The 56,779-nt window shown below is 72.1% G+C and carries 47 protein-coding genes (1 of these 47 cut by a window edge); 24 read left to right on the top strand and 23 right to left on the bottom strand.

The genetic code is table 11. The annotated features are described in order from the left end of the window. A protein-coding gene (locus ACIGXJ_RS02540; protein WP_399640578.1) for a PhzF family phenazine biosynthesis protein crosses the window boundary here: on the top strand, positions 1-524 show its 3' portion. 121 nt of this gene lie to the left of the window's left edge; only the last 524 of its 645 coding nucleotides appear in the window; the start codon falls outside the window, past its left edge; its stop codon occupies positions 522-524. A gap of 71 nt (positions 525-595) precedes the next feature. Here ACIGXJ_RS02540 and ACIGXJ_RS02535 read toward each other — a convergent pair whose 3' ends face one another. Together ACIGXJ_RS02535 and map are read right to left on the bottom strand one after the other, a co-directional pair. Further along, on the bottom strand, positions 596-1,249 hold the full coding sequence (locus ACIGXJ_RS02535) for a heme oxygenase (biliverdin-producing) (RefSeq protein ID WP_399640576.1): 654 nt from the start codon (positions 1,247-1,249) through the stop codon (positions 596-598). 47 nt (positions 1,250-1,296) lie between these two features. Continuing rightward, entirely contained in the window at positions 1,297-2,154 is an 858-nt protein-coding gene (map, locus tag ACIGXJ_RS02530) for a type I methionyl aminopeptidase (RefSeq protein ID WP_399640574.1), read from the bottom strand. Positions 2,155-2,213: 59 nt separating this feature from the next. Here map and ACIGXJ_RS02525 point away from each other — a divergent pair, with 59 nt between their 5' ends. Further along, positions 2,214-2,447 carry a hypothetical protein gene (locus ACIGXJ_RS02525; RefSeq protein ID WP_399640571.1) on the top strand — a complete coding sequence of 78 codons (234 nt, stop codon included), beginning with the start codon at positions 2,214-2,216 and terminating at the stop codon, positions 2,445-2,447. Here ACIGXJ_RS02525 and ACIGXJ_RS02520 read toward each other — a convergent pair whose 3' ends face one another. Continuing rightward, positions 2,448-3,755, bottom strand: a complete 1,308-nt coding sequence (locus tag ACIGXJ_RS02520) for an MFS transporter (RefSeq protein ID WP_399640568.1) — start codon at positions 3,753-3,755, stop codon at positions 2,448-2,450. Between the two features lie 99 nt (positions 3,756-3,854). Beyond that, on the bottom strand, positions 3,855-4,454 hold the full coding sequence (locus ACIGXJ_RS02515) for a hypothetical protein (protein ID WP_399640565.1): 600 nt from the start codon (positions 4,452-4,454) through the stop codon (positions 3,855-3,857). Positions 4,455-4,579: 125 nt separating this feature from the next. Here ACIGXJ_RS02515 and npdG point away from each other — a divergent pair, with 125 nt between their 5' ends. Together npdG and ACIGXJ_RS02505 are read left to right on the top strand one after the other, a co-directional pair. Then, entirely contained in the window at positions 4,580-5,287 is a 708-nt protein-coding gene (gene npdG, locus ACIGXJ_RS02510) for an NADPH-dependent F420 reductase (protein WP_399640562.1), read from the top strand. Between the two features lie 64 nt (positions 5,288-5,351). Next, the gene (locus ACIGXJ_RS02505; RefSeq protein WP_399640559.1) at positions 5,352-5,531 is read left to right on the top strand and encodes a hypothetical protein; all 180 of its coding nucleotides are present in this window, start codon (positions 5,352-5,354) and stop codon (positions 5,529-5,531) included. Here the strand turns inward: ACIGXJ_RS02505 and ACIGXJ_RS02500 are convergent. Further along, positions 5,524-6,321, bottom strand: coding sequence for a site-2 protease family protein (locus tag ACIGXJ_RS02500; protein ID WP_399640556.1), 798 nt, complete (start codon positions 6,319-6,321; stop codon positions 5,524-5,526). The two genes, ACIGXJ_RS02505 and ACIGXJ_RS02500, sit on opposite strands and share 8 nt — an antisense overlap. Positions 6,322-6,915: 594 nt before the next feature. On the opposite strand from ACIGXJ_RS02500, the gene ACIGXJ_RS02495 reads away from it, so the two are divergent. Beyond that, entirely contained in the window at positions 6,916-10,191 is a 3,276-nt protein-coding gene (locus tag ACIGXJ_RS02495) for a BTAD domain-containing putative transcriptional regulator (protein WP_399640554.1), read from the top strand. Between the two features lie 11 nt (positions 10,192-10,202). On the opposite strand, the gene ACIGXJ_RS02490 is transcribed toward ACIGXJ_RS02495, so the two are convergent. The 3 genes from ACIGXJ_RS02490 to panB all read right to left on the bottom strand — a co-directional run bounded on the left by ACIGXJ_RS02490 (position 10,203) and on the right by panB (position 13,112). Continuing rightward, complete coding sequence (locus ACIGXJ_RS02490; protein ID WP_399640552.1) at positions 10,203-11,018, bottom strand: ABC transporter permease; 816 nt, start codon at positions 11,016-11,018, stop codon at positions 10,203-10,205. After that, the gene (locus ACIGXJ_RS02485; RefSeq protein ID WP_399640548.1) at positions 11,015-12,040 is read right to left on the bottom strand and encodes an ATP-binding cassette domain-containing protein; all 1,026 of its coding nucleotides are present in this window, start codon (positions 12,038-12,040) and stop codon (positions 11,015-11,017) included. Before ACIGXJ_RS02485 ends, ACIGXJ_RS02490 begins: the two co-directional genes overlap by 4 nt. Before the next feature lie 196 nt (positions 12,041-12,236). Further along, entirely contained in the window at positions 12,237-13,112 is an 876-nt protein-coding gene (gene panB, locus ACIGXJ_RS02480) for a 3-methyl-2-oxobutanoate hydroxymethyltransferase (RefSeq protein WP_399640545.1), read from the bottom strand. A 273-nt stretch (positions 13,113-13,385) separates the two neighbouring features. On the opposite strand from panB, the gene ACIGXJ_RS02475 reads away from it, so the two are divergent. Continuing rightward, the gene (locus ACIGXJ_RS02475; protein ID WP_399640543.1) at positions 13,386-14,435 is read left to right on the top strand and encodes an endonuclease/exonuclease/phosphatase family protein; all 1,050 of its coding nucleotides are present in this window, start codon (positions 13,386-13,388) and stop codon (positions 14,433-14,435) included. Between the two features lie 133 nt (positions 14,436-14,568). Then, entirely contained in the window at positions 14,569-15,792 is a 1,224-nt protein-coding gene (locus ACIGXJ_RS02470) for an MFS transporter (RefSeq protein WP_399640540.1), read from the top strand. 154 nt (positions 15,793-15,946) lie between these two features. Here the strand turns inward: ACIGXJ_RS02470 and ACIGXJ_RS02465 are convergent, their stop codons facing one another. Then, positions 15,947-18,121 carry an acyltransferase family protein gene (locus ACIGXJ_RS02465; protein ID WP_399640537.1) on the bottom strand — a complete coding sequence of 725 codons (2,175 nt, stop codon included), beginning with the start codon at positions 18,119-18,121 and terminating at the stop codon, positions 15,947-15,949. 257 nt (positions 18,122-18,378) lie between these two features. Then, the gene (locus ACIGXJ_RS02460) at positions 18,379-19,740 is read right to left on the bottom strand and encodes a glutamine synthetase family protein (RefSeq protein WP_399640534.1); all 1,362 of its coding nucleotides are present in this window, start codon (positions 19,738-19,740) and stop codon (positions 18,379-18,381) included. 327 nt (positions 19,741-20,067) lie between these two features. Here ACIGXJ_RS02460 and ACIGXJ_RS02455 point away from each other — a divergent pair, with 327 nt between their 5' ends. The 3 genes from ACIGXJ_RS02455 to ACIGXJ_RS02445 all read left to right on the top strand — a co-directional run bounded on the left by ACIGXJ_RS02455 (position 20,068) and on the right by ACIGXJ_RS02445 (position 23,305). Then, positions 20,068-20,736 carry a DUF3105 domain-containing protein gene (locus ACIGXJ_RS02455; RefSeq protein WP_399640531.1) on the top strand — a complete coding sequence of 223 codons (669 nt, stop codon included), beginning with the start codon at positions 20,068-20,070 and terminating at the stop codon, positions 20,734-20,736. Further along, on the top strand, positions 20,733-21,359 hold the full coding sequence (locus ACIGXJ_RS02450) for a DUF305 domain-containing protein (RefSeq protein ID WP_399640528.1): 627 nt from the start codon (positions 20,733-20,735) through the stop codon (positions 21,357-21,359). Before ACIGXJ_RS02455 ends, ACIGXJ_RS02450 begins: the two co-directional genes overlap by 4 nt. Before the next feature lie 191 nt (positions 21,360-21,550). Continuing rightward, positions 21,551-23,305, top strand: coding sequence for an NAD+ synthase (locus tag ACIGXJ_RS02445; RefSeq protein WP_399640526.1), 1,755 nt, complete (start codon positions 21,551-21,553; stop codon positions 23,303-23,305). A 24-nt stretch (positions 23,306-23,329) separates the two neighbouring features. On the opposite strand, the gene ACIGXJ_RS02440 is transcribed toward ACIGXJ_RS02445, so the two are convergent. The 5 genes from ACIGXJ_RS02440 to ACIGXJ_RS02420 all read right to left on the bottom strand — a co-directional run bounded on the left by ACIGXJ_RS02440 (position 23,330) and on the right by ACIGXJ_RS02420 (position 27,236). After that, on the bottom strand, positions 23,330-24,187 hold the full coding sequence (locus ACIGXJ_RS02440) for a hypothetical protein (RefSeq protein ID WP_399640524.1): 858 nt from the start codon (positions 24,185-24,187) through the stop codon (positions 23,330-23,332). 170 nt (positions 24,188-24,357) lie between these two features. After that, positions 24,358-24,765, bottom strand: a complete 408-nt coding sequence (locus ACIGXJ_RS02435) for a hypothetical protein (protein ID WP_399640522.1) — start codon at positions 24,763-24,765, stop codon at positions 24,358-24,360. An 89-nt stretch (positions 24,766-24,854) separates the two neighbouring features. After that, a complete protein-coding gene (locus ACIGXJ_RS02430; RefSeq protein WP_399640519.1) occupies positions 24,855-25,085 on the bottom strand; it encodes a response regulator transcription factor in 231 nt (76 codons plus the stop codon). A 175-nt stretch (positions 25,086-25,260) separates the two neighbouring features. Then, a complete protein-coding gene (locus tag ACIGXJ_RS02425; RefSeq protein WP_399640517.1) occupies positions 25,261-26,571 on the bottom strand; it encodes a sensor histidine kinase in 1,311 nt (436 codons plus the stop codon). Positions 26,572-26,579: 8 nt separating this feature from the next. Continuing rightward, positions 26,580-27,236, bottom strand: coding sequence for a response regulator transcription factor (locus ACIGXJ_RS02420; RefSeq protein ID WP_399640514.1), 657 nt, complete (start codon positions 27,234-27,236; stop codon positions 26,580-26,582). A 143-nt stretch (positions 27,237-27,379) separates the two neighbouring features. On the opposite strand from ACIGXJ_RS02420, the gene ACIGXJ_RS02415 reads away from it, so the two are divergent. Genes ACIGXJ_RS02415 through ACIGXJ_RS02400 form a run of 4 tightly spaced genes read left to right on the top strand, consistent with a single transcriptional unit; the run spans position 27,380 to position 31,045 of the window. Then, positions 27,380-27,931 carry a hypothetical protein gene (locus tag ACIGXJ_RS02415; protein ID WP_399640511.1) on the top strand — a complete coding sequence of 184 codons (552 nt, stop codon included), beginning with the start codon at positions 27,380-27,382 and terminating at the stop codon, positions 27,929-27,931. Beyond that, entirely contained in the window at positions 27,931-29,142 is a 1,212-nt protein-coding gene (locus tag ACIGXJ_RS02410) for a peptidoglycan-binding protein (RefSeq protein WP_399640508.1), read from the top strand. The genes ACIGXJ_RS02415 and ACIGXJ_RS02410 overlap by 1 nt, the downstream gene beginning before the upstream one ends. Next, positions 29,139-29,852 carry an ABC transporter ATP-binding protein gene (locus ACIGXJ_RS02405; protein ID WP_399640505.1) on the top strand — a complete coding sequence of 238 codons (714 nt, stop codon included), beginning with the start codon at positions 29,139-29,141 and terminating at the stop codon, positions 29,850-29,852. Before ACIGXJ_RS02410 ends, ACIGXJ_RS02405 begins: the two co-directional genes overlap by 4 nt. Continuing rightward, a complete protein-coding gene (locus ACIGXJ_RS02400; protein ID WP_399640502.1) occupies positions 29,849-31,045 on the top strand; it encodes an ABC transporter permease in 1,197 nt (398 codons plus the stop codon). Before ACIGXJ_RS02405 ends, ACIGXJ_RS02400 begins: the two co-directional genes overlap by 4 nt. 26 nt (positions 31,046-31,071) lie before the next feature. On the opposite strand, the gene ACIGXJ_RS02395 is transcribed toward ACIGXJ_RS02400, so the two are convergent. Beyond that, complete coding sequence (locus ACIGXJ_RS02395; RefSeq protein ID WP_399640499.1) at positions 31,072-31,509, bottom strand: VOC family protein; 438 nt, start codon at positions 31,507-31,509, stop codon at positions 31,072-31,074. Positions 31,510-31,772: 263 nt separating this feature from the next. On the opposite strand from ACIGXJ_RS02395, the gene ACIGXJ_RS02390 reads away from it, so the two are divergent. Beyond that, positions 31,773-34,790, top strand: a complete 3,018-nt coding sequence (locus tag ACIGXJ_RS02390; RefSeq protein WP_399640496.1) for a bifunctional [glutamine synthetase] adenylyltransferase/[glutamine synthetase]-adenylyl-L-tyrosine phosphorylase — start codon at positions 31,773-31,775, stop codon at positions 34,788-34,790. Here the strand turns inward: ACIGXJ_RS02390 and ACIGXJ_RS02385 are convergent. Together ACIGXJ_RS02385 and ACIGXJ_RS02380 are read right to left on the bottom strand one after the other, a co-directional pair. Next, positions 34,787-35,719 (bottom strand): phosphatase PAP2 family protein, encoded by a 933-nt coding sequence (locus ACIGXJ_RS02385; RefSeq protein WP_399640493.1) that lies wholly within the window; start codon positions 35,717-35,719, stop codon positions 34,787-34,789. The two genes, ACIGXJ_RS02390 and ACIGXJ_RS02385, sit on opposite strands and share 4 nt — an antisense overlap. A 68-nt stretch (positions 35,720-35,787) precedes the next feature. Then, positions 35,788-36,813 (bottom strand): LacI family DNA-binding transcriptional regulator, encoded by a 1,026-nt coding sequence (locus ACIGXJ_RS02380; RefSeq protein WP_399640490.1) that lies wholly within the window; start codon positions 36,811-36,813, stop codon positions 35,788-35,790. Positions 36,814-37,192: 379 nt separating this feature from the next. Between ACIGXJ_RS02380 and ACIGXJ_RS02375 the strand changes: the two genes are divergently transcribed. The 8 genes from ACIGXJ_RS02375 (at position 37,193) to ACIGXJ_RS02340 (ending at position 50,769) form a co-directional block, all read left to right on the top strand. Then, the gene (locus ACIGXJ_RS02375; RefSeq protein WP_399640487.1) at positions 37,193-38,461 is read left to right on the top strand and encodes an extracellular solute-binding protein; all 1,269 of its coding nucleotides are present in this window, start codon (positions 37,193-37,195) and stop codon (positions 38,459-38,461) included. Between the two features lie 106 nt (positions 38,462-38,567). Continuing rightward, positions 38,568-39,569, top strand: a complete 1,002-nt coding sequence (locus tag ACIGXJ_RS02370) for a carbohydrate ABC transporter permease (RefSeq protein WP_399640485.1) — start codon at positions 38,568-38,570, stop codon at positions 39,567-39,569. A 13-nt stretch (positions 39,570-39,582) separates the two neighbouring features. Beyond that, positions 39,583-40,497: a sugar ABC transporter permease gene (locus tag ACIGXJ_RS02365; protein ID WP_399640482.1), complete on the top strand. Its 915-nt coding sequence runs from the start codon at positions 39,583-39,585 to the stop codon at positions 40,495-40,497. Between the two features lie 195 nt (positions 40,498-40,692). Then, entirely contained in the window at positions 40,693-42,366 is a 1,674-nt protein-coding gene (locus ACIGXJ_RS02360; protein WP_399640479.1) for a glycoside hydrolase family 13 protein, read from the top strand. Between the two features lie 95 nt (positions 42,367-42,461). Next, positions 42,462-43,301, top strand: coding sequence for a hypothetical protein (locus tag ACIGXJ_RS02355; protein WP_399640475.1), 840 nt, complete (start codon positions 42,462-42,464; stop codon positions 43,299-43,301). 165 nt (positions 43,302-43,466) lie between these two features. Next, positions 43,467-44,846, top strand: a complete 1,380-nt coding sequence (locus ACIGXJ_RS02350) for an alpha-amylase family protein (RefSeq protein ID WP_399640472.1) — start codon at positions 43,467-43,469, stop codon at positions 44,844-44,846. Positions 44,847-44,975: 129 nt separating this feature from the next. Continuing rightward, positions 44,976-50,375 carry a pullulanase-type alpha-1,6-glucosidase gene (gene pulA, locus ACIGXJ_RS02345; protein WP_399640469.1) on the top strand — a complete coding sequence of 1,800 codons (5,400 nt, stop codon included), beginning with the start codon at positions 44,976-44,978 and terminating at the stop codon, positions 50,373-50,375. Between the two features lie 40 nt (positions 50,376-50,415). After that, positions 50,416-50,769: a 5-carboxymethyl-2-hydroxymuconate Delta-isomerase gene (locus ACIGXJ_RS02340; protein WP_399640466.1), complete on the top strand. Its 354-nt coding sequence runs from the start codon at positions 50,416-50,418 to the stop codon at positions 50,767-50,769. A 12-nt stretch (positions 50,770-50,781) separates the two neighbouring features. Here the strand turns inward: ACIGXJ_RS02340 and ACIGXJ_RS02335 are convergent, their stop codons facing one another. The 5 genes from ACIGXJ_RS02335 to ACIGXJ_RS02315 form a co-directional block, all read right to left on the bottom strand. Continuing rightward, entirely contained in the window at positions 50,782-51,471 is a 690-nt protein-coding gene (locus ACIGXJ_RS02335; RefSeq protein ID WP_399640463.1) for a TetR/AcrR family transcriptional regulator, read from the bottom strand. 69 nt (positions 51,472-51,540) lie between these two features. After that, positions 51,541-52,581 (bottom strand): PDR/VanB family oxidoreductase, encoded by a 1,041-nt coding sequence (locus ACIGXJ_RS02330; RefSeq protein ID WP_399640460.1) that lies wholly within the window; start codon positions 52,579-52,581, stop codon positions 51,541-51,543. Then, a complete protein-coding gene (locus tag ACIGXJ_RS02325) occupies positions 52,581-53,486 on the bottom strand; it encodes a metal-dependent hydrolase (RefSeq protein WP_399640457.1) in 906 nt (301 codons plus the stop codon). The genes ACIGXJ_RS02330 and ACIGXJ_RS02325 overlap by 1 nt, the downstream gene beginning before the upstream one ends. A gap of 166 nt (positions 53,487-53,652) precedes the next feature. Further along, the gene (locus tag ACIGXJ_RS02320; RefSeq protein WP_399640454.1) at positions 53,653-55,587 is read right to left on the bottom strand and encodes a hypothetical protein; all 1,935 of its coding nucleotides are present in this window, start codon (positions 55,585-55,587) and stop codon (positions 53,653-53,655) included. A gap of 50 nt (positions 55,588-55,637) precedes the next feature. Then, a complete protein-coding gene (locus tag ACIGXJ_RS02315; protein WP_399640451.1) occupies positions 55,638-56,138 on the bottom strand; it encodes a tetratricopeptide repeat protein in 501 nt (166 codons plus the stop codon). Between the two features lie 109 nt (positions 56,139-56,247). Between ACIGXJ_RS02315 and ACIGXJ_RS02310 the strand changes: the two genes are divergently transcribed. Next, positions 56,248-56,628 (top strand): hypothetical protein, encoded by a 381-nt coding sequence (locus ACIGXJ_RS02310; RefSeq protein ID WP_399640448.1) that lies wholly within the window; start codon positions 56,248-56,250, stop codon positions 56,626-56,628. Positions 56,629-56,779: the final 151 nt, after the last annotated feature.

Below are 56,779 nucleotides of genomic sequence, written 5' to 3'. Positions count from 1 at the left end.
CCAAGCTCGGCTTCAGCGAGACCGTGTTCGTCGACGACCCCGAGCGCGGAGTCGTCGACATCTACACGCCCACCCTGCGGCTGCCCTTCGCCGGCCACCCCTGCGTCGGCACGGCCTGGCTGCTGGACGTGCCCGAACTGGTCACCCCCGCCGGGGCGGTGGGCGCCCGCCAGGACGGCGAGTTCAGCTGGATCGAGGCCCGCGCCGAGTGGGCGCCCCCGCGCACCCTGCGCCAGTACGCCACCGCCGCCGAGGTGGACGCCCTGCCGGTCCCCCCGAAGGGCGAGTGGATCTACGCCTGGGCCTGGGAGGACGAGGCCGCCGGCCGGGTGCGCGCCCGCGGGTTCCCCGGCCGTGACGACGGCATCGAGGAGGACGAGGCGACGGGCGCGGCCGCGCTGCTGCTCACCGCACAGCTGGACCGGGCCCTGAACATCACGCAGGGCAAGGGCTCGCAGATCCTGACGGCCCCTCAGCCGCACGGGTGGGTGGAGATCGGCGGCCGGGTCCTGCTGGAGCGCTGACGGGCGGCGCCCCTCGAGGGGCGCGGGAACTGCGTCCCCCGAGAGATGCGGCGCCGAACCGGCGGCAGCGCTCACGCGGACAGCCGGTACTCCTCGCCCAGCGCCCCGAACACCGCGGTGTTCATGGCGAACGCGTCCCGGCACTCCGCCGCGATCCGCCGCCTCTCCGGTTCGCCCGCCGCGACGCGGTCCAGCCGCTCCCGGTAGGACCGCTTGTACGCGGCCGGGTTGGGGATGTCCTCGAAGACGTAGAACCGCACTCCGTCGCCCTTGCGCGTGAACCCCCACGTCCGCTCCGCCCGGTCACGGATGATCTGCCCGCCGGACAGGTCGCCGAGGTAGCGCGTGTAGTGGTGGGCGACATAGCCGCCGGGCCACCGCTCGGCGCAGAACCGCACCCGGTCCGCGTACGCGCGGGTGGCCGGCAGCGCGCTCATCCCCGCCCGCCAGTGCGGGCCCCGCAGATGCGCCAAGTCCCGCTCCAGCGCGCCCAGCCGGAACAGCTCCGGCCGGATGAACGGCCCCGCGACCGGGTCGGCCGCCAGCCGTCCGGCGCCCGCCTCCAGGGCCTCGTACACGAACCACAGCTGCTCGGTGTAGCGCGCGTACGCGTCCACACCGAGCCGGCCGCCGAGCAGGTCGCCCATGAACGCGGAGCCCTCCGCCTCGGTGTGCCGCTCCCGGGACGCGGCCCGGATGACGGCGGAGAAGGAGTCCGTGACCATGCGGCCCACCTGTAGGGGTACATTTCCGACAATCTGTCGGGAAAAGCCTACGGCAGGGTGAGGATCTCCGCTCCCGTCTCCGTGACCACCAGGGTGTGCTCGAACTGGGCCGTCCGCCTGCGGTCCTTCGTCACGACCGTCCAGCCGTCGTCCCACATGTCGTACTCGTGCGTGCCGAGCGTCAGCATCGGCTCGATCGTGAACGTCATCCCCGGCTGCATGACCGTCGTCGCGTGCGGGCTGTCGTAGTGCGGGATGATCAGGCCCGAGTGGAACGACGAGTTGATCCCGTGCCCCGTGAAGTCCCGGACGACCCCGTACCCGAACCGCTTGGCGTACGACTCGATGACCCGGCCGATCACATTGATCTGCCGGCCCGGCTTGACCGCCTTGAGAGCGCGGGTGAGCGACTCACGGGTGCGCTCCACCAGCAGCCGGCTCTCCTCGTCGACGTCCCCGACCAGATAGGTCGCGTTGTTGTCGCCGTGCACCCCGCCGATGTACGCCGTCACGTCCAGGTTGACGATGTCGCCGTCGCGCAGCACCGTCGAGTCCGGGATGCCGTGGCAGATGACCTCGTTGACGCTGGTGCACAGCGACTTGGGGAAGCCCCGGTAGCCGAGCGTGGACGGGTAGGCGCCGTGGTCGCACAGGAACTCGTGCGCCACCTTGTCCAGCTCGTCCGTGGTGACGCCGGGCGCGATGATCTTCGCGGCCTCGGCCATCGCCTGCGCGGCGATCCGGCCCGCGCGGCGCATCGCCTCGATCGTCTCGGGCGTCTGCACCTCCGGACCGGTGTACGGCGCCGGCGCGGGCTTGCCGACGTACTCGGGGCGCCGGATGTTTCCGGGTACGGAACGGGTGGGAGAGAGCTCCCCTGGTACGAGCAGCGACTGGCCAGACATGCCAGCGAGTCTAAGACAGCGGTCATGGGGGACCATGTCCGTGGCGAAAGGAGCCGGTCATGGCCCTGTTCAAGAAGCGCACCGTCGGCAAGCCGGGCGAGTGGTACTACTGCCTGGAGCACAAGAAGGTCGAGGAGGGGCCGGAATGCCCCGCCAAGGACCGCTTCGGCCCGTACGCCAGCCGCGCGGAGGCCGAGCACGCGATGGCGACCGCCCGCGAGCGCAACCTGGAGTGGGAGAACGACCCCCGCTGGCACGACGCGCCCACGGGACCGGCCACCGACGAGGACTGATCAGGCCCGGGTGCCCGCGGACCCGGCGGCCGCCGCCCGCTGCTCCCGCACCCGGGCCGCGTGCTCGTCCGTGCGGGCGTCGTACGTCATCAGCTTCGGCAGGCACAGCGCCAGCAGCCCCACCGCGCCCGCGCACAGCAGCCCGCCGGACCACACCGACGCCCGCACCCCCCACCAGGCCGCGAAGCCGCCCGACCTGACCTGGCCGAGGGTCGGCCCGACCGAGTACGACAGCAGCTCGATCCCCGCCAGCCGGCCGCGCAGCTCGTCGGGAATCGTCTGGTTCCACATCACCCCGCGGAAGATCCCGCTGACCATGTCGCAGCCCCCGGCGACGGTCAGGAACAGGAGCACCAGCCAGACGTTCCGCGAGGTCCCCGCCGCCGCGATCGACACGCCCCACAGCGCGGCCGCCAGCACCACCATCCGCCCGTGCCGGTGGATCCGCGCGGTCCAGCCGCTGACCACGCTCACCAGCAGCGATCCCAGCGGCACCGCCGCGTACATCAGCCCCAGCGCCCACTCGGCGTCCAGCTCGTCCGCGAGGAACGGCAGCACCGCCAGCGGCATCGCCAGGAACATCGCCGCCAGGTCGACGGCGTAGGTGCCGAGCAGCTCCTTGCGGCTCCAGGCGTACCGGGCGCCCTCCGCGATCGCCCTCAGCGACGGCTTCGCGGCCTCGCGCGCGGCGGGGGAGGAGGCGATGGGCAGGATCAGCACGACCGACACGGCGAACGTCACCAGATCCGCCGCGTACGCCCAGCCCAGCCCCGCGTACGCCACCACCACACCGGCCAGCGCCGGGCCCGCGACCCCGCCGGCCGTCCAGCGCAGCGAGTTCAGCGAGGCCGCGGCCGGCAGATGCTCGTGCGCGACGATCCGCGGCCACAGCGAGTCCAGCGCGGGCCGCTGCACGCTGACCAGCGCCGAGGACAACGCGGCCACGAGATACAGCGGCCAGACCGCCGGCTCCGGCAGCAGCGCGTTGACCAGCAGGACCGCGCTGAGCACGCCCTGACCGGCCTCCGACCACACGATCAGGCCGCGCTTGTCGAGGGCGTCGGCGAGGGCGCCGCCGTACAGGCCGAACACGATCAGGGGGATCAGCTCCACCGCGCCGATCGCGCCGACCGCGGCGGCCGAACCGGTCAGCTCCTTGATCTGCACGGGCAGCGCGACGAAGGTCAGGAAGCTGCCGAAGTTCGAGATCGCGCCCGAGATCCAGAGCAGCCGGAAGTCCCGGGAGGCTCGCCAGGGGGCGAGGTCGGGGAGGAGCGAGCGGCGTCGTGCGGGGGCTTCGGCGGTCACGAGAGGTCATGCTCGGTGGGGGCCACGCGGGGGTGCAACCCAGTTTTTCGCGACCGCTCGCGGGCCGTTGAGTCCCCTGTGCACGGGTGGCGGCGGGTGTCACCAAGCCGGAGGCGGGGGCGCCGTCAGGGAGTCGGCCAGGCGGGAGAGGCGGTCCCGGAAGCGGCGGCGGCTCCGCGGCAGCGGGACCGCGTTCTCGCCGGCCGCCGCGCTCACCAGGTGCTGGACGCTGTCCAGGTCCAGCTCGGCGTCCTCCGGCACCGGGAGCGCCTCGTGGGCCATGGCCTCCAGTTCCCCGCCGCCCGCGCCGAGCGCCAGCACCGTCGCGCCCGCACGCCGGGCCCCGTGCACCCGCTCCAGCAGCCCCGCGTGCTCCCCGGGTGCCACCACCAGCAGCGTCTCGCCGCGCCCCGCCGCCTCGATGCGGCCGAGGCCCACCGCCAGGTGCGCGGGACCGGAGGGCCGCGCGGCATGCCGTACGAGGGTCGGCGCCAGTTCCGGCGTACCCGACCAGGCGGCCTCGTCCACCAGGTGCGCCGCGAGATGCCACGGCTCGTACTGCGGCGTGCCCACCACCAGCAGCCCGCCCCCGTGCGACACCACCGAACCGCGCAGCACCCCCGCGAACCGGCGGGTGGCGGCGGGCCATTCGGTCCCGGCGAGCACTTCGCGCAACAAAGCGACCCGTACGGCGTCCATGCGCCCGCATCCTGCCCCAACCCGGCGCGTGCGGCCCGGCGTTCGGCCGGAATTCGCCCGAACCGGGGTGCCGGGCCGGGTGAGCGCCGGACGGCGGCAGCGCCGCCGCACGTAGAGTCGGGCGCATGACCTCTACCGACAGTGCTGCACAGAAGGCCCCCGCCAAGGACCCCTGGGACCTGCCCGACGTCTCCGGGCTCGTCGTCGGTGTGCTCGGCGGGACCGGCCCGCAGGGCAAGGGCCTCGCCTACCGGCTCGCCCGGGCCGGACAGAAGGTGATCATCGGCTCGCGTGCCGCCGAACGCGCGCGGGCCGCCGCCGAGGAACTCGGCGAGGGCATCGAGGGCGCCGACAACGCCGAGACCGCCCGGCGCAGCGACATCGTGATCGTCGCCGTGCCGTGGGACGGCCACGCCGACACGCTTCGGTCGCTGCGCGAGGAACTGGCCGGAAAGCTGGTCGTCGACTGCGTCAACCCGCTCGGCTTCGACAAGAAGGGCGCCTACGCCCTCAAGCCGGAGGAGGGCAGCGCCGCCCAGCAGGCCGCCGCCCTGCTGCCGGACTCCCGGGTCACCGCGGCCTTCCACCACCTGTCGGCCGTGCTGCTCCAGGACCCCGAGATCGAGCGGATCGACACCGATGTGATGGTCCTCGGCGAGGAGCGCGCCGACGTGGAGACCGTCCAGGCCCTGGCCGGCCGCATCCCCGGCATGCGCGGCGTCTTCGCCGGCCGGCTGCGCAACGCCCACCAGGTCGAGTCGCTGGTCGCCAACCTGATCTCCGTCAACCGCCGCTACAAGGCGCACGCGGGGCTCCGCGTCACGGACGTATGAGCCCATGGGGGACACTGGTGGGCATCAGCAGCACCAGCAGTGTCCCCCGACAGGAGCCGACCCCATGCCCCGCCTCGCTCTCTACGCCCTGATCGTCTGCCTCCTCGCCGTCGCCGCGGCCGTCGTCTCCTTCGCGCAGGGCAGCTTCCTCGGGATCGTCTGGGTGCTGCTCGCGGGACTGTCGTCCAACATGACGTGGTACTACCTCAAGCGCGAGAAGGTCAGGAAGTCCGCCGCTAGCTGACCGAGCAGAACTCGTCGGTGCCGCGCCAGAAGCGGTACAGGTCGTACCCGCAGTACGTGTCGAAGTCGCTGATCCCCAGACCGCGCAGGACCGCGTCGACCACGTCGAAGAACACGTTGTTCAGCGACGGGATCCACAGCAGCGCGAAAACGATCAGCAGCCCGAACGGCGCCAGCGGCTCCACCTGCCGGCGCACGTTGTACGACAGCCAGGGCTCGATCACCCCGTAGCCGTCCAGGCCGGGCACCGGCAGGAAGTTCAGGATCGCCGCCGTCACCTGGAGCAGCGCGAGGAAGGCGAGCGCGAAGCGGAAGTCCCGCGGCACGCCGTCCAGCGCGTCCAGCCAGAACGGGGCCGTGCAGACGAGGGCGAACAGCACGTTCGTCAGCGGGCCCGCCGCCGAGATCAGGCTGTGCCGCCAGCGGCCTCTGATCCGGCCCCGCTCGATGAACACGGCGCCACCGGGCAGACCGATCCCGCCCATGATCACGAACAGCACCGGCAGCACGATGCTCAGCAGCGCGTGCGTGTACTTCAGCGGGTTCAGCGTCAGATAGCCCTTCGCCCCCACCGAGATGTCCCCGCTGTGCAGGGCCGTGCGCGCGTGCGCGTACTCGTGCAGACACAGCGAGACGATCCACGCGGCCGTCACGAACAGGAACACGGCCAGACCCGGCTGCTCGGCGAACCCGGTCCAGGTCGCCCAGCCGGTCACCGCCGTCACGGCCGCGATGCCCACGAAGACGGGGCTGATCCTCCGGTCGCTGTGCCGGCTGGTGGCGGTGGTCATGGGGTGGGACACCTCCGTGATCGGGCGGCTCGGGTGCCCGACCGTACCGGGCGCACACGGACAACGTCCCGGGAACCGGGCAGGGTTCCTGAGAAAAGGCGTCACCTGCGGCGGCCCGGTGAGCCTCGGGGAAGGCCCGGCCCTGCGGGCGGTCTCGGCTGCTGGGGGAGGGTCCGGGCCTGCGGGAAGGTCGGGCCTGCTGGAGGTCTCGGCTGCTGGGGGAGGGTTCGGGCCTGCGGGAAGGTTCGGGCCTGTTGGAGGTCTCGGCTGCTGGGGGAAGGTTCGGGCCTGTTGGAGGTCTCGGCTGCTGCCGGAGAGCCCAGCTTGCTGGAACGCCCGACCGCCTGCCGGAGAGCCTGGGCCCTGCCCGGAACCCGTGCGTCCTGGGAGACCCCGGCCCCTGCCGGAAGGGCCGGCCCTGCCCGCGAAACCCGTGCCCCCGCCGGAGGGCCCGGCCCCTGCCGGAGAGCCCAGCCCGGCCCCGCTGGGAGGCAGGCCCCGCTGGAGGCCCCGGCCCCGCTGGGAGGCCGGGCCTGCCGGAGAGCCCGGCCCTGCCGGAAAACCCGTGCCCCGTCCGGCGCCTCAGCGGAGAGAATGGCCCCTGTGCGCTATCGGATCCTCGGCACCACCCAGGCCCTCCGCCCCGACGGCACCCCCGTCCCGGTCGGCGGGGCGCGATTGCGTGCCCTGCTGACCGTGCTCGCGCTGCGCCCGGACCGGGTCGTGCCCGCCGGGCTGCTGGTGGAGGAGGTGTGGGCCGGGGACCCGCCCGCCGACGCCGGCGGCGCGCTGCAGGCGCTGGTCGGACGCCTGCGCAGGGCGCTGGGCGCCGACGCGGTCGTCCTCGCCGACGGCGGCTACCGGCTCGCCGCGTCCGCCGACGACATCGACCTGCACCGCTTCGACCGGCTCACCGGCGAGGGCCTGCGCGCCCTCGCCGACGGTGACCCCGGCAAGGCGGCCGGCGTCCTCGACGACGCCCTCGCCCTGTGGCGCGGCCCCGCCCTCGCCGACCTGCCCGACCGCACCGCCGAGGCCGCCCGCTGCGAACGCCTGCACCTCGACGCCCGGCGCGCCCGCCTCGACGCCGCCCTCGCCCTCGGCCACGCCGACCGCGCCCTGCCCGAGCTGACCGCGCTGTGCGACACCCACCCCCTCGACGAGCCCCTCCAGGCCCTGCGGCTGCGCGCCCTGCGCGCCACCGGCCGCACCGCCGAGGCCCTCGCCGCCTACGACGACGTACGCCGTCTCCTCGCCGACTCCCTCGGCACCGACCCCGGCCCGGAACTGCGCGCCCTGCACACGGAGCTGCTGACCCCGGCCGAGCCCGCCCCGGCTGCCGCGCCGGCCCCCGCCCGCCCCCGGGGCAACCTCCGCGCCCGGCTCACCTCCTTCGTGGGCCGCGAGGACGACATCGCCGCCATCCGCGACGACCTCGCCGCCGCACGGCTCGTCACCCTCCTCGGGCCCGGCGGGGCCGGCAAGACCCGGCTGTCGCAGGAGGCCGCCGAAGGGGTGGCGGACCTCGCGCCGGACGGGGTGTGGCTGGCGGAGCTCGCCCCGGTGGACGACCCGGCCGCCGTACCGGAGGCCGTGCTGACCGCGATCGGGGCCCGCGAGACCGTGCTGTACGGCGCGGGGGCCGAGAGCATCCGGGCCGCTGTCGCCGACCCCCACCACGACGACGCCGTCACCCGGCTGGCCGAGCACTGCGGCAGGCGCCGGATGCTGATCGTCCTCGACAACTGCGAGCACGTCGTCGACGCGGCCGCGCGTCTCGTGGACGAGCTGCTCACCCGCTGCCCCGGCCTGACCGTGCTGGCCACCAGCCGCGAACCCCTCGGTGTGCCCGGCGAGCTGCTGCGCCCGGTCGAGCCGCTGCCGGAGCCGTACGCGCTGCGGCTGCTCACCGACCGCGGTGCCGCCGCCCGGCCCGGGTTCAGCCCCGAGGAGGACCCGGAGGCCGCCGCCGAGATCTGCCGCCGCCTGGACGGCCTGCCGCTGGCCATCGAACTGGCCGCCGCCCGGCTGCGGATGCTGACCCTGCGGCAGATCGCCGACCGCCTCGACGACCGCTTCCGGCTGCTGACCACCGGCAGCCGTACCGTCCTGCCCCGCCAGCAGACCCTGCGGGCCGTCGTCGACTGGTCCTGGGAACTCCTCGACGCCGACGAACGCGACGTCCTCAGCCGGCTGTCGGTGTTCGCCGGCGGCTGCGACCTCGCCGCCGCCGAGGCCGTCTGCGGGCCCGCCGCCCTGGACGTGCTCGGCCAGCTCGTCGACAAGTCCCTCGTGGTGGCGGCCCCCTCGGCCAACGGCGAGATGCGCTACCGGCTGCTGGAGACCGTCGCCGAGTACGCCCGCGAACGCCTCCAGGAGGCCGGGCAGCGCACCACCGCCGAACGCGCCCACCTCACGCACTACCGCGAACTCGCCCGCGCCACCGACCCATTGCTGCGCGGCTCCGGCCAGGCCGCGGCCATCGCCCGGCTGGAGCTGGAGTACGAGAACCTGCGCACCGCGCTGCGGCACGCCGTCGCAGAGCGCGACGAGCAGGAAGGGCTCGCCCTGGTGCTGTCGCTGGTCCTGTACTGGCAGATGCGCGACCTGCGCCAGGAGACCCGCCACTGGTGCGCCGAGGTCATGCGCCTGGGCCCCGACCCCTTCACCGAGCCCGTGCGCAAGGCCGTCTCCGTGACGGAGCGCCTGACGGCCGCGCCGCCCCCGCTGACCGGCGAACTGCTCACCGAAGCCCGCCGCGGCCTGCACCTGGCCCACCTCGCCTGCATGGACGCCGAGCCCGACTCCTGGAGCACCCCGCAGGCGCAGGCCAGGCTGCGGCTCATCGCGGCCACCTACGAGCCCGGCCAGCCGCAGACCTGCCGGATCCCCGGCATGCTGTGGTTCTACGCCGTGATGCTGACCGGCGATCTGGACCGCCTGTACACGATCATCGATGCCTGCGTGGAGACCTGCCGCAACACTCCCGGCTTCGAGTGGGAGCTCGCCGTCAGTCTCCAGATGCGGGCCAACTTCCGCGCCAACCGCGTCCAGTGGGCCTCCGACGCCTCCCTGGACGCCGACGAGGCACTGGAGATCTTCCGCCGCCTCGGCGACGACTGGGGCTACGCCGAGGCCCTCTCCGCCCGCGGCGAGACCCATGAGGCCCGCGGCGACTTCGCGCTCGCCGCCGCCGACTACCAGGAGGCCGGCACCTACGCCGAACGGCTCGGCGCCCGCGCCCATGTCGCGGTCCTCGCCGCCCGGCTCGGCGCCGCCCTGCTGGAGACGGGGCAGCACGAACGCGGCGAGCGCGTTCTGCGCGAGGTGATCACCGAGCACGACGGCGGCCTCAGTGAAGGCATGCCCGCCGCGCGGCTGTTCCTCGCCGGCTGGCTCAGCCTGACCGGCCGCACGGCCGAGGCGCGGGAGCAGATGCGGTTGCTGCGCAAAGGGTTCCGGATGGCCCACTTCGCGGTCTTCGACGCCTTCCTGCTGGGCGCCGAGGCCTGGCTGGACGTGGTCGACGGGCGCTACGAGGAAGGACTGCGACTGGTCCGCGCGGCCCTGGAGAAGGCGGCCGACCCGCTGTCCCAGGCCATCCGGCCGGCCACCCGCTCGGCGTACCTGGCCGTCGCCGCGGTCGCCCTCGCCGAGCACCGGCAGGGCCGCCGGGCCGCCGACGCCGCCCGCTGCCTGGGCGCGGCCGACGCCGCACTGCCCCCCGGACACGTCCGCTCCCTGGTCGAACGCGCGGTCCGCGAACGGGCGGAGTCCGCCGCACGGGCCGTACTGGACGAGAACGCCTACGCCGCGGCGTACGCCGAGGGCGGCGGCCTCTCCCCCGAGGAGGCCACCGCCCTGGTGTGAGCCGCGCGGCCTCACTTCTTGGTGCGGAACTTGTGGATCGCGACCGGCGCCATCGTCAGCGTCAGCAGCACCGACCAGGCCAGCGTCACCCACAGGTCGTGTGCGACCGGCCCGCCCACCATCAGCCCGCGCGCGGAGTCGGCCAGCGCGGACAGCGGGTTGTAGTCGGTGAAGTTCTGCAGCCAGCCCGGCATCGACTGGGTCGGCGCGAAGATCGACGAGCCGAACTGCAGCGGCATCAGCACCAGGAAGCCCATGCCCTGCACGGCCTGAGCGCTCTTCATGAGGACGCCCAGCAGCAGGAACACCCACATCAGCGCCGAGCCGAACACCATCGACAGGCCCACCGAGGCGAACAGACCGGGCCAGTTGGTGATGTCGAAGCCCACCAGCACACCGACGACCAGCAGGATCGTCGTCGCGAACAGCATCCGCAGCAGCTCCACGGCGATCTTCGCGAACAGCACCGAGCCGCGCCCGATGGGCAGGGACCGGAAGCGGTCCATGACACCGGTGTTGAAGTCCTGGTTGAAGCCGGTGCCCACCCCCTGCGCGATGTTCATGCCCATCATCGCCATCAGACCGGGCACGACGTACTGCACGTACGCCTCCTGCCCGCCGCCCAGCGACTGCCCGATGGAACCGCCGAAGACGTACACGAACAGCAGCGTGAAGATCACCGGGAACAGGACCGCGTCGAACGTCGACTCCGGGTCCTGCCGTATCCACAGCAGGTTGCGGCGCACCAGGGCGCCGGTGTGGCGCAGATGGGCCCGCAGCGGGATCCGGGTGTCGGCGGCATCGGTCACGGCGGATACGGCGCTCATACGGCGACCTCCTCGCGGGCGTCGGTGGGCTGGGCGGGCAGCGGGGTCTCGGCCCGCTTGCCGGTGAGGCTGAGGAACACCTCGTCCAGGCTGGGCAGTTCGGTGGTGACGGAGGCGAGGGTGATGCCGAGGGCGACGGCCGCGCCGATGACGGCGGTGAGCTGCTCGTCGCTGAGCACCGGCACCAGCACCGAGCCGCTGTGCGTGTCGATGTCGGCGGTGGCGAGGCCGGTGATGCCCAGCTCGTCGAGGGCACGGCCGAGTTCGCGCAGCCGCAGCGGATCGGCCGGCCTGATCCGCAGCCGGCGTCCGCCGACCCGGGACTTCAGCTCGTCGATGCCGCCGCCCGCGATGACCCGGCCGCGGTCGACGACCGTCAGCTCGGAGGCGAGCTGCTCGGCCTCCTCCATGTACTGGGTGGTGAGCAGGACCGTCACACCGTCCCCGACCATCGCCTTGACCTCGTCCCACACCTCGTTGCGGGTGCGCGGGTCCAGGCCGGTGGTGGGCTCGTCCAGGTAGAGCACGGACGGGCGGCCGATCATCGACGCGGCCAGGTCGAGCCGGCGCCGCATACCGCCGGAGTACGTCGACGCGGGCCGCTTCCCGGCCTCCGTCAGCGAGAACCGCTCGAGCAGCTCGTCGGCGCGGACCCGGGCGTCCTTGCGGGACAGGTCCAGCAGCCGGCCGATCAGATAGAGGTTCTCCCAGCCGGACAGCTTCTCGTCCACGGAGGCGTACTGGCCGGTGAGGCCGATGACGCGGCGCAGCTGGCGGGGCTGGCGCACCACGTCGTAGCCGGCCACCGTCGCCTGTCCGGCGTCCGGGGTGATCAGGGTCGACAGGATCCGTACGAGGGTGGTCTTCCCGGCGCCGTTCGGGCCGAGCACCCCCATCACGGTCCCCTCGCGCACATCCAGGTCGACCCCGTCCAGGGCCTTCGTCTCGCCGTAGTGCTTCACCAGCCCCCGCACGGAGACGGCGGCGCCCGTCGCCGCGGGCTTCTTCTCGATTCGCGTCATGACGAAGACGGTGCCAGGGCCGACCGACAAACCGCCTACAGGTCACCTACAGCCGCCTACAGCCGCCTACAGCGGGCCGACAGCGGGCCGACGGCGGGCCGACGGCGGGCCTACGGCGGGCCTACGGCGCGGGTCCCGGCACGCAGCAGCCCCGCCGACGGGGGAAGATCGGCGGGGCTGGTCGTACCGCGGTGGCTCAGTGGACGGAGTGTTCCTCCTGAGGGAACGTTCCGCCGACGACGTCCTCGGCGAAGGCCTTCACCGCGTCGCCCATGACCTCACGCAGGTCGGCGTACTTCTTCACGAACTTCGGCACCCGGCCGCCGGTCAGCCCGAGCATGTCGGTCCACACCAGCACCTGCGCGTCCGTCGCGGCGCCGGCCCCGATCCCGACGGTCGGGATGTGCAGCGTGCGCGTGACCTCGGCGGCCAGCTCGGCCGGCACCAGCTCCAGCACCACCGCGAACGCGCCCGCGTCCTGCACGGCCTTCGCGTCGCGCAGCAGCTGCTGGGCGGCCTCCTCGCCGCGGCCCTGGACGCGGTAGCCCATGGCGTTGACGGACTGCGGGGTCAGGCCGATGTGCGCCATCACCGGGATGCCGGACTCCACCAGCAGCCGGATCTGGTCGTACGACCGCTCGCCGCCCTCCAGCTTCACCGCCTGGACGCCGGCCTCCTTCACCAGCCGGGTCGCCGAGCGCAGCGCCTGCACCGGGCCCTCCTGGTACGACCCGAAGGGCAGGTCGCCGACGATCAGCGAGCGCCGGGTACCGCGGACGACGGCCGCGGACAGCATGGTCATCTCGTCGAGGGTGACGGGCACGGTGGTGTCGTAGCCCAGATGGCAGTTGCCCGCCGAGTCGCCGACGAGGATCACCGGGATGCCGGCCTCGTCGAAGACGGACGCGGTCATCGCGTCGTAGGCGGTGAGCATGGGCCACTTCTCGCCCCGCTCCTTGGCGAGGGCGATGTCGCGGACGGTGATGCGGCGAGTGCCCTTGCCCCCGTACAGCGCCTTGCTGCCGTCGGAGGTGCCTGCCTGTGCAGTCTGGGCAGCCGAAAGCTGCGTCATTGCAACGGCTCCTTACGTCATCTCGAGGCGCCCTCACGGCGTCCCCGGACCACCTCCATGGTGGCACCTCGCCCGGGCGAGGGCCAGACCGGCCCCGGGTGGCGAGGAGCACGCCGCCGCGGGGCGCGAATGTGCGCGTTTCGTCACAAGGGAACCCGACGGAAACCGCCGCCACGACCGGCACCGTCCTGCACTGCAGGAACGGAGCCGATCATCCCCTAGGGTCGTAGGCGGGGGGACGACGGTGTGCACGGCAGGTAGCGAGGCGACGGTATGGCGCAACAGGCGTACGCAACGGAGACGGACAACGGCGGCTCGGGGCCCGAGCACCGCGGCTCTCGGCTTCGGCGCCTGGTCCACCGGCTGTTCGACGGCTGGCGCGGGGACCCGCGGATCTGGCGCCGGGGCATCGTGGTGGCGGCCCTCGCGGTGCTGCTGGCCCTGGTGATGCTGCTGCACGCGCAGATCCCGAACCGGGTCGGCAACCTCGGCAGCCTGGGGGAGACCTTTCTGCCGTGGTTCGGCGTGTTCATCCCGGTCCTGCTGCTGCTCGCGCTGGTGCGCAGGTCGGCCACGGCGCTGATCGCGCTGCTGGTGCCGTCGGTGGTGTGGCTGAACCTCTTCGGCGGGCTGCTCACCGACAAGGCCGCGGCGGGCGGCGACCTGACGGTGGCCACCCACAACGTCAACGCCGACAACCCCGACCCGGAGGGCACCGCCCGCGCGGTGGCGGCCTCGGGCGCGGACGTCGTCGCGCTGGAGGAACTGACGCAGGGCGCGGTGCCGGTGTACGAGAAGGCGCTGGCGCCGGCGTACAAGTACCACGCCGTGCAGGGCACGGTCGGACTGTGGAGCAAGTACCCGCTGAGCGGGGTCAGGCCCGTCGACATCAAGCTGGGCTGGACCCGTGCGATGCGCGCCGCGGTGGCCGCGCCGGGCGGACAGGCCGCGGTCTACGTCGCCCACCTGCCGTCGGTGCGGGTGAAGCTGGAGGCCGGGTTCACCGCGCGGCAGCGCGACAAGAGCGCCGACGCGCTGGGCGAGGCGATCGCCGACGAGCCGCTGGAGCAGGTGGTGCTGCTCGGCGACCTCAACGGCACGATGAACGACCGCGCGCTCAACGCCGTCACCGCGCAGATGCGCTCCACCCAGGGCGCGGCGGGCAGCGGCTTCGGCTTCAGCTGGCCCGCGTCCTTCCCGATGGCCCGTATCGACCAGATCCTGGTCCGCGGTATCGAGCCGGTCAGTTCCTGGACCCTGCCGGAGACCGGCAGCGACCACCTCCCGGTGGCGGCGCGGCTCCGGCTGGCCGCCTCGGACTGAGCCGGCGGCGGGGGCCGGCACGACAACGGAATACTTTGTCTGGGAGACTTTGTTCCGTAGCTGAACATAAGAAGCTGCACGGAACCCGCGAGGGCGCGACCCGCCCCGCTCCTGAAAGGCAAAGGCCCCCTTCATGCCCCTCGCCCTGCTCGCCCTCGCCGTGGGCGCCTTCGGCATCGGCACCACCGAGTTCGTCATGATGGGCCTGCTGCCCGAGGTCGCCGCCGACCTGGACATCTCGATCCCCGCAGCGGGCCATCTGGTCTCGGCGTACGCCCTGGGCGTGGTGATCGGCGCACCCCTGCTGGCCGCGGCCACCGCGCGCATGTCCCGCCGTACGGTGCTGATCGCGCTGATGGCGCTGTTCGTCGCCGGCAACGCGCTCTCCGCGCTGGCCCCCGGCGACGGCGCGCTGCTGGCGGCCCGCTTCCTGAGCGGCCTGCCGCACGGCGCCTTCTTCGGCGTGGGCGCGGTCGTCGCGACGAGCCTGGTCGCCCCGGAACGCCGGGCTCGCTCGGTGTCCCTGATGTTCCTCGGCCTCACCGTCGCCAACATCGTCGGCGTCCCCGCCGCCACGCTCATGGGCCAGCACCTCGGCTGGCGCGCGACCTTCCTCGCCGTCTCCGCGATCGGCCTGGCCGCGATAGCGTCCCTGGCCCTGCTGATCCCCGCCGAACAGGGCGAGGGCGCCCCGGCCGCGGGCCTGCGCGGCGAACTCGCGGCCCTGCGCTCCGTGCCGGTCTGGCTGGCCCTCGGCACCACCGTGGCGGGCTTCGGCGCCCTCTTCGCGGCCTACAGCTACATCACGCCCATGCTCACCGGTGCCGCGGGCTACGCCGACACCAGCGTCACCCTGCTCCTCGCCCTCTTCGGGGTGGGCGCCACGGCCGGCAACCTCCTCGGCGGCCGGCTGGCCGACCACGCGATGCGGGCGACGCTGTTCGGCGGCCTGGCCTCACTGGCCGCCGTGCTGGGCCTGTTCCCGCTGCTGATGCGCACACAAGGGACGGCGGCCCTCGCGGTCGTCCTGCTGGGCACGGCGGCCTTCGTGACCGGCTCCCCCCTGCAGCTCATGGTCATGGAGAAGGCGTCCGCCGCCCCGTCCCTCGCCTCCTCCGCCAACCAGGCCGCCTTCAACCTCGCCAACGCCGGCGGCGCCTGGATCGGCGGCCTGGCCCTCGCCGCGGGCTACGGCGCGACGTCCCCGGCCCTCGCCGGGGCGGCCCTCGCGGTCCTGGGCATCGGCGTGGCCGGAGCCGCGTACGGCGTGGACCGGCGCCGCGGGGCCCTCACGGGCAGCCGGGAACGCCTGGTGGCGGGCTCGTCCCGCCGGGAGCCGGAGGCGGTGCGGGGCTGAGCGGAACCCGCCTTGGGCGTCGCTACGGTCCTGGGAGTCGCCTCCCCGAAGGGGACGCATACGAAGGGGACGCACACGAAACGGAACGCATACGAAGGGGCCCGTCCCGCTCGCGGAGGCGTGCGGGACGGGCCCCTTCCGGGTTGTTCCGGGCTCAGGCTCCCGGGCGCTTGCCCAGGTCGTCCCCGAACAGGCGCAGCAACTCCTGCTCCACGACCGGCGTGAGGGCCTCGACATAGCCGTCGGCGAGGTGGCCGTAGTCGCGGTAGACCATCGTGTTGCCCACCACGACGGGGCAGTTGCCGGACGGGGCGCAGACCCAGTCGTACGGGTCGATGACCGGCACGTCCTCGGCGGTCGCGGCCGCGCGGATGGCCTTGGTGACGTCGGGCTTGGGGTCGGCCTCGGAGCGGTCGCGGGCGCAGGCGCTCAGGTCGCCGGAGTTGGCGTTGGCGCAGTCGACCGCGTTGTTCTTCGGCCAGGGCGTGTCCAGCAGGGTCGCCACCTGGACGCCGCCCTCGTGCAGCATCCGGTAGGTCTCCGCCTGGCCCTTGCCCCAGGCCTCGGCCGTGTCACCGTCGCCCCACAGCTTCGCCGAGTTGGAGCTGGAGGTGAGGACCAGCTCCGGCTTCATCTTGAGGATCTTGTCGATGGTGACCGCACGCCAGTCGTCACACGTCGAGTAGGGGCCCTTGTTCCACTCGATGGTGATCTGCGAGACCTTGCACGCGTTCTTCGTGAACGAGTACAGCCGCCAGTGGTGCTTCTTCGCGATCGCGTCCAGCGCCGGGAACCACTGCGCCACATGCGAGTCGCCGAACAGGACGACGGTGCGCTCCGCCTTCACGTCGCCGTACAGACACGGCTGCGTCTGCACCTTGTCGGACATCGTCAGCGCGCAGTCGTCGGTGTAGACCGCGGACCGCTTGTACGCCGTGTCGTGCATGCTCGGCGTCAGGTTCGACGGCAGCTTGTCGACCTTCTGCTCCAGCAGGTTCGCCAGCGCGGCGCGCGGGTCGGCGGCCCGGGCGAGCGCCTCCTTGGTGTCCTGGCGCGCCCCGCCCTCGGCCAGGCTCGGCGGGAACTGCGCGGCGACCACCGCGAGAACGGCGGCGACGGCCGACAGGCCCAGGCCCAGCACCAGACCCCGCCCCGCCCGGGCCTTGAAGGCGCGGTGGAAGCGCATCGGGTTCTCGACCAGGTGCAGCGTCAGCCAGGCCAGCGGGATGCCGCACAGCGCGGCGATCAGCCGCAGCGGCCCGTCGTGCTCACCGAACCCGGCGGCGGCCGGGACGATGAGGATGAGCGGCCAGTGCCACAGGTACCAGGCGTACGAGATACCGCCGACCCACACCATGGGCCGCAGCGACAGCAGCGCGCCCGCACCCCAGCGGCCGCCCGCCGCACCGCAGGCCAGCACGGCGGCGGCACCGAACACCGGGACGACGGCGTTGTGGCCGGGGAAGACGGTGCTGTCGTCGAACATCACGGCCGCGTAGGCGATGGCGGCGATGCCGGCCCAGCTGACGGCCACCGCGACCGGGCGCGGGATGTCGTCGAGCCGGTCGGCCACCAGCGCCAGCAGCGCGCCCACCGCGAGCTCCCAGATACGGCCCTGGGAACCGAAGTACGCCCAGGACGGGGCGGTCTCGGTGAGGTGGAGGTTCACCGCGAAGGAACCGGCGGCCAGCGCCAGCAGCGGCAGCCCCAGCAGGGCCCGGCGGCGGAACACCTTCAGCGCGACGATCAGGACGATCGGCCAGATCAGATAGAACTGCTCCTCCACCGCCAGCGACCAGAAGTGCTGGAAGGGGGACGGCGGCACGTCCGTGTTGAAGTAGTCCGTTCCGGCGTCGGCCAGCCGGAAGTTGACGACGTACCAGGCGGAGGCGATGGCGTCCTTGGCGTAGTCCGCGAAGCGCAGCGGCCCGAGGAACAGCCAGGAGCCCGCCAGCGTCGCCACGACGACGAGCGTCGAGGCGGGCAGCAGACGCAGCGCCCGGCGGGCGTAGAAGCGGCCCAGCGAGATCCGGCCCTCACGGCTGTGCTCACGGAGCATCAGCGAGGTGATGAGGAAGCCGGAGATGACGAAGAAGACGTCCACACCGACGTATCCGCCGGCCACCTGCGTGACCCCGGCGTGGGAGAGCGCCACGAGCGACACCGCGACCGCGCGCAGGCCCTGGATGTCCAGTCGCAGTCCCGCGCCGCCGGCCGGCTGCCCGGACCGCCCGCCGCCCTCCCCTGGTGCGCCGCCTCGTGTTCTCGGCACCGCGGGGGGCGCCTCGGGAGCGGTCTGTGCGGGGTGCGCGATGCGGGGGACGGGCACCGTCGGAATCTCCTTGCTCGTAGGGCGTCGCCGAGACGTGCACCGACGTCTGCGGGCTCGGTCCGGGGCGCGTCGCCGCCGGGGCTGCCGGGCGACGCCGGTGACCGCCCCGGAGCAGACGATCGAACTTACCCTTGAGCAGGGCCGCTTGTTATGACGTAGTCATCACATCGTCATAACGAACGACCGTGGACGGGTTTGAACCGCCCGGGTTACCTCTCGGTGAACTCAAGGCTCCGCGTCGGTGCGGACGCGCCTCACAGTACCGGCAGGTTCTTCCGCAATTCGAACGCGGTCACCTCGCTGCGGTACTCCTCCCACTCCTGCCGCTTGTTGCGCAGGAAGAAGTCGAAGACGTGCTCCCCGAGGGTCTCCGCGGCCAGGTCGCTGCGCTCCATCAGGGACAGGGCCTCGCCGAGGTTCTGCGGGAGCGGCTCGATGCCCATCGCGCGGCGCTCGGCGTCCGACAGGGCCCACACGTCGTCCTCGGCGCCGGGCGGAAGCTCGTAGCCCTCCTCGATGCCCTTCAGGCCGGCGGCGAGCAGCAGCGCGTACGCCAGGTACGGGTTCGCGCCCGAGTCCAGCGAGCGGACCTCGACACGCGCCGAGCCCGTCTTGCCCGGCTTGTACATCGGCACGCGGACCAGGGCCGAGCGGTTGTTGTGGCCCCAGCAGATGTACGAGGGGGCCTCGCCGCCGGCGCCCGCGGTGCGCTCGGAGCCGCCCCAGATGCGCTTGTAGGAGTTGACCCACTGGTTGGTGACCGCGGAGATCTCGGCGGCGTGCTTCAGCAGGCCCGCGATGAAGGAGCGGCCGACCTTGGAGAGCTGGTACTCCGCGCCGGACTCGTAGAACGCGTTGCGGTCGCCCTCGAAGAGGGACAGGTGGGTGTGCATGCCGCTGCCCGGGTGCTCGGAGAACGGCTTCGGCATGAAGGTGGCCTGCACCCCCTGCTCCAGCGCGACCTGCTTCATGACCAGGCGGAACGTCATGATGTTGTCGGCCGTGGACAGCGCGTCCGCGTAGCGCAGGTCGATCTCCTGCTGGCCCGGGGCGCCCTCGTGGTGGGAGAACTCCACCGAGATGCCCATCGACTCCAGCATGGTGATCGCCTGGCGGCGGAAGTCCATGCCGATGTTCTGCGGGGTGTGGTCGAAGTAGCCGGAGTTGTCGGCGGGCGTGGGGCGCGAGCCGTCCAGCGGCTTGTCCTTCAGCAGGAAGAACTCGATCTCCGGGTGGGTGTAGAAGGTGAAGCCCAGGTCGGAGGTGCGGGCCAGGGCGCGCTTGAGGACGTAGCGCGGGTCCGCGAAGGACGGGGAGCCGTCCGGCATGAGGATGTCGCAGAACATCCGGGCCGTGCCGGGGGCCTCCGCGCGCCAGGGCAGGATCTGGAAGGTCGACGGGTCCGGCTTGGCGATCATGTCGGACTCGTAGACCCGGGCGAAGCCCTCGATCGCGGAGCCGTCGAAGCCGATGCCCTCGTCGAAGGCCTGCTCCAGCTCCGCGGGGGCCACGGCGACGGACTTGAGGAAGCCCAGCACGTCCGTGAACCACAGGCGTACGAACCGGATGTCGCGCTCCTCCAACGTCCGGAGCACGAACTCCTGCTGCTTGTCCATCTTTCCGCTTCCCCATCCTTGCTGGTCAGGCCGCCTGCTCCCGCGCCACGAGAGGCGGTCGGGCACCTGAGCATCCCACCACAACACCATTTCATGCGCGTTGCGGCCCATGATCGACCGGCCGACCCCGGCCCGAACGCCCGCCGGCCGGCGGATGAACACTCTGAGCCCATCTTGCCCGCTGACACCGACATCCGTAATGGCCGACGGCCGAGGGGGACCGGTCCGGCACCGGTCAATCCTGAGCCCGCCCTACGAAACGGACTGTCGTGCCCATTACGATCAGCGCACTCGACCGTCCCACTCATCCCCAGAAGGGGTCCCCCCATGGGTTCCGCGAAGAAGAGCAGCAGCGCCGACCGCAAGGCACGTATAGAGGAGATGCGGCGCGCCGAGCAGGCCCGTGAGCGCCGCAACCGGATTCTCACGATCGTCGCCAGCGCGGTGGTCGTCGTCGGCCTGGTCGCCGGTGCCGTCGTCCTCGTGCAGACCCAGTCCGACGACAAGGACGACACCGCGAGCGACGGCAAGACGACCTCCGGGAAGTTCGTCACCGGCGAGGACGGCGTGAAGACCTGGAAGGGCACCCTGTCGCGCAACCACGTCGCGAAGGACGTCGAGTACCCCTCGGAGCCCCCGGTCGGCGGCGACCACAACCAGGTGTGGATGAACTGCAACGGGGACGTCTACACCAAGGAGCTCAAGAACGAGCACGCCGTGCACTCGCTGGAGCACGGCGCCGTCTGGGTGACGTACACGTCCAAGGCCGACAAGAAGGACGTCGAGGCGCTCGCGGCGAAGGTGAAGACGACGCCGTACACCCTGATGAGCCCGGACGAGAAGCAGGCCGACCCGATCATGCTGAGCGCGTGGGGCCACCAGCGCACGGTGACCGGCGCCGACGACCCGAACGTGGACAAGTTCTTCGAGAAGTACGTCCAGGGCGAGCAGACGCCGGAGAAGGGCGCCGCCTGCCAGGGTGGGCTGTCCGAGTGAGGCAGGCGCAGGCCGGGTGGATCGCCGGGACCGCCGCGGCGGCGCTGGTCGCGGTCGGGGCGCTCACCTACGCGGTCGCCGGGGACGGCGGCTCCAGCGCCAAGCCGTCCGCGGACTCCGCCGACGCCGGGTTCGCCCGTGACATGGCGGTCCACCACCAGCAGGCGGTGGAGATGTCGTACATCGTGCGCGACCGCACCGACGACGTCGAGGTGCGGCGCCTCGCCTACGACATCGCGCAGACGCAGGCCAACCAGCGCGGCATGCTGCTGGGCTGGCTGGACCTGTGGGGCCTGCCGAAGGTGTCGGCCGAGGGGCCGATGAGCTGGATGGGCATGGGCGACATGCCCTCCGAGGGCGAGGGCTCGCTGATGCCCGGCATGGCGACCGACGCCGAGATGAAGAAGCTGGAGTCGCTCAGCGGGCGCACGGCGGAGGTGTACTACCTCCGGCTGATGACCGACCACCACAAGGGCGGCATCCACATGGCCGGGGGCTGCGCCGACAAGTGCACGGTCGGCGTGGAAAAGCAGCTCGCGCAGGGCATGGTCGACGCCCAGCAGTCGGAGATCGACCTGATGGCGGGCATGCTGCGCGAGCGCGGCGCCCGGCCGGAGGCGTAGGAGCGACCCCGCACAGCCACCCGGCCGGGGGCGCGGGCGGGCGCCGGCGGAGCGCGCTCACGGGCGGCCGGCCAGGGGCACGGAGGGGCGGCCGGCCAGGGGCACGGACGGGCGGCGGGCCGGGGCCCGGGTGGGCGGGGCCACACCCGCCCCACCCCCCATCGCGTCGCTCTGACGATTACACTGAGGGCGTGCCTCAACTTCGCCTCGCCCTGAACCAGATCGACTCCCGCGTCGGCGACCTCGCCGGCAACACCGAGACGATCCTCCGCTGGACCCGGCACTCCGCCGAGCAGGGAGCCCACCTGGTGGCGTTCCCGGAGATGGTGCTGACCGGGTATCCCGTCGAGGACCTGGCCCTGCGCTCCTCCTTCGTGACGGCGTCCCGCACGGCCCTGAGGTCGCTCGCGGCACGGCTCGCCGAGGAGGGCCTCGGGGAGCTGCCGGTGGTCGTCGGCTACCTCGACCGCAGCGAGAGCGCCCAGCCGAGGTACGGCCAGCCGGCCGGCGCCCCGCAGAACGCGGGCGCGGTGCTGTACCGCGGCGAGGTGGTGCTGAACTACGCCAAGCACCACCTGCCGAACTACGGCGTCTTCGACGAGTTCCGCTACTTCGTGCCCGGCGACACCATGCCGGTGCTGCGCGTGCACGGCGTCGACGTGGCCCTCGCCATCTGCGAGGACCTCTGGCAGGACGGCGGCCGCGTCCCCGCGTCGCGCTCCGCCGGGGCGGGCCTGCTGCTGTCGATCAACGCCTCCCCCTACGAGCGCGACAAGGACGACACCCGCCTGGAGCTGGTGCGCAAGCGCGCCCAGGAGGCCGGCTGCACCACCGCCTACCTCGCGATGGTCGGCGGCCAGGACGAGCTGGTCTTCGACGGCGACTCGATCGTCGTCGACGCGGCGGGCGAAGTGATCGCGCGGGCCCCGCAGTTCTCCGAGGGCTGTGTGGTGCTGGACCTCGACCTGCCCGCCGCGCGGGCCGACGCCCCGGCCGGCGTGGTGGACGACGGCCTGCGCATCGACCGCGTGGTCCTGTCCGAGGACCCGCTGCCCCCTTACGAGCCGCAGCACACCGGCGCCTACGCCGACCGCCTCGACGACGACGAGGAGGTCTACTCGGCGCTGGTCGTGGGCCTGCGGGCGTATGTGCAGAAGAACGGCTTCCGCTCGGTCCTCATCGGCCTGTCCGGCGGCATCGACTCCGCACTCGTCGCGGCGATCGCCTGCGACGCGGTCGGCGCGGAGAACGTCTACGGCGTCTCCATGCCGTCGAAGTACTCCTCCGAGCACTCCAAGGGCGACGCCGCCGAACTGGCCCGCCGCACCGGCCTCAACTTCCGTACGGTGCCCATCGAGCCGATGTTCGACGCGTACATGGGCTCCCTCGGGCTCACCGGCCTCGCCGAGGAGAACCTCCAGTCCCGGCTGCGCGGCACCCTGCTGATGGCGATCTCCAACCAGGAGGGCCACATCGTCCTCGCGCCCGGCAACAAGTCGGAGCTGGCGGTGGGCTACTCGACCCTCTACGGCGACTCGGTCGGCGCCTACGGCCCCATCAAGGACGTCTACAAGACCTCGATCTTCCGCCTGGCCGAGTGGCGCAACCGCGCGGCGCGGGAGCGCGGCCAGACCCCGCCGATCCCGGAGAACTCCATCACCAAGCCCCCGAGCGCCGAGCTGCGCCCCGGCCAGGTCGACACGGACTCCCTCCCGGACTACCCGGTCCTCGACGCGATCCTCGCCCGCTACGTCGACCGCGACGAGGGCGCGGACCGGATCGTCGCCGCCGGCTTCGACCACGACCTCGTGACCAAGACCCTCCGCATGGTCGACACGGCCGAGTACAAGCGCCGCCAGTACCCGCCGGGCACGAAGATCTCCCCGAAGGGCTTCGGCAAGGACCGCCGCCTGCCGATCACGAACGGCTGGCGGGAGACGGCCTGACCTCCGCCGGACACACCGGGGCGCTCAGCCGCCGATGCCTCCCGCCGCCCGCAGCCGGGCCTTGTTGGCCGCGCGGACGGCGTCGAGTTCCCCGGTGTTCCGGTCGATGAGGCGCTTCTGGTAGGCGGACTCGACGGTGAACCAGACGCCGACCAGGTTGGTGCGCCGCTTGCAGCGGATGTCGGCGGTGGCGGTGGCGATCGCTTGGCGGTCCGTGCGGCCGGTGAGGGCCGGATCGGCGAGGGGGGCGAGCGGGTCGGCGTAGTCGTGGCCGCCGCGGGCCATGCAGGCGGACCAGGCGCGGATCGCCGCCCGCACCCGGGAGTCGGCCCTGGACAGGTCGAAGGCGCGGAACGACAGCTGCTGCGGCAGGCCCGGGTCCGTGCCCGCGGGCGCGGCCGGGCCGAGCGAGCGGTCGGCCTGGGTCATGCAGCCGCCCTCGGGGACCTTGCGGCCCTTGATGCTGGAGCGGCCCTTGCCGAACAGGACGGTCTCTGCGTCGGCACGCAGGACCGGGCGCGGGGGCGGCTTCTGCAGGGCCGGGTCGCGCTCGCCGAGCCCGTAGCCGTACGCGGCGGCGTCCGCGGCGTCGGTGATGCCGTAACGGCGCTCGGTGGCGCTGCGCGGGCCGTGGTCGGCGTCCGGCTGGCGGACCGCGTACGTGAATCCGAAGCCGCGCATGCACCGGTCGATCAGAACGACCCGGGCCCGGTCCAGATCCCGCAATTGCCGGTCGTCCAGAAGATAGTCCTGGAGCGGCAGCCGGAGATCCGCGGCGGCGGTGATCCGGGGAATGTCCGAAACCGCCGGTTCTGAATTCTGTTCGCTTTTCCGGTCGTGCGAACCGGAGGAACCGGAGGAGCAGGAGATGAGGATGCTCATTGCGAGAACGGCGGTGCACACTGTCGTCCCGGTCCGGCCTAACGCTGGCCTTACGAACGCTTTGCGAGGGTGGAGGGGCATCGTGAACTCCGCGAATCTCGTTTACGATCACAGCCGGGTGCCCTGCCCAGCTGCAATGGGCAGGGCACCCGGTTCTGCCGGAACAGCGGTCAGCTGAAGTACGCCGACGACACCGTGTTCTTGTACGTCGAGTTCAGGTTGCCGTACGCACCCGGCGAAATGTATCCGCAGGAGCCGGAGTAGTTGTAGCCGGTGCACACCCACCAGGTGTAGGTGTCACGGTTCCAGTCCGACTCGGTGTTGTTGTCCGCGCGGATGCCGGTGCCCGGGAAGACGTCGTTGCTGAAGTCGGCGTCCGAGAAGTACAGGTCGAAGATCGGCGTCCCGTAGTTGGCGAGGTAGTAGAGCCCCAGCTCGCCGGTCTCCACGACACCGTTCTTGTGGGTGGCGGCGGACGCCGAGCCGGCGCTCGCCATTCCGATGCCGCTGAGGGCGGCCACCGCCGCGCCGGTTGCGACGGCGCGGCGGAGGTGCCGCCTGAGATTGGTTCGGACCATTGCTCCTCCATAATTCGGGCCCGGTTGTCCGGTCCCCCGGCCGGGGACTGTCGGGCCTAAGCAATGGCACCAGATCGTGCAGTGGGCAGCTATTGGCCCTTGGGACAGTTCTGCATGTGGTAGACGTAGGACACCAGAGCGGCCTGGAATCTCCCGTTGACGGCCAGCTTTGCCACGATGCTGGCAATGTGGGCCTTGACCGTACGCTCCGTGATGTAGAGAGCGCGGGAGACGTCCCGATTCGACGACCCCAGAGATAACAGACGGAACACATCCCACTCGCGTTCACTCAGGAACTGGACTCTTTCGAGTGCGGACATCCCGCCGACGGCCCCTTCGGCGCAATTCAAACTGAAGAGCGCACACGTCTGGCATCTGTAAGAAGCATCCATTTGTCCCCCCGATCGCTTCTTCCCCGCTCAGGGAGGGTACCGGGAGGAGTAAGCGTGCGTCAGTAAAACGACGTCAATTCTCGAATTCTATGGTGCAGCAGAACTATTCTTCCGTGTTGTTGTCACGCAGTGCCGGGAGCGTGACCCGGACCGTCAGCCCCCCTCCGGCACGCGGTGCCGCCTCCGCCTCGCCGGCGTGCGCCCGCGCCACCGACCGCACGATGGACAGCCCCAGACCCGTGCCCTGCGCCGAGCCCACCCGGTCGTCGAGCCGGCGGAACGGCTCGAACAGCGCGGGCACCTCGTACGGCGCCACCTCAGGTCCGCTGTTGTCCACCGTGAGCCTCACCTCCTCCGGGCCCCGGCCCCCGCAGACCACCCGCACCCAGCCGCCGTCGACGTTGTACCGGACCGCGTTCTGCACGAGGTTCTGCGCCAGCCGCTCCAGCAGCACCGGATCGCCCCGCACCCAGGACGGAGCCTCGTCCAGCGTCAGGGTGACCCCGGCCCGCCGGGCGTCCGGCTGCGACAGGTCCGCCACCCGGCGCACCACCGCGGACAGGTCCACCGGCACCGGGTCGGCCACCGCGTGCTGGGAGCGGGCCAGGGTCAGCAGCCCGTCGATCAGCCGCTCGTGGCGCGCGTTCACCGCCAGCAGGTTCTCGCCGAGCTGGGTGACCTGCGGCGGTGCGTCCGGGCGGCCCATGGCCACCTCCAGCAGCGTCCGGTTGATCGCCAGGGGCGTCTTCAGCTCGTGGGAGGCGTTGGCGACGAACCGGCGCTGACCCTCGAAGGCGGCGTCCAGCCGGCGCAGCATCTCGTCGAAGGTGTCGGCGAGTTCGCGCAGCTCGTCGGGCGGACCGGTCATCCCGATCCGCTCGTGGAGACTGCGGTCGGCGACCCGGCGGGCCGTGGCGGTGATCCGGCTGATCGGCCGCAGCGTACGGCCCGACACCAGCCAGCCGATCAGCAGCCCGCCGGCCGCGAACAGGCCGAGCGCCACCGAACCGCCCACGACCAGCGGCCGCAGCGTCCGCTGCCGGAAATCGGCCCGCAGCCGCCGCGCGGCCTCACTCGCCTGCGCCTTGTACCGCTCCTTGGCCGCCGCGTCCGGAGTCTCGTTGCCGGCACCGCGCGCCCCGGCCCCACCCGCCCCAGAGCCCCCCGCGCCGCCTGTCCCCTTGTCTGCCGTCCCGGAGCCCCCCGCCCCCGAGCCCCCCGCCTCGGGCGGGCGTGCAGGTGCCGATGCCCCCGGGGGCGGGTACACCGACGTGATGTCGATCGGCTGGGTCGCGATGATCCGGTCCAGCATCACGTACGTCACCAGCAGCAGCGTCACCCCGGAGAGCATCACCAGGCCGCCGTAGAGCAGGGTCAGCCGGACACGGATGGTCCGTTTCGGGGGCTGCACCATGCCGGAGGTCATGGGATGCGGTACCCGAACCCGGGGACGGTCTGCACCACTTGGGGCGGTCCCAGCTTGCGCCGCAGGGTCATCACCGTCACGCGGACGACGTTCGTGAAGGGGTCGATGTTCTCGTCCCAGGCCTTCTCCAGCAGCTGCTCGGTGCTCACCGCGCTGCCCTCCCCGCGCAGCAGCTCCTCCAGCACCGCGAACTCCTTGCGGGAGAGCGCCACGTACCGCCCGTCCCGGTACACCTCCCGCGGCCCCGGATGCAGCGAGACGCCCGCCCGCGACAGCACCGGGGGAGTGGCGGGCCGGGCCCGCCGGCCCAGCGCCCGCACCCGGGCGACCAGCTCCCCGAACGCGAACGGCTTCGGCAGGTAGTCGTCCGCGCCCAGCGAGAGGCCGGCGATCCGGTCGGCGACCTCACCCGCCACCGTCAGCATCAGGATCCGGGTGTCGTAGCCCTGCTCGACGACCGTCCGGCACACCTCGTCGCCGTGCACCCGCGGCAGGTCCCGGTCCAGCACCAGGACGTCGTAGTCGTTGACGCCCAGCCGCTCCAGGGCCGCCGCGCCGTCATAGGCGACGTCCACCGCCAGCGACTCCCGCCGCAGCCCCTCGGCGATCGCGTCGGCGAGCATCTCCTCGTCCTCGACGACGAGTACGCGCACGTCGGCCCACCTCCCCCTCGGTCCCGGGCGATGCTGCCCGAGCCCCTATAAGGCGTTCATAAGCGCCAACCCTGACAACGGATTTACGGACGGTCCTGTGTCCTCTGCGGACAGTAACCGCAACCACGGGGAGAGAACACGACATGACGGGACACAGCACCCGCCGCACGCGCTACGCCGGCCTGCTCGCCGCCGCACCTCTGCTCGCCCTCGCGCTCGGCCTCACCGGATGCGGCGACTCCGCCGAGACGCCCTCGGTGGCCCACGCGCAGACCTCGCCCGGCGCCGGCGGCAGCCGCGTCGACGACGAGGAGCAGGGACAGAAGTACGCACGCTGCCTGCGCGACCAGGGCGTGGTGATGAAGGAGACCGCAGAGGGCGCCCCCGAGATCGACAAGGAGAAGACCTCGGTCGAGAAGATCATGTCGGCCACCGAGAAGTGCCGGGCGCTGCAGCCCGCCGCCTCGGCCCCGCCTCGCCTCTCCGCCGAGGACCTCGAAAAGCGCGGCCGCTACGCCGCCTGTCTGCGCGAGCACGGCCTGCCCGACTACCCCGACCCCGACCCGCGCACCGGCGAGGCCGAGCTGGACGAGGGCCTCGCCCGGCGCATCAAGACCGACCCCGGGGCACGCAAGGCCCTCGAGGCCTGCCGCAACCTCCTGCCGCGTTCCGGCGGAGGGTCGGTGAACGGCTGATGGCCGCGCCCGCACGCCGCCACCGCCGTACCCGCGCCGTGCTGGGCGGGGCGGCGGTGGCGGCCACCGCCGTGGCGGTCACCGTCGCGGCCCTCGGCCTGGGCGGCAGCCGTTCCGGCGCCGCCGCACCACCCGACGACACCCCCGCCGCCACCGCCCGCGTGGTACGCCGCACCCTCACCGACGCGACGACCCTGACCGGCCGCCTGGACTACGGCGCCACCACCCCGGTCGTCTCCCGGACCACCGGCACCGTCACCTGGCTGCCCCCGGCCGGCAGCCTCGTCGGACGCGGCGACGCGCTGCTGCGCGCCGACGACCGGCCCGTCCTCCTGCTCTACGGCACCCTGCCCATGTACCGGGCCCTCGCCGAGGACGCCAAGGGCCCGGACGTCCTCCAGTTCGAACGCAACCTGGCGGCCCTCGGCTACACCGGCTTCGCCGTCGACGAGGAGTTCACCGACAACACCGCCGCCGCGGTCAAGCGCTGGCAGCGCGACCTCGGCCTGCCCCGCACCGGCACCGTCGCCCTTGACCGGGTGATCTACGCCCCCGGTCGGCTGCGGGTCGCCCAGCAGTCGGTACGCCTCGGCGCCGGCGCGAACGCCCAGGTCCTCACCTGCACCGGCACCACCAAGCAGGTCACGGCCGATGTGCAGAGCGGCGAGGCGGGCTGGGCGGTCCGGGGCACCGAGGTGCGGATCGGGCTGGCGGGCGGCAAGTCCGTGGAGGGAAAGGTCGTCGCGTTGGGGGACACGGGGAGCGAGGGCACCGGGGGGTCCGGGGGCTCGGACGGGTCAGGGGACTCCTCCGGGGGCACGTCCGGCGGGCAGGGCTCAGGCGGGCAGGGCTCCGGCGGCGGCTCCGGGTCGCAGAACGACACCGTGACCGTCACCATCGCCGTCGCCCGGCAGCAGGCGCTGCGCGGGACCGACCCCGGCCCGGTCGACATCCGCTACACCGCCGAGCGCCGCGAGAACGTCCTCGCCGTCCCCGTCGTGGCCCTGCTCGCCCTCGCCGAGGGCGGCTACGGCCTGGAGGTCGTGGAGGACACCGGGCACACCGGCGACACCCCCGGCCCCGGCGCCGGCACCGACCCGGGGGGCCGTACCCGCATCGTGCCCGTGGAGACCGGACTCTTCGCCGAGGGACTGGTCGAGGTGCGCGGCGCGGGCCTCGCGGAGGGCACGAGGGTGGGGATGCCGGAATGAGCGAGGACAGCAGGCCGGGCACCGCGCCCGTGGCCGAACTGCGCGGCGTGTCCAGGACCTACCCGGGCGGGGTCACCGCCCTGCGGGACGTCGACCTGGACATCGGCCACGGCGAACTCCTCGGCATCGTCGGCCCGTCCGGCTCCGGCAAGTCCACACTGCTGCACATCCTCGGCACCCTCGACCGGCCCACGTCCGGCACGGTCCGCATCGACGGCCACGACGTCTCCCGCCTCACCGACCGCCGGCTGTCGGCGCTGCGGGCCTCCCGCATCGGCTTCGTCTTCCAGCAGTTCCACCTCACGGCGGGCGTACCGGTCCTCGACAACGTCGCCGACGGGCTGCTCTACGCGGGCGTGCCGCTGCGCGAGCGCCGCGCCGCCGCAGAGGCCGCCCTCACCCGGGTGGGCCTCGCCCACCGGCTCGGCCACGCGCCGCACCAGCTGTCCGGCGGCGAACGGCAGCGCGTGGCCATCGCCCGCGCGGTCGCCGGGGGACCGGCCCTGCTCCTCGCCGACGAACCCACCGGCAACCTTGACTCGGCCTCCGGGACCGGTGTGATGCGGGTGCTGCGGGACCTGCACGCCGCCGGCACCACGGTCGTCGTCATCACCCACGACCGGGAGATCGCCGCGTCCCTGCCCCGCCAGGTGCACGTCCGCGACGGCTCCCTCACCCCCGCCCCCCGAGCGGAAGGCGCCACCCCATGACGAGCACACCGCCCCCGCACGCCCGGCTGCGCCCCGCCGACGTCGCCCGGGTCGGCGCGGCCGGCCTGCGGGCCCGCCCCCTGAGGGTCTTCCTCTCGGCGGTGGGCATCGCGATCGGCATCGCGGCCATGCTCGCGGTCGTCGGCATCTCCGCGTCCAGCCGCGCCGACCTCGACCGCACCCTCGACCGGCTCGGCACCGACCTGCTGACGGTCAGCCCCGGCACCACCCTCTACGGCACCGACGCCCGGCTGCCCGAGGAGTCGGCGCTGATGATCGACCGGATCGCCCCGGTCAGTTCGGTGTCCGAGGTCGGCCTGATCGAGGCGCACGCCTACCGCAACGACCACGTCCCCAGCGGCAGCACCGGCAGCATCGAGGTGCTGGCCACCCGCGCCGACCTGCTGGCCACCCTCGGCGGCCGGGTCACCACCGGCTCCTGGCTGAACGCCGCGACCGCCCGCCACCCGGCCGTCGTCCTCGGCGCGAAGGCCGCCCGGCGGCTGGGCGTGCACACCCCCGGCGTACGGATCTGGCTGGGCGGCGAGTGGTTCGGCGTGGCCGGGATCCTCGACCCCGTACCGCTGGCCAAGGAGCTGGACACGGCCGCGCTGGTCGGCTGGCCGGCCGCGCGGCGCCACCTCGGCTTCGACGGGCACCCGACCTTCGTCTACGTGCGCTCCGCCGGACCCGCCGTCGAGGCCGTACGGTCCGTCCTCGCGGCCACCGCCAACCCCGAGGCGCCCAACGAGGTCCGGGTCTCCCGCCCCTCGGACGCGCTCGCCGCCCGCCGGGCCACCGACCGGACACTGGGCGCGCTGCTCCTGGGCCTCGGGGGCGTCGCCCTGCTGGTCGGCGGCATCGGGGTGGCCAACACGATGGTGATCTCCGTGCTGGAGCGCCGCCCCGAGATCGGACTGCGCCGGGCGCTCGGCGCGAGCCGCGGCCAGATCCGGCTGCAGTTCCTCGCCGAGTCGCTCCTGCTGTCCGCCCTCGGCGGCCTCGGCGGGGTCCTCCTCGGCATGGGGGTGACCGCGAGCTACGCCGCCACCCAGTCCTGGCCGGCCGTGGTACCGCTCTGGGCGATGGCGGGCGGGGCGGCGTCGACGCTCCTCATCGGCGCGGCAGCGGGCCTCTACCCCGCGATCCAGGCCTCCCGCCTGTCACCGACGGAGGCCCTGGCGGCACCGTGACGCCCCCGCGCCCCTCAAGACCTCCTCTAGGCCTGGTCCGCCAGTGCGGCGAGGACCTTGTGCAGGGGCTCGGTCAGGCGGCGGCGGTACTCCTGGATCGCCCAGCCGTTGCCGTCGGGGTCCTTGAAGTACATGAAGGTCGCGCCGTCCTGCGGGGCGAACTGCTGCGGCTCGCTGATCTCCAGGCCGCGTGCCGTGAGCTCCTCGTAGGCGGCCTCGGCGTCCGTGACGCATAGCTGCAGCCCGTGGTACGTGCCCGGCTGCGGGGTCCCGGTCGGCACCTGGAGGCCGTCCACCAGGGCGATCGAACAGCCCGAGCCGGGCGGCGTGAGCTGCACGATCCGTACGCCCGGCATCACCTCGCCGTCGAGGTCCACATGGAAGCCGACCTTGTCGCGGTAGAACTCCTTGGCCCGGTCCACGTCGGACACGGGCAGCAGGACGACCTCCAGGCTCATCTGCATGGCGTGACTCCCTCAGCCGATTGCCGTCGAATCCATCGGATCCATCGGATCCATCGAATCCATCGGGGATCCATCGGATCCCTCGGACCCCACCGAACTCGAAACCCGCCCCCGGCGCCACCCCCTGGAGTCCTCGCGTCCGTCTCACGGGCAGAACTCCCCAGCGCCCCCGACCAGGAGTGCGGTTACGCTCGACTGCGGACGACCTTGATCGGGACGAGCGGCCGCACGGCCGTGTCGGCCGGACCGGACGGAGGCGGGGCATGACGGCGCCGGGGCGCAGAAGCAGTACCTTCACACGGCTGCTGCGGCACGGATTCACCGACGCCTCCGCCGCCGAACGTCTTCTGGACAGCGCCGAGCTGGCCGCCGTGCGCAACGACCCGGTGCTCCTGGAGGCCCTCGGCGCCACCGCCGACCCCGATCTCGCCCTGGGCGGCCTGGTCCGCCTGCTGGAGGCCCAGCCCGCTCCCACCGCGCGCCGGGAGCTGCTGGACACCCTGATAGCGGCCAAGCCGCTGCGGGACCGGCTGCTCGGGGTGCTCGGCGCCTCCGCCGCGCTCGGCGACCATCTGGCCCGGCACCCGGACGACTGGCGGGCGCTGGTCATGTACGAGCCGCGCGACCTGCACCCGGGCGTCGAGGAGTTCGAGCGGTGCCTGGACGGGGCGGCCGACCCGGTCTCGCTGCGGGTGGCGTACCGGCGCTGTCTGCTGTCCATCGCCGCCCGTGACGTGTGCGGCACCACCGACGTCGCCCAGACCGCCGCCGAGCTCGCCGACCTCGCCACCGCCACCCTGCGCGCCGCGCTCGCCCTGGCCCGCGCGGACGCCCCCGGCGACGCGGCGCTGTGCCGGCTCGCGGTCATCGCGATGGGCAAGTGCGGCGGCAACGAGCTCAACTACGTCTCCGACGTCGACGTCATCTTCGTGGGGGAGGCCGTCGACGGCGCCGACGAGGGCAAGGCCCTGCGCGCGGCCACCAAGCTCGCCTCGCACATGATGCGGATCTGCTCCGAGACGACCGTCGAGGGCTCGATCTGGCCGGTCGACGCCAACCTGCGCCCCGAGGGCCGCAACGGCCCGCTCGTGCGCACCCTCAGCAGCCACCTCGCCTACTACCAGCGCTGGGCGAAGACCTGGGAGTTCCAGGCGCTGCTGAAGGCCCGCCCGGTCGCCGGCGACCTGGAGCTGGGGGAGGCGTACGTGGCCGCGCTGCAGCCGCTGGTGTGGCAGGCCGCCGAGCGGGAGAACTTCGTCGCCGACGTGCAGAAGATGCGCCGCCGGGTCGTCGAGAACATCCCCGCCGCCGAGGTCGACCGCGAGCTCAAGCTCGGCCCCGGCGGCCTCAGGGACGTCGAGTTCGCCGTGCAGTTGCTGCAGCTGGTGCACGGCCGCACCGACGCCGGCCTGCGCAGCGGCACGACCCTGGACGCGCTCCAGGCCCTCGCCGCCGGCGGCTACGTGGGCCGCGAGGACGCCGGCCGGCTCGACGAGGCGTACCGCTTCCTGCGCTCCATGGAGCACCGCATCCAGCTCTACCGGCTGCGCCGAACCCACCTCGTGCCCGAGGGCGAGGCCGACCAGCGCCGCCTCGGCCGCTCCCTCGGCCTGCGGACCGACCCGGTCGCCGAGCTGAACCGCGAGTGGCGCCGCCACACCGGTGTCGTACGGCGCCTGCACGAGAAGCTGTTCTACCGGCCGCTGCTGGACGCCGTCGCCCAGCTCGCCCCCGGCGAGGCCCGGCTCAGCCCCGAGGCCGCCCGCGAGCGCCTCATCGCCCTCGGCTACGCCGACCCCGCCGCGGCCCTGCGCCACCTGGAGGCCCTCGCCTCCGGCGTCACCCGCAAGGCCGCCATCCAGCGCACCCTGCTGCCGGTGCTGCTGGGCTGGTTCGCCGACTCCGCCGACCCGGACGCGGGCCTGCTGAACTTCCGCAAGGTCTCCGACGCGCTGGGCAAGACGCCCTGGTACCTGCGGCTGCTGCGCGACGAGGGCGCCGCCGCGCAGAACCTCGCCCGTGTCCTGTCGGCCGGTCGGCTCGCGCCCGACCTGCTGATGCGCGCCCCCGAGGCGGTCGCCCTGCTCGGCGACGGCGACGGCGCGGGGGCCGGGACCGGGGGAGGGCTCGCCCCGCGCACCCGCGCCCACCTGGAGCAGGAGATACTCGCCGCCGTCGGCCGCGCCGAGAACGCCGAGCAGGCCGTCACCGCCGCCCGTGGCGTCCGCCGCCGCGAACTGTTCCGCACGGCCGCCGGGGACATCGTCAGCTCCTACGGCACCGAGACCCGGCCCGCCGAGGCCGACCAGGGCGCGCTGGTGGACCGGGTGGGCGGCGCGGTCTCCGACCTCACGGCCGCGACCCTGGCGGGCACGCTCAGGGCCGTCGTCCGCGAGGGCTGGGGCGACACCCTCCCCACCCGGTTCGCGATCATCGGCATGGGCCGGTTCGGCGGCCAGGAGCTGGGCTACGGCTCCGACGCGGACGTCGTCTTCGTCCACGAGCCGCGCGACGGGGTCGGCGAGCGGGAGGCCGCCGAGGCCGCGGGCAAGGTGGTCTCCGAGATGCGCCGCCTGCTGCAGATCCCCAGCGCCGACCCGCCCCTGCTCATCGACGCCGACCTCAGGCCCGAGGGCAGGTCCGGCCCCCTCGTCCGTACGCTCAGGTCGTACGAGGCGTACTACCGCCGCTGGTCCCTGGTGTGGGAGTCGCAGGCGCTGCTGCGGGCGGAGCCGTTCGCCGGGGACGCGGGCCTGGGCCGGCGCTTCGTGGAGCTGATCGACCCGCTGAGGTACCCCTCGGGGGGCCTGCCGGAGGAGTCCGTGCGGGAGATCCGGCGGCTGAAGGCGCGCATGGAGTCCGAGCGGCTGCCCCGGGGCGTCGACCCCAAGCTGCACACCAAGCTGGGGCCCGGCGGGCTGTCCGACGTGGAGTGGACCGTGCAGCTGCTCCAGATGCGGCACGGCGCCGAGGTGCCCGGGCTGCGGACGACCCGCACCCGGGAGGCGCTCGCCGCCGCGCTCGCCGCGGGTCTGCTGTCGGAGGAGGACGCCCAGACCCTCGACGACGCCTGGGTGCTCGCCACGCGCGTGCGCAACGCCGTGATGCTGGTGCGGGGCCGGGCCGGGGACACCTTCCCCTCCGACCCGCGCGAGCTGGCCGCGGTGGGGCGCTACCTCGGGTACGGGCCCGGTCACGTGGGGGACATGCTGGACGACTACCGGCGTACCGCCCGGCGGGCCCGTACGGTCGTGGACGAGCTGTTCTACGCGGACCGTTAGGGGGCGTCGGCCTTCGCCGGCGGGCGCGGGGCCGTGTTCGACGTGCGGCCGCCGCCGCGGGGGCGCGACCAGCCCCGAAGGACCCGCACCGAACGGACGGGCTCACCACCCACGGCACGCGGCAGTCGATACGGCAGTGCCCCGTACCAGAGGCGGGCCACCGTGAAGCCGAAGGCCAGGCACAGCACCCCGCCGACCGCGTCCAGCCAGAAGTGGTTCGCCGTGGCCACGATGACCACCAGGGTGAGGGCCGGATACACGAGGCCCAGCACCTTGACCCAGGGGACGGACGCCAGCGCGAAGATCGTCAGCCCGCACCACAGCGACCACCCGATGTGCATGGACGGCATCGCGGCGTACTGGTTGGACATGTTCTTCAGGTCGCCGGAGGCCATCGATCCCCAGGTCTGATGGACGACCACGGTGTCGATGAAGTCCGCGCCGTTCATCAGCCGGGGCGGGGCGAGCGGATACAGGTAGTAACCGACCAGGGCCACACCGGTGGTGGAGAAAAGCACGAGACGGGCCGCCGCGTAGCGTCCGGGGTGACTGCGGTAGAGCCACACGAGGACACCGAGCGTGACCACGAAGTGCAGGGTGGCGTAGTAGTAGTTCATGCCGACGATGAGCCAAGTCACCGAGTCCACGGCGTGGTTCACGGACTGCTCGACGGCGATGCCGAGGTGGTGCTCGGCCTGCCAGATCCAGTCGGCGTTGCGCAGCGCCTCGGCCTTCTGCTCCGGGACTGCGTTGCGGATGAGCGAATACGTCCAGTAACTGACCGCGATCAGAAGGATCTCGAACCACAGCCGGGGCCGTCGCGGGGTACGCACCCGGCGCAGCAGGGTCTGCCCCGAATTGTCCGTGACCGTCTGCGGAGCGACCGCCTCTTCGCGGCCTTCCAGTGTCGTCACGGTCGTCTCACCCATGGGCACAGAGTTTGCCAGACATTCCCCATCCCCCCGATCATCCCCCGGTCGGCCCAGGGCCGCACCCGCTACGCCCGTGAGGGAGCGGAGGCCGTGGAGCCGCGGACCACCAGCTCCGGCATGAACACGAACTCGCTGTGCGGGGCGGGCGTCCCGCCGATCTCCTCCAGCAGCGTACGCACGGCGGCCTGGCCCATCGCCGGGACCGGCTTGCGGACGGTGGTCAGGGGCGGGTCGGTGAACGCGATCAGCGGGGAGTCGTCGAAGCCGACCACGGAGATGTCCTTGGGGACCTCCAGGCCGAGCTGCCGGGCCGCCCTTATGGCGCCCAGGGCCATCATGTCGCTCGCGCAGACCACGGCCGTGCAGTTCCGGCCGATGAGGGCCGTCGCGGCCGCCTGGCCGCCCTCCAGCGTGTACAGCGAGTGCTGCACCAGCTCCGACTCGACGACCTCCGCGTTCAGGCCGAGCTGCTCCTGCATGGCGCGGACGAAGCCCTCTATCTTCCGCTGCACCGGCACGAACCGCTTCGGGCCGAGCGCGAGCCCGATCCGGGTGTGACCGAGCGAGCCGAGATGCGTGACCGCGAGCGCCATCGCCGCACGGTCGTCCGGGGAGATGAACGGCGCCTGCACCTTGGGGGAGAAGCCGTCCACGAGCACGAAGGGCACGCCCTGCGCCCGCAGCTGCTCGTAGCGCTGCATGTCGGCGGTGGTGTCGGCGTGCAGTCCGGAGACGTAGATGATCCCGGCCACCCCGCGGTCGACCAGCATCTCGGTCAGCTCGTCCTCGGTCGAGCCGCCGGGGGTCTGGGTGGCGAGCACCGGGGTGTAGCCCTGGCGGGTCAGCGCCTGGCCGATGACCTGGGCCAGGGCCGGGAATATCGGGTTCTCCAGCTCGGGCGTGATCAGGCCGACGAGGCCGGCGCTGCGCTGGCGCAGCCGCACGGGACGCTCGTAGCCGAGGACGTCGAGCGCGGCCAGCACGGCCTGGCGGGTGGTGGCGGCGACGCCGGGCTTCCCGTTGAGGACGCGGCTGACGGTCGCTTCGCTCACCCCCGCCTGCGCAGCGATGTCCGCAAGCCGTGTGGTCACGGCAGTGGACTGTACCGGTCGTATGTCGCCTTGCACACCAAGCGAACGCCGGGTGCGGGCGGTTGACCGGCGCGCTGGTTGCTGCGGCATGGCGTCCCCTCGTGAAATGTGCGGCAAGACCTTGCAGAGTCTTGCACAAGTGTTCCTCTCCGGGCTGATCACTGGCAATACCGGGTCTCGCGGAAGTCGACGAGAGGTCACGCAGACGTAACGTCTGAGATCCCTTGCACTTTTTTTCTGCAAGGTCTTTCGGCCGCCCTTACATCGCTGTTACGTTCTCGACGCCCGGCGGCCGCAACGGCGCAGTCGGCAAGTCGGCAGGGACGGATGACGGGACCGCCCCCTGCACCACACGGGCTTTACCCCTCAAGGAGAACTCATGCGGCGTGGCATAGCGGCCAGCGCGCTGGTGGCGTCCCTCGCTCTCACGGCGACGGCGTGCGGCGGCAGTGACAGCGGCGACTCGGCTGACGGCCCGGTCACCTTGACCTGGTGGGACACCTCCAACGCGACCAACGAGGCGCCGACGTACAAGGCCCTGGTCAAGGAGTTCGAGGCCGCCAACAAGGACATCAAGGTCAAGTACGTCAACGTCCCCTTCGACCAGGCGCAGAACAAGTTCGACACCGCCGCCGGCTCCAAGGGCGCCCCGGACATCCTGCGCTCCGAGGTCGGCTGGACGCCCGCCTTCGCCAAGAAGGGCTACTTCCTGCCGCTGGACGGCACCGAGGCCCTCGCGGACCAGGCCAAGTTCAAGACCAACCTCATCGAGCAGGCCACGTACGAGGGCAAGGTCTACGGTGTCCCCTTCACCACGGACACGCTGGCCCTGGTGTACAACAAGGAACTGTTCGCCAAGGCGGGCGTCGACGCCCCGCAGACCTGGGACGAGCTGAAGAAGGCCGCCGCCACCATCAAGGCGAAGACCGGCGTCGACGGCTACTGGGGCTCCACCCAGGCCTACTACGCCCAGTCCTTCCTGCACGGTGAGGGCACCGACACGGTCGACGTCGAGGCCAAGAAGATCACGGTCGCCTCGCCCGAGGCGAAGAAGGCCTACGGCACCTGGCTGAGCCTGTTCGACGGCAAGGGCCTGCACAAGGCCGACACCACCGCCGACGCCTACGCCCACATCCAGGAGGCGTTCGTCAACGGCAAGGTCGCCGCGATCATCCAGGGCCCGTGGGAGATCACCAACTTCTACAAGGGCTCGGCCTTCAAGGACAAGAACAACCTCGGCATCGCCACCGTCCCGGCCGGCTCCTCCGGCAAGGCGGGCGCCCCGACCGGCGGCCACAACCTCTCCGTGTACGCCGGCTCCGACGAGGCCCACCAGCAGGCCGCGCTGAAGTTCGTGAACTTCATGACCTCCGCGCACGCCCAGGAGACCATCGCGCTGAAGAACGCCACGCTGCCCACGCGTGACGACGCCTACACCGCCGAGGTCAAGGCCGACCCGGGCATCGCCGGCTACCAGGGCGTCCTGGCCGCCGCCCAGCCGCGTCCGGAGCTGCCCGAGTACAGCTCGCTCTGGGGTCCGCTGGACAAGGAACTGCTCAAGATCGCCGGTGGCAAGGAGTCCCTGGACGACGGCCTGAGCAACGTGGAGACCGAGATCGCCAAGCTGGTCCCGGACTACACCAAGTAAGCCGTGCGGCCGCCGGATCCTCCAGCCAGAGGGGGAAGGATCCGGCGGCCCTCGTCCTGTGAGCCGTACTGAAAGATCTGCCGAATCACTAGAAGGTTGTCGAACCATGACAGTCGCCATCGACCGAGCGACCGGCAAGCGGCGCGGTGACCGAGGTCCCCGGCCCGGCCTGGGCCGGCGTCTCAAGAACAGCTACCAGAGGTACTGGTACGCCTATGCCATGATCGCCCCGGTGGTCGTCGTGCTCGGCGCGCTGGTGCTGTACCCCCTGGCCTACGGCTTCTACCTGACGCTCACCGACGCCGACAGCCTCAACTCGGCCCGGACCATCGGCGCCAACGAGATCGAGGCCACGTACAAGTTCATCGGCATCGACAACTACGCCGACATCCTGTGGGGTGAGACCGCCTACGACCGGTTCTGGTCCCACTTCATCTGGACGGTCGTGTGGACGGCCGCCTGTGTCGTCCTGCACTACACCATCGGTCTCGGCCTCGCCCTGCTGCTCAACCAGAAGCTGCGCGGGCGCACCTTCTACCGGCTGATCCTGATCCTCCCGTGGGCCGTTCCCACGTTCACCACCGTCTTCGGCTGGCGGTTCATGCTGGCCGACACCGGCCTGATCAACAGCTTCCTGGAGTTCCTGCACCTGCCGACCCCGGCCTGGCTGGAGGACACCTTCTGGCAGCGGTTCGCCGCGATCATGGTGAACACCTGGTGCGGTGTGCCGTTCATGATGCTCTCGCTGCTCGGCGGTCTGCAGTCGATCGACAGCACGCTGTACGAGGCGGCGGAGATGGACGGAGCCAGCCGCTGGCAGCAGTTCCGCTACGTCACCCTCCCCGGCCTGCGCACGGTCAGCTCCACGGTGATCCTGCTGGGCGTCATCTGGACCTTCAACCAGTTCGCGATCATCTTCCTGCTGTTCGGCAACACCGCCCCGGACGCGCAGATCCTCGTCACCTGGGCCTACCAGCTCGGCTTCGGACAGCAGCCGCGCGAGTTCGCCGAGTCGGCCGCCTACGGCATGCTGCTGCTGGGCATCCTGATCGTCTTCACCTCCTTCTACCGCCGCTGGCTGAACCGCAATGAGCAAGCCGCGATCTGAGGCAGGAGTCCCCATGAGCACCACGACCACCCACGAGTCCGCCGTCGCGGACCAGGCCGCCGCGGCCTCCGCCCCCGCTCCCGCCCCGGAGCGCCGTCGCGGCGAGCGCCGCCCCGGAAGGGCCCTCGTCTCCCACGTCCTGCTCACGATCGCGAGCTTCATCGCGCTCTTCCCGATCGCCTGGCTGGTCTTCCTGTCCCTCGGCCCGGACAAGGACGACTATCTGCACCCCGGGCGCATCTGGTCGACGATGACCCTGGACAACTACAGCTTCGTGCTCCAGGAGACCAGCTTCTTCGACTGGATGAAGAGCTCGCTGATCGTCACCCTGGGCACCACCGTCATCGGTGTCACCATCGCGGCCACCACCGGCTACGCCGTCTCGCGCATGCGCTTCCCCGGCTACAAGAAGTTCATGTGGGTCCTGCTGGTCACCCAGATGTTCCCGATCGCCGTGCTGATCGTGCCGATGTATCAGCTCCTGTCGGACCTCCAGCTCATCGACACCTACCTGGGCCTGATCCTGGTCTACTGCTCGACCGCGGTGCCGTACTGCGCCTGGCTGCTCAAGGGCTACTTCGACACCATCCCGTTCGAGATCGACGAGGCCGGCCGCGTCGACGGGCTCAGCCCGTTCGGCACCTTCTTCCGCCTGATCCTGCCGCTGGCCAGGCCGGGTCTCGCGGTCGCCGCGTTCTACAGCTTCATCACCGCGTTCGGCGAGGTCGCCTTCGCCTCGACGTTCATGCTCAGCGACGACCAGTACACCTTCGCGGTCGGTCTGCAGAGCTTCATCAGCGAGCACGACGCCCAGCGCAACCTCATGGCCGCCACGGCGGTGCTGATCGCGATACCCGTCTCCGTCTTCTTCTACCTCGTGCAGAAGAACCTGGTGACCGGCCTCACCGCGGGTGGCACGAAGGGCTAGCCACCGTGCGGGGGACGCCCCCCGGTCCTGCTCCGCGGCCACCGTCGCGGACGCCCGGGCCGTCCCCCGCGCCCCTGGTACCCGAGGCGGCCGCGGTGGCCATCCGACCCCGCTGCCACCGTGGCCGCCTCGTCACCCGCTCCCTGAACGCCTGAACGTCCCATGACCGCAACCCAGTTACACACCAAGGACGCCATGAGTCAGCACACCTCCGCGCCGCACTCCGCCGTAGCCACCGTCGCCAAGCGCCGTGACTGGTGGCGGGACGCGGTGATCTACCAGGTGTACCCGCGCAGCTTCGCCGACAGCAACGGCGACGGCATGGGCGACCTGGAAGGCGTACGCTCCCGCCTGCCGTACCTGCGCGACCTCGGCGTGGACGCGGTGTGGCTCAGCCCCTTCTACGCCTCCCCGCAGGCCGACGCCGGCTACGACGTCGCCGACTACCGGGCCGTGGACCCGATGTTCGGCAACCTGCTGGACGCCGACGCGCTGATCCGCGACGCCCACACCCTGGGGCTGCGCATCATCGTCGACCTGGTGCCCAACCACTCCTCCGACCAGCACGAGTGGTTCAAGCGCGCCGTCGCCGAGGGCCCCGGCTCGCCGCTGCGCGAGCGCTACCACTTCCGCCCCGGCAAGGGCGCGAACGGCGAACTCCCGCCCAACGACTGGGAGTCCATCTTCGGCGGCCCGGCCTGGACCCGGATCACCGAACCCGACGGCACGCCCGGCGAGTGGTATCTGCACCTGTTCGCCCCGGAGCAGCCCGACTTCAACTGGGAGCACCCGGCGGTCGGCGACGAGTTCCGCTCGATCCTGCGCTTCTGGCTGGACATGGGCGTCGACGGCTTCCGGATCGACGTCGCCCACGGCATGGTCAAGGCGGAGGGCCTGCCCGACCTCGGCGCCCACAACCAGCTCCACCTGCTGGGCAACGATGTCATGCCGTTCTTCGACCAGGACGGCGTCCACGAGATCTACCGCCAGTGGCGGCTGATCCTCGACGAGTACTCGGGCGAGCGCATCTTCGTGGCGGAGGCGTGGACCCCGACCGTCGAGCGCACCGCGAACTACGTCCGCCCCGACGAGCTGCACCAGGCGTTCAACTTCCAGTACCTCGGCACCTACTGGGACGCGGAGGAGCTCCGCACGGTCGTCGACCGCACCCTGGAGGCCATGCGCCCGGTCGGCGCCCCCGCCACCTGGGTGCTGTCCAACCACGACGTCACCCGGCACGCCACCCGCTTCGCCAACCCGCCCGGCCTCGGCACCCAGATCCGCCTGGCCGGCGACCGGGAGCTCGGCCTGCGCCGGGCCCGCGCGGCGACCCTGCTGATGCTGGCGCTGCCCGGCTCGGCGTACGTCTACCAGGGCGAGGAGCTGGGCCTCCCGGACGTCGTCGACCTCCCGGACGAGGTGCGCCAGGACCCGGCGTACCACCGCGGCGAGGGCCAGGACGGCTTCCGCGACGGCTGCCGGGTCCCGATCCCGTGGACGCGCGAGGGCTCCTCGTACGGCTTCGGCGCGGGCGGCAGCTGGCTCCCGCAGCCGGCCGGCTGGGGCGAGCTGAGCGTCGAGGCCCAGACCGGCACGCCCGGCTCCACCCTGGAGCTCTACCGCAGCGCCCTCGCCACCCGCCGCGACCACCCCGACCTGGGCGCCGGTGAGTCGGTGGAGTGGCTCCGCGCACCCGAGGGCGTTCTGGCCTTCCGCCGCGGCGAGTTCGTCTGCGTCGCCAACACCACGGCCGAGTCGGTGACCACCCCGGCCTACGGCCGCGTGCTCCTCACCAGCGACGAGATCGCCGAGACCGACGGCGGGACCAAGGTCCCCGCGGACACCACGGTGTGGTTCACCACGGCCTGACCGATCCGCGCACCCGCACCCCGGGGCCCGTCACCGAACTCCGGTGGCGGGCCCCGTCGTCGTCCGGCCGGGCACACCCCGTAGGCTCACCGCTCGTGAGACTCCCCGCACCGCGGTCGTTGCGCTCCCGGCGCCTGGACGCCCGGCTCAAGCGCGCCCTCCGGCTCGCCACGGACGGCAGGTTCGAGGAGGCCGAGGGCGAGGCCCGGGCCTGCGAGGCGGGGGCCCGGCGGCTGTGGCGGCCCGGGCGCCGCCGCGCGATGACCTGGTACGCCAGGACGACGGCCACCGCGGTGGCGTGCGCCCACGGGCGCGGCGAGGAGGTGCTGCCCGAGATGGAGGCCCTCATCGCCGAGCTGGACGGCCTGACGGGACCGGGACGGACCCTCGCGCTGCTGGTACGGAACAACCGCGCGGCCGTCCTCGACTGGCAGGGCCGGCACACCGAGGCCGAGGCGGAGGCACGGGCGCTGCTGCGCGAGCTGACCCGGCTGAAGCACCTGGGCACCACGAAGGTGTGGAAGCTGGAGCTGACCGTGCTGGACGGTCTGGCGGAGGCCCTGTGCGGGCTGGGCCGCCACGAGGAGGCCGAGGCGATCGCCCGGGGCAACCTGCCCCGCGCCGCGGGCGTCGACGGCGCCGAGGCCGCCCTGCACTCCACCCTGGTGCGCAGCCTCACCGGCCAGGGCCGCCACGCCGAGGCCCTCGCCGAAGCGCACCGGATCACCCCGAAGCGGGAGCGGGGCCACACCGGCAGGCTGGACCTGGCGACGGCCGCCGCGCTGCACGGCCTGGGCCGCCGCGCCGAGGCGGAGGCCGCGGCCCGCCGGGCCCTGGCCGACTGCGAGACGCAGCTGCACCCGTCGCATCCCCGTATACGGCAGGCCCGCGCCCTCCTGGAGCGCCTCGCCGCAGGCGGACCCCACCACGCCTGACGGGTGTTGGAAATCTCTTGCAGCAACTTGCGCCGGACCCCTGCCCTTTCGGGTTTCCAGCCCTTAACATCTGCGCAACCGCAAGGTTTCAGTCGCGTTTCAGCAAGAACCTTCAGTGCGCCTCCCCGCACTCCCCATGCCCTTCGACGGAGAAGGACTCCCCACATGGCCAGAACTCTCTCCAGCGCGCTCGCGCTCGCCGCGGCGGCCGCCGTGCTCATACCCGGCACCGCGGGCACCGCCCAGGCCTCCCCGCCCGGCACCAAGGACGTCACGGCCGTCCTCTTCGAGTGGAAGTACTCCTCGGTGGCCGCCGAGTGCACCAACCGCCTCGGCCCGGCCGGATACGGCTACGTGCAGGTCTCCCCGCCTGCCGAGCACATCCAGGGCTCCCAGTGGTGGACCTCGTACCAGCCGGTGAGCTACAAGATCGCGGGGCGGCTCGGTGACACCACCGCCTTCCGCAACATGATCAACACGTGTCACTCGGCCGGCGTGAAGGTCGTCGTCGACACCGTCATCAACCACATGGCGGCCGGCAACGGCACCGGCACCGGCGGCTCGTCGTACACGAAGTACAACTACCCCGGCCTGTACTCGTCCTACGACTTCGACAACTGCACCGCGCAGATCACCAACTACCAGGACCGCTGGAACGTCCAGAACTGCGAGCTCGTCGGCCTCGCGGACCTCGACACCGGCGAGGACTACGTCCGCTCCGCCATCGCCGGGTACATGAACACCCTGCTCTCCTACGGCGTCGACGGCTTCCGTATCGACGCGGCCAAGCACATCGCCGCCGCCGACCTCGCCAACATCAAGTCACGGCTCAGCAACCCGTCGGTCTACTGGAAGCAGGAGGCCATCTACGGCGCCGGCGAGGCCGTCCAGCCGACCGAGTACACCGGCAACGGCGACGTCCAGGAGTTCCGCTACGCCTACGACCTCAAGCGGGTCTTCAACAACGAGAACCTCGCCTACCTGAAGAACTACGGCGAGGGCTGGGGCTACATGAGCAGCTCCTCCGCCGGCGTCTTCGTCGACAACCACGACACCGAGCGCAACGGCTCCACCCTCACCTACAAGGACGGCGCCAACTACACCCTGGCCAGCGTCTTCATGCTCGCCTGGCCCTACGGCGCCCCGGACATCAACTCCGGCTACGAGTTCTCCGACATCGACGCCGGACCGCCCAACGGCGGTCAGGTGAACGCCTGCTGGCAGGACGGCTGGAAGTGCCAGCACGCCTGGCCCGAGATCCAGCGCATGGTGGCCTTCCGCAACGCCACCCGCGGCGAGCCGGTCACCAACTGGTGGGACAACGGCAACGACGCCATCGCCTTCGGGCGCGGCAGCAAGGGCTATGTGGCCATCAACCACGAGACCTACTCCCTGACCCGCACCTACCAGACCTCGCTGCCCGCGGGCACGTACTGCAACGTCCAGAACAACACCCCCGTGACGGTCAACTCCAGCGGCCAGTTCACCGCCACCCTCGGCGCGAACACCGCCCTGGCCCTCTACACGGGCAAGTCCTCCTGTTGAGCCGCTGAAGCGCAAGGGTCGTGAAAATCCTTTCCGTTACTTTCACGACCCTTGCTGCAAGCCTTTCGCGGCGATACCGTCGCGCCGGGGTCGGACCCAATGAGCCGTAATCGCAAGGAGTTCACGTCAGTGATACCCAGATGGCCGGCGCCAGGTACGCGCCGTACCGTGCAGGGCAGACGGGTCGCGGCCGTCACCGTCGCCGCGCTCGCCGCGGCCCTGGTCCAGCCGCTCGCCGCCCAGGCCGACACCGCACCGCCTCCGCCCTCGGACGCGACGCTGGCCAAGGCGGCCGCCCGGCACGACCTGACCCGCGAGCAGTTCTACTTCGTCCTGCCGGACCGTTTCGCCAACGGCGACACCTCCAATGACCGCGGCGGCCTCACCGGCACCCGCCTCACCACCGGCTACGACCCCACGGACAAGGGCTTCTACCAGGGCGGCGACCTCAAGGGCCTGACCCGCAGGCTCGACTACATCAAGGGCCTGGGCACCACCGCCATCTGGATGGCGCCCATCTTCAAGAACCAGCCCGTGCAGGGCACCGGGGCCAACGCCTCGGCCGGCTACCACGGCTACTGGATCACCGACTTCACCCAGGTCGACCCGCACTTCGGGACGAACCAGGACCTCGAGAACCTCATCGACAAGGCGCACGCCAAGGGGATGAAGGTCTTCTTCGACGTCATCACCAACCACACCGCCGACGTCGTCGACTACGAGGAGAAGTCCTACGGCTACCTCTCCAAGGGCGCCTTCCCGTACCTGACCAAGGACGGCCGGCCCTTCGACGACGCCGACTACGCGGCCGGGGGCCAGAGGTTCCCGCGCGTCGACCGGGACTCCTTCCCGTACACCCCGAAGGTCACCAGCAAGAACAAGGTGCCCTCCTGGCTCAACGACCCGCGGATGTACCACAACCGCGGCGACTCCACCTTCGCCGGCGAGAGCTCCACCTACGGCGACTTCTCCGGCCTGGACGACCTGTGGACCGAGCGTCCCGAGGTGGTCAAGGGCATGGAGCACATCTACCAGCGCTGGGTGCGCGACTTCGACATCGACGGCTTCCGCATCGACACGGTCAAGCACGTCAACCTCGAGTTCTGGACCCAGTGGGCCACCGCGCTGGACGCCTACGCGGCGAAGCGCGGCCGGGACGACTTCTTCATGTTCGGCGAGGTCTACTCCGCCGACACCGCGGTCACCTCGCCGTACGTCACCCAGGGCCGGCTCGACGCCACCCTCGACTTCCCCTTCCAGGAGGCGGCCCGCCAGTACGCCTCCCAGGGCGGCAGCGCGAAGAAGCTCGCCTCCGTCTTCGGTGACGACTACCGGTACACCACCGACAAGGCCAACGCCTACGAGCAGGTCAGCTTCCTCGGCAACCACGACATGGGCCGCATCGGCACGTTCCTCAAGCAGGACAACCCGAACGCCTCCGACGCCGAGCTGCTGAAGAAGGACCGGCTCGCCAACGAGCTGATGTTCCTCAGCCGCGGCAACCCGGTCGTCTACTACGGCGACGAACAGGGCTTCACCGGCGCCGGCGGCGACAAGGACGCCCGCCAGCCGATGTTCGCCTCCCGCACCGCCGACTACCTCGACGACGACCAGCTCGGCACCGACCGCACCCACGCGAGCGCCGCGTACGACACGAACGCACCGCTCTACCGGCAGATCCGTGCCCTCGCCGAACTCCGCAAGGCCAACCCGGCCCTCGCCGACGGCGTCCAGACCGAGCGCCACGCCACCGACGGCCCCGGCGTGTACGCCTTCTCCCGCACCGACGCGAAGAGCGGCGTCGAGTACGTCGTCGCCTTCAACAACGCCGCCGAGGCGAAGACGGCGACCTTCGCGACCGGCTCGGCGGGCATGGGCTTCACCGGCATCTACGGCACGGACGGCAGGCTGACCTCCGACGGCGACAAGAAGCTCACCGTCACCGTCCCCGCCGGTTCCGCCGTCGTCTACAAGGCCACCGGGCGCCTCGCCGCCCCCGCCGGCCCGCCCACCCTCACCCTGACGGCCCCCGCCGCCGGAGCCACCGGCACCGTGGAGCTCACCGCCGACGTCGAGGGCGGGCAGCTCAACCGGGTCGTCTTCGCCGCCCAGGTCGGCACCGGCCAGTGGCGCGTCCTCGGCTCCGCCGACCACGCCCCGTACAAGGTCACGCAGACCATCGGCGAGGACGTGGCGCCGGGCACCGCCCTGCGCTACAAGGCCGTGGTGATCGACACCAAGGGCCGCACGGCCGGCGCCACCGCCGCCTCCACCACCGGCACCCCGCCCGCCGAGGAGATCCCCACCGCGTCCTCCCGGGACTACGCGATCGTCCACTACAAGCGCGCGGACGGCGACTACACCGACTGGGGCCTGTACGCCTGGGGCGACATCGCCGACGGCGAGGCCACCGACTGGCCCGACAGCCACCCGTTCACCGGCCGGGACGCCTACGGCGCCTTCGCCTACGTCAAGCTCAAGCCGGGCGCCTCGAACGTCGGCTACCTCGTCATCGACAAGCAGGGCAACAAGGACGTCTCCACCGACCGCACGATCGACGTCACCAAGACCGGTGAGATCTGGATCGAGCAGGGCAAGGACACCGCCCTCACCGAGCGCCCCGAGGGCGTCTACCCGGCCCCCGACAAGACCAAGGCCGTCCTGCACTACCACCGCGCCGACGGCGACTACGACGGCTGGGGCCTGCACACCTGGACCGGTGCCGCGAACCCCACCGAGTGGTCGAACCCCCTGCAGCCGGTGAAGACCGATGCGTACGGCGCGGTCTTCGAGGTGCCTCTCACCGAGGGTGCCACCAGCCTCAGCTACATCCTCCACAAGGGCGACGAGAAGGACCTGCCCACCGACCAGTCCCTCGACCTCAAGGCCGACGGCTACGAGGTGTGGATGGTGAACGGCCAGGAGAAGTACCTGCTCCCGCAGCCCAAGGGCTCCGCGGCCGCGCTCGACCTGACCACCGCCAAGGCCGTCTGGATCGACCGGAACACGATCGCCTGGAACGGCTCCGAGGCCGCCGCCTCAACCCAGCTGCTGTACTCCGCCACCGGCTCCGTCGAGGTGAAGGGCGGGGCGCTGACCGGCACCGACGAGCGCTGGCTGCGGCTGCAGAGGACCGACCTCACCGAGGCGCAGAAGGCGAAGTTCCCGCACCTCGCGAACTACACCGCCTACTCCGTCGACCCCCGCGACCGCGACCGGGTCCGCCAGGCCCTGCGCGGCCAGCTCGTCGCCTCCCAGCGCGCCGCGAACGGCGCCGTGCTCACCGCGAGCGGCGTACAGATCGCGGGCGTCCTCGACGACCTGTACCCGGCGGCCGACGCCCGCCTCGGCCCGGTCTTCCGCGACGGCCGGCCCACCCTGTCCGTCTGGGCGCCGACCGCGCAGAGCGTCGCCCTGGAGCTGGACGGCACGACCGTCGCCATGCGGCGCGACCCGGCGACCGGCGTCTGGTCGGTCACGGGCCCCAGCTCGTGGAAGGGCAAGCCGTACCGGTACGCCGTGAAGGTCTGGGCGCCCAGCGTCCGCAAGGTCGTCACCAACAAGGTCACCGACCCCTACTCGGTCGCCCTCACCGCCGACTCCGAGCGCAGCCTGGTCGTCGACCTCGCCGACCAGGCGCTGAAGCCGGCCGGCTGGACGACGTACACCAAGCCGAAGGCCGTGCCCCTGAAGGACGCGCAGATCCAGGAGCTGCACATCCGCGACTTCTCGGTCGAGGACCGGACCGCGGAGCACCCCGGCACCTACCTGGCCTTCGCCGACAAGCTCAGCGACGGCTCCAGGCACCTGCGCGAGCTGGCCGAGTCCGGCACGTCGTACGTGCACCTGCTGCCGGCGTTCGACATCGCCACCATCCCCGAGAAGAAGGCCGACCAGCAGACCCCCGACTGCGACCTGGCCTCCTTCGCCGCCGACTCCGAGCAGCAGCAGGAGTGCGTGGCGAAGACCGCCGCCAAGGACGCCTACAACTGGGGCTACGACCCGTACCACTACACCGTCCCCGAGGGCTCCTACGCGACCGACCCCGACGGCACGGCCCGTACGGTCGAGTTCCGCAAGATGGTCAAGGCGCTGAACGAGGACGGCCTCAGGGTCGTCATGGACGTCGTCTACAACCACACGGCGGCGAGCGGCCAGGCGGACACCTCGGTCCTGGACCGGATCGTGCCCGGCTACTACCAGCGCCTGCTGGCCGACGGCTCGGTCGCGAACAGCACCTGCTGCGCCAACACCGCCACCGAGAACGCCATGATGGGCAAGCTCGTCGTGGACTCGATCGTCACCTGGGCCAAGGAGTACAAGGTCGACGGCTTCCGCTTCGACCTGATGGGCCACCACCCCAAGGCCAACATCCTCGCGGTCAGGAAGGCCCTCGACGAGCTGACGCCCGCCAAGGACGGCGTCGACGGCAGGAAGATCATCCTGTACGGCGAGGGCTGGAACTTCGGCGAGGTCGCCGACGACGCCCGGTTCGTGCAGGCCACGCAGAAGAACATGGCGGGCACCGGCATCGCCACCTTCTCCGACCGGGCCCGTGACGCGGTGCGCGGCGGCGGCCCCTTCGACGCCGACCCGGGCGTCCAGGGCTTCGCCTCCGGCCTGTACACCGAGCCCAACCCGGCCGCCGACAACGGCACCGAGGCCCAGCAGAAGGCCCGCCTGCTGCACTACCAGGACCTGATCAAGGTCGGCCTGTCCGGCAACCTCGCCGGCTACCGCTTCACCGACACCAGCGGCAAGGAGGTCAAGGGCTCCGAGGTCGACTACAACGGCGCCCCCGCCGGTTACGCGGCGGCCCCCGGCGACGCCCTCGCCTACGCCGACGCGCACGACAACGAGGCCCTGTTCGACGCCCTCGCGTTCAAGCTCCCCGCCACGGTGAGCGCGGACGACCGGGCCAGGATGCAGGTCCTCGCGATGGCGACCGCCACCCTCTCGCAGGGCCCGGCGCTCTCCCAGGCGGGCACCGACCTGCTGCGCTCGAAGTCGCTGGACCGCAACTCGTACGACAGCGGCGACTGGTTCAACGCCATCCACTGGAACTGCGCCGACGGCAACGGCTTCGGCCGCGGTCTGCCACCGGCGGCCGACAACACCGCCAAGTGGCCCTTCGCCAAGCCGCTGCTGGCCACGCTGAAGGTCGGCTGCGAGCAGATCCAGGGCACCTCGGCGGCCTACCAGGACCTGCTGCGGATCCGTACGACGGAGCAGGCGTTCTCCCTCGGCACGGCCGATCAGGTGCAGGCCCAGCTCTCCTTCCCGCTGTCGGGGACCGAGGAGACGCCCGGTGTGATCACCATGCGCCTCGGTGACCTGGTCGTCGTCTTCAACGCCACCCCGCAGGAGCAGCAGCAGCGGGTCAGCACGCTGGCCGGTACCGGTTACCGGCTGCACCCGGTGCAGGCGTCGGGCGCCGACCCGGTCGTGAAGGGCGCCGGCTACGCGCAGGAATCGGGCACCTTCACGGTCCCGGCCCGCACGGTGGCCGTGTTCACCCGCACAGGCTGACGGTTAGGGTGCTCCTGTCCGCCGGAGAACAGGAGCACCCATGCCGCAGATCACCGTCGAGCGTTCCGGGCAGCTGGACGCGGTCGACTGGGAGCAGTTCGCGGTCGCGCTGCACCCGCTGGTCGTCGACATCGCGGGCGCGAAGCCGGAGGCCTGCAAGACGCGGGTCCTGCGCACCGAGTACGAGGCCGTAGGCGCCGACCGCGAGGGCCACGCCGTCGTGAACGTCTCGATCGCCCTGCTCGCCGGCCGCAGCGACGAGACCAAGGCACGCCTCACCGAGGCCGTCGTGGAGCTCCTGCGCAAGCAGATCGAGCCGAGCGACGGCCTCAAGCTGCACCTGTCCGCCGAGATCCGCGACCTCGACCCGTCCTACGCCAAGGCCGAGGTCTGAGGTCCACGGGCGCTACGAGGCGAGCGCGATGAGCCGGGTGACGAGGTCCGTGAACGGCCCGTCGGCCGGCTCGTCGGCGAGGATGCGGCGCAGCAGGGCGCTCATCTCCTCGTCGTAGGCCGCGCTGACGGCGGCGAGCGCGGCGAAGTCGTGGACCAGCTGCGTCTCGAGTTCCTCGCGCGGGATACGCCGTCCATCCAGCCAGATCAGCGCGGTCGACTCGGCGAGCGAGATCCACGAGCGCACCACCAGCTCCAGACGGGCGGGCGGGTCGGTGACGCCGAGGTGGGCCAGGATCTGCTCGTAGGCGGCCTGGCGCACGGAGTCGATGAGGGCGTTGGTGGTCGAGGACCCGACGGCCGGGCCGCCGCGCATCAGCGCGGAGAAACCGGGGCCGTGCTCGTCGACGAAGTCGAAGAACCGGCCCATCACCCGCAGCAGCCGCGCCCCCAGCGGACCCTCGAACGGCTCGTCGAACCGGCCCGCCAGATCGTCCGAGGCGCGCTTCAACGCGGCCTCGTACAGGCTGAGTTTGCCGGGAAAGTAGTGGTAGACCAGCGGGCGTGAGATGCCGGCGGCCGACGCTATCTCGTCGATGGAGACCTCGTCGGGAGAGCGGCGGCTGAACAGGTCGAGCGCGACACCGATCAGCTGCTGCCGTCGCTCCTCGACTCCCATTCTGCGGCGAACCCCGGTAGACATGCGAACACCTTACCGATCGGATCCGGCCCCGAACGGGCCGGACCGGCCCCGATGTCGACCACATCCCCCTCACATGTCCAGCACAAGTCGCTCACTTCGCGCCCGGGACACACAGATCAGCATCGAGTCCTCCCGCTCGCCGTCGGTGAGCAGCTCGTCCCGGTGGTCCACCTCGCCCGCCAGCACCCGCTGCTGGCAGGTCCCGCAGAAGCCCTGCTCGCAGGAGTACAGGGTGTCCGGCAGCTCCTCGCGTACCGCGGCCAGCACACTGGTGCCGGCCGGCACGGTCACCGTCCGCCCGCTGCGGGCCAGTTCGACCTCGAACTCCCGGTTCCCGTCCGTCGAGGTGCGCGGCGCGAACCGCTCCAGGCGCACGTCCGGCGCCCGCTCCTGCACGGCCGCCGTCAGCCCCTCGGGTCCGCAGCAGTAGACGGCGGCGCCGGCGGGCGCGTCCGCGAGGAAGCCGTCCAGGTCGGGCAGGCCCGCCTCGTCCTGCGCGGCGACGGTCACGCGGTCACCGCCCAGCTCGAGCACATCCTCCAGGAACGGCATCGACGCCCGGCTGCGCCCGCAGTACAGCAGCCGCCACTCGGTGCCCTCCGGCAGCGCCCGCAGCATCGGCAGCACCGGTGTGATCCCGATGCCGCCCGCGACGAACACGTACGACTGCGCCGCCACGAGCGGGAACCGGTTGCGCGGCCCGCGCACCTCCAGCTCGACGCCCTCCTGCACCTGCTCGTGCACCTCGCGCGAGCCCCCGCGCCCGTCCGGCACGAGCCGGGCGGCGACCGTGTAGGAGGAGGTGTCCTCAGGGTCGCCGCACAGCGAGTACTGCCGTACGAGACCGGACGGCAGGACGAGGTCCAGGTGCGCGCCCGGCTCCCAGCGCGGCAGGCCGTGCCCCTCCAGGCGGAGCCGGACGACCCCGTCGGCGATCTCCTCGTGCGAGGTCACCAGCAGCCTGAGCGCCCGCGAGCGCGGCCGCCCGGAGACGGGCTCCTCCAGCGCGGGCATCGGCCACAGCGGCGAGGCCCGGATACGCCGGCGCAGGGCCCGCCGGACGAGGTAGGCGGCCCCCGCGGCGGCCACGACGGTGGTGGCCCTGGGCATCACGCGGCCCCCTTCTGCGCGGCGAGCGCGGCCGGTGAGGACGCCAGATAGGCCACCGCCTGCGCGGTCGACCCCTCCTGCGAGGGGTGGTACGTCCGGCTGAGGTAGGTCGGGATCGACCGCAGCATGGCGCCGGTCGAGGGCAGGGTGCCCGCGCGGCCGCGCAGATAGAACTCCTTGACGGACCCCTTGCCGTTCACCGGCGTCGGGTCGTTCTCCATGAAGAACCGGATGCCGCGCTGCCACAGGAACACCAGCGTCGCGAACGCCGTCGCCCAGGTCCGCGCCCGCCGCCGGTAACCGCCGTCGACATGCATGAACAGGTCGAACGCCACCGACCGGTGCTCGACCTCCTCCGCCCCGTGCCAGCGCAGCAGGTCCAGCATCGTCGGGTCCGCCCCGCGCCGGTCCAGCTCCTCGGCGTTCAGCACCCAGTCGCCCAGGAACGCCGTGTAGTGCTCGATCGCCGCGATCAGCGCGACCCGCTCCATCAGCCACCAGCGCCGCGCCCGCCCGGGCGGCAGTGTCCGGTCGCCCAGCAGCTTCTCGAACATCCAGTCCACCTGCGCGGTGTACGGGGTCGGGTCGAGCCCCAGCTCCTTCAGGTGCGGCAGCACCTCGTCGTGGGCCTGGGAGTGCATGGCCTCCTGCCCGATGAACCCGATGACGTCCTGCCGCAGCCGCTCGTCCCGGATGTGCGGCAGCACCTGCTTGTAGACGTGCACGAACCACCGCTCGCCGGCCGGCAGCAGCAGATGCAGCACGTTGATGGTGTGCGTGGTGAAGGGATCGCCGGGCACCCAGTGCAGCGGTGTGTCCTCCCAGGCGAAGGACACCTTCCGCGCCTTGAGCGGGACCCGCTCGTCGTCGACCGGCCGGGGGAGACGGCCCTGCTTGTTAGACATGGCGTCAATGTACTGACGGGTAAGCGGATGGGGGAAGACCCCGTACTTCTGGAATCCGCCCGGGGTGACGCCTCGGGGGGCGCGGGGCCGTACCGATCTGCGGCTCCGCCGCGCGGGCGCCACGAGCCACGACGAGAGCCGCGGACGGCGACGAACGGCAACCCCCTCATCGAAGCCCGCTGATCACCCGCCCGTCCTCCAAGGAGCCCTTCAACTCGGCCTGAGCCCCCTGCTCGGCCTCCACAGCCAGCAGGTTGCCCTCCCCGGACCCCGTCACCCCGCCACTCGCCTCCACCGACGCCACGTCCCCGCTTCCGGCGGCGAGCAGATACCAGCCGCCGCCCTCCGCCTTCCACAGCACCCCGGCCAGCACATGCGGATCACGCGGCCCGCACGCGGCCACGTTCTCTGCCTTGGCCACGACGGCCCCGTAGACCCCTCCCGGCGTACGGAACTGCGCCAGCGCCCGCGTGCCCCCGCCCCGCCACGTCTCGGCCCGCGTGCACACCCACTCCGCCGTCCCCCCGGACTCCGGCAGCACCTGCGAGGCGTAACTCCAGGAGTTCACCGTCCGCACCCCCTGCCCCCGCAGGTCGGCGAGGGAACAGGCGTACGGTGCCCAGCCGCGCAGCGCCTTCGCCCCGGTCACATCACGCGCGGCACCCGGCCGGCCGGCCGTCAGCCGGGCCGGCACCAGCTCGCCGAGGTCGGTGGCGAGGACGGTGCCGTCCCGCCCCGACAGCTCCAGGACGTTCCAGGAGGCGCAGGCGCCGGTACGGGTGGCCGGGCTGGCCAGCGGCGAGGTGATCCCGTCGGTCAGGGTCAGCTCCATCGCCCCCGAGCCCGGCTTCATCAGGTCCCGCTCGGCCGCCTTCGTCACCCACGGCGCGGTCAGGTAGCGCACATTGCCGTCGGACCGGTCCAGCACCACCGCGCTCGCCTCCGCCCCGCTCGCGCCGTCGGCCCGCGCGAAGTCCATCGCGGCCCCCGCCGTGCCGTCCTTCGGCTCCGCGTACCGGGCGATGCGCAGACCGTCGTACAGGATCACCACGCGCGCGTTGTCGACACCGCCCGCCCACAGCAGCTGCGCCGGCCCGGGCGGGCCGCCCGACGGGGTGCCGGGCGTCGCCGAGACTCGCACGCGCTCGCCGGGGCGGGCCCACACCGCGAGGGCCCGGCGCAGCAGGGCCGTGTCGCCGGTGAGGTCGCCGCGGGCCGGCCACACCGAGAAGTCGGTCCGCGCGGAGGACTGCCAGGCGGCCGGGGCCACCCTGACCAGCTTCGCCGGGTCCAGTGCGGCCTCGGCGGAGGGGTTGCGCGCATAGGGCGGGGCGGCGGCCCCCTCGGGTCCCCAGCCGTCGCCTGGCACTCCGAGCAGCGCCCCGCACACCGCGAGGGCCGCGACGGCGGCGAGCGCGGCCTTGCCGTGCTGGCGGCGACGCATCAGATCGGTGGGCCTGGCCTGCAGCGAGCAGGCGTCGAACTCGGGGGACTCCAGCAGCGCGTACTGCGCCGGCACCCCGTCGGCCCCGGCCAGCGCCGCGGCCGGGTCCTCGGCCCCGGCCGCCGCGAGCAGCCGGCGTACCTCGGTGTCGGGCAGCTGCTCCAGGCCGCGCAGCACATACGCGGCACGCGCCTCGGCGGACAGCGCGGACAGCCGCTGGTCCAGGGCGAGTTCGTCGGCGCCGCCCGAGCGCGGGAACACCTTCAGGCCCCACACCTGCGGCAGCAGCACGGGCAGCTGGGCCCGCCTCGGCCAGGCCCGGAAGGTCAGCGGCAGTCCCGCCTCCAGCGCCGAGCGCAGCACCCGCTGCCGTACGAACGCATAACCCGGGTCACCGGCCCAGGCCCCGCCCGGCTGGGCCTGGGCCGGGATCGTCGGTGCCGTCGTACGCCCGCGCGGCAGGGCGCGCTGGGTGAGGGCGTGCGCGGTCAGCACCCGGCGGCTGCGGCCGAGGCCCGGCGGCAGCACCAGATAGGCCAGCCGGACCAGGCGCGGATAGTGCTCGACGAGCGCGGCCTCGGCCTGCTCGACGTCGACCACCGGGTCGGTGGGGGTGGGGGTGGGGACGGGGCGCTGGGCGACATCCTGTGACTGCACGTTCAGCAGAACGAGCGAATCGTGCGTTGGTCACCGCCGCCCGGGTGACGTCAGTGCCCCGGCGTGACCAGGGCCCGCGCGTAGTTCGCCATCGACCGCTGGTAGCGCGGCAGATGGGGGGCGAGCGCCTGGAGCACGAGGGCCAGGCCCTCGCGGTCGCGGCCGAGGCTGGACAGGCACAGGGCGAGGGTCGCCCGTACCGCGTCGTCCAACTCGTCCGACGGGCCGTCCAGCTCGGGTGTCAGCAGCTTGACGCCCTCCTCCGGCTGCCCGATGTTGCGCAGCGAGCTGGACAGCTGGATCCGCGCCCGCCGCCCCTTGTAGCCGTCCAGGCCGCGTGCCAGCGCCTCCCGGTACAGCGGGACCGCCTTGTCGGAGTGGCCCGTCGAGTCCCAGGCGCAGGCCCGCTCGAAGGGTCCGTCCGGGTGTCCCTCGGGGAGTTCGGCGACGAGCGCGTCGATCACGGCACGGAACGCGCCGGCCTCGTCCTCGGGGTAGTCGTCGAAGGTCGCCCAGGCGGCGGTCACACGGTCGTTCCAGTCCTTGTCCACGGGCTCAGCCTCGCACGCCTGTGCCCACCGGGACACCGGATTTGAGCGGGGCGGGCGTGACAGCCGTATCGAACTCAGGCACCCTGCCCGCAGACCGCCCGGAGGAACCATGAGGCTGTCCCGACCGCTGATCACCGTCGCACTGCTGGCCCTGACGGCCTGCGGCTCCCCGGACGGGAAGGCGTCCGTGCCGCCGACGGCCACCGGCAGCCTGGAGCACCTGGCCGCCGAGGCGGACTGCGAGCCGGACGTGCAGACCGACGCCGACGAGATCCGCCAGGCCATCTGCGAGACCGGTGACGGCAAGTTCGTCCTCGCCACCTTCGCCACCGACCGCGGCCAGCGCGAGTGGATCGACTCGGCCAAGGACTACGGCGGCCACTACCTCGTCGGCCGCAAGTGGGTCGCCGTCGGCGACATGGACGTCGTCACCGCGCTGCGCGGCACGCTGGGCGGCTCCATGGAGGAGGGAAGAACTCACCACCACTAGAGGGACACGCCGAAGCGGGCGGGGGGGGGGGCCCCGGGCCCCCCCCCCCCCCCCCCACAAGACCCCGGAAAGCAGCCCGGGCCCCCCCTGGTTCAGCCCGGAAAACATTTTAACAGTGCCCAGCATCCCGACAGGTATTATGATTGGACGG

The organism is Streptomyces sp. NPDC053367 (genome assembly GCF_044545925.1).
Classification (GTDB): Bacteria; Actinomycetota; Actinomycetes; order Streptomycetales; family Streptomycetaceae; genus Streptomyces.
Note: the sequence above shows the minus strand (reverse complement) of the source record. Positions and strands in the feature narration are given on the sequence as shown.

What these genes read in the sequence shown, in the direction of transcription:
- ACIGXJ_RS02535 (WP_399640576.1), bottom strand. Translation starts at nt 1,249, where the DNA reads ATGGTCACGGACTCCTTCTCCGCCGTCATCCGGGCCGCGTCCCGGGAG.
- map (WP_399640574.1), bottom strand. Translation starts at nt 2,154, where the DNA reads ATGTCTGGCCAGTCGCTGCTCGTACCAGGGGAGCTCTCTCCCACCCGT.
- ACIGXJ_RS02525 (WP_399640571.1), top strand. Translation starts at nt 2,214, where the DNA reads ATGGCCCTGTTCAAGAAGCGCACCGTCGGCAAGCCGGGCGAGTGGTAC.
- ACIGXJ_RS02515 (WP_399640565.1), bottom strand. Translation starts at nt 4,454, where the DNA reads ATGGACGCCGTACGGGTCGCTTTGTTGCGCGAAGTGCTCGCCGGGACC.
- npdG (WP_399640562.1), top strand. Translation starts at nt 4,580, where the DNA reads ATGACCTCTACCGACAGTGCTGCACAGAAGGCCCCCGCCAAGGACCCC.
- ACIGXJ_RS02505 (WP_399640559.1), top strand. Translation starts at nt 5,352, where the DNA reads ATGCCCCGCCTCGCTCTCTACGCCCTGATCGTCTGCCTCCTCGCCGTC.
- ACIGXJ_RS02500 (WP_399640556.1), bottom strand. Translation starts at nt 6,321, where the DNA reads ATGACCACCGCCACCAGCCGGCACAGCGACCGGAGGATCAGCCCCGTC.
- ACIGXJ_RS02495 (WP_399640554.1), top strand. Translation starts at nt 6,916, where the DNA reads ATGGCCCCTGTGCGCTATCGGATCCTCGGCACCACCCAGGCCCTCCGC.
- ACIGXJ_RS02490 (WP_399640552.1), bottom strand. Translation starts at nt 11,018, where the DNA reads ATGAGCGCCGTATCCGCCGTGACCGATGCCGCCGACACCCGGATCCCG.
- ACIGXJ_RS02485 (WP_399640548.1), bottom strand. Translation starts at nt 12,040, where the DNA reads ATGACGCGAATCGAGAAGAAGCCCGCGGCGACGGGCGCCGCCGTCTCC.
- panB (WP_399640545.1), bottom strand. Translation starts at nt 13,112, where the DNA reads ATGACGCAGCTTTCGGCTGCCCAGACTGCACAGGCAGGCACCTCCGAC.
- ACIGXJ_RS02475 (WP_399640543.1), top strand. Translation starts at nt 13,386, where the DNA reads ATGGCGCAACAGGCGTACGCAACGGAGACGGACAACGGCGGCTCGGGG.
- ACIGXJ_RS02470 (WP_399640540.1), top strand. Translation starts at nt 14,569, where the DNA reads ATGCCCCTCGCCCTGCTCGCCCTCGCCGTGGGCGCCTTCGGCATCGGC.
- ACIGXJ_RS02460 (WP_399640534.1), bottom strand. Translation starts at nt 19,740, where the DNA reads ATGGACAAGCAGCAGGAGTTCGTGCTCCGGACGTTGGAGGAGCGCGAC.
- ACIGXJ_RS02455 (WP_399640531.1), top strand. Translation starts at nt 20,068, where the DNA reads ATGGGTTCCGCGAAGAAGAGCAGCAGCGCCGACCGCAAGGCACGTATA.
- ACIGXJ_RS02440 (WP_399640524.1), bottom strand. Translation starts at nt 24,187, where the DNA reads ATGAGCATCCTCATCTCCTGCTCCTCCGGTTCCTCCGGTTCGCACGAC.
- ACIGXJ_RS02435 (WP_399640522.1), bottom strand. Translation starts at nt 24,765, where the DNA reads ATGGTCCGAACCAATCTCAGGCGGCACCTCCGCCGCGCCGTCGCAACC.
- ACIGXJ_RS02430 (WP_399640519.1), bottom strand. Translation starts at nt 25,085, where the DNA reads ATGTCCGCACTCGAAAGAGTCCAGTTCCTGAGTGAACGCGAGTGGGAT.
- ACIGXJ_RS02425 (WP_399640517.1), bottom strand. Translation starts at nt 26,571, where the DNA reads ATGGTGCAGCCCCCGAAACGGACCATCCGTGTCCGGCTGACCCTGCTC.
- ACIGXJ_RS02415 (WP_399640511.1), top strand. Translation starts at nt 27,380, where the DNA reads ATGACGGGACACAGCACCCGCCGCACGCGCTACGCCGGCCTGCTCGCC.
- ACIGXJ_RS02410 (WP_399640508.1), top strand. Translation starts at nt 27,931, where the DNA reads ATGGCCGCGCCCGCACGCCGCCACCGCCGTACCCGCGCCGTGCTGGGC.
- ACIGXJ_RS02405 (WP_399640505.1), top strand. Translation starts at nt 29,139, where the DNA reads ATGAGCGAGGACAGCAGGCCGGGCACCGCGCCCGTGGCCGAACTGCGC.
- ACIGXJ_RS02400 (WP_399640502.1), top strand. Translation starts at nt 29,849, where the DNA reads ATGACGAGCACACCGCCCCCGCACGCCCGGCTGCGCCCCGCCGACGTC.
- ACIGXJ_RS02395 (WP_399640499.1), bottom strand. Translation starts at nt 31,509, where the DNA reads ATGCAGATGAGCCTGGAGGTCGTCCTGCTGCCCGTGTCCGACGTGGAC.
- ACIGXJ_RS02390 (WP_399640496.1), top strand. Translation starts at nt 31,773, where the DNA reads ATGACGGCGCCGGGGCGCAGAAGCAGTACCTTCACACGGCTGCTGCGG.
- ACIGXJ_RS02385 (WP_399640493.1), bottom strand. Translation starts at nt 35,719, where the DNA reads ATGGGTGAGACGACCGTGACGACACTGGAAGGCCGCGAAGAGGCGGTC.
- ACIGXJ_RS02375 (WP_399640487.1), top strand. Translation starts at nt 37,193, where the DNA reads ATGCGGCGTGGCATAGCGGCCAGCGCGCTGGTGGCGTCCCTCGCTCTC.
- ACIGXJ_RS02370 (WP_399640485.1), top strand. Translation starts at nt 38,568, where the DNA reads ATGACAGTCGCCATCGACCGAGCGACCGGCAAGCGGCGCGGTGACCGA.
- ACIGXJ_RS02365 (WP_399640482.1), top strand. Translation starts at nt 39,583, where the DNA reads ATGAGCACCACGACCACCCACGAGTCCGCCGTCGCGGACCAGGCCGCC.
- ACIGXJ_RS02360 (WP_399640479.1), top strand. Translation starts at nt 40,693, where the DNA reads ATGAGTCAGCACACCTCCGCGCCGCACTCCGCCGTAGCCACCGTCGCC.
- ACIGXJ_RS02350 (WP_399640472.1), top strand. Translation starts at nt 43,467, where the DNA reads ATGGCCAGAACTCTCTCCAGCGCGCTCGCGCTCGCCGCGGCGGCCGCC.
- ACIGXJ_RS02340 (WP_399640466.1), top strand. Translation starts at nt 50,416, where the DNA reads ATGCCGCAGATCACCGTCGAGCGTTCCGGGCAGCTGGACGCGGTCGAC.
- ACIGXJ_RS02335 (WP_399640463.1), bottom strand. Translation starts at nt 51,471, where the DNA reads ATGTCTACCGGGGTTCGCCGCAGAATGGGAGTCGAGGAGCGACGGCAG.
- ACIGXJ_RS02330 (WP_399640460.1), bottom strand. Translation starts at nt 52,581, where the DNA reads ATGCCCAGGGCCACCACCGTCGTGGCCGCCGCGGGGGCCGCCTACCTC.
- ACIGXJ_RS02325 (WP_399640457.1), bottom strand. Translation starts at nt 53,486, where the DNA reads ATGTCTAACAAGCAGGGCCGTCTCCCCCGGCCGGTCGACGACGAGCGG.
- ACIGXJ_RS02310 (WP_399640448.1), top strand. Translation starts at nt 56,248, where the DNA reads ATGAGGCTGTCCCGACCGCTGATCACCGTCGCACTGCTGGCCCTGACG.